This window comes from Aromatoleum evansii (assembly GCF_012910805.1).
Taxonomy (GTDB): domain Bacteria; phylum Pseudomonadota; class Gammaproteobacteria; order Burkholderiales; family Rhodocyclaceae; genus Aromatoleum; species Aromatoleum evansii.
This window is the reverse complement of the sequence record NZ_WTVK01000018.1, coordinates 56,988-102,433: the sequence shown is the minus strand read 5'-3', so window position 1 is coordinate 102,433 and position 45,446 is coordinate 56,988. Positions and strand designations below refer to the sequence as shown.

The following is a 45,446-nucleotide window of genomic DNA, read 5'->3' as shown; positions in this document are numbered from 1 at the left end:
GGGGATGGGTTAAGCAGACGTCGCCGAAACCCATCCCCCTCCTAACCGGTAGTCTCGGCTGCGCCTCGCCGCTCCGCAGGCAGCGAGCGATGCTCGCCGAAACCCCTGCTTCGCCCCCCTTGAAGGGGGAGGGACTAGGTGCTGTCTTCAGGTCCGCGCGCCGCTCTGGCGATAGCGGTCCAGCGCCACGGCGCCGATGATCACGAGGCCCTTGATGATGTATTGCCAGATGTCCGACACGCCCAGCAGCACGAGGCCGTTCGACAGCACCGCGATGATCAGCGCCCCGATCAGCGTGCCGACGATGGAGCCGACGCCGCCGACGAAGCTCGTGCCACCGAGGATCACCGCGGCGATCGCGTCGAGCTCGTAGGACTGGCCGAGCTGCAGTCCGTTGGCGGCGAGCAGGCGCGCCGAGGTCATCACCGCGCCGAGGCCGGCCAGGAGGCCCGACATCGCATACACGAAGAGCAGCACCTTCCATACCTTGATGCCCGACAGGCGCGCCGCTTCCGGGTTGCTGCCGACCGAGTAGATGTGCAGGCCCAGCACCGTGCGGCGCAGGATGAACCACGAGCCGGCGATCACCGCGAGGGCGATCCACACGAGCCAGGGCACGCCCAGCAGGTTGTCGTTGCCGATGAAGGCGAAGGGCAGGTCGGGGTTGAATACGGTCTGGTCGGCGCCGAGCAGGCGCGCGACGCCTCGCACCGCGGTGAGCGCGCCCAGCGTCACGATGAAGGGAGGCAGCTTCGCGAAGGCGACGAGGCTGCCATTCACGAGGCCGAAGGCGAGGCCCACGGCGAGGCCTGCGGCGATGCCGAGGAAGCCGCCGCCCGGCAGTGCAGAGGCCATCACCGACACGACCGCCGCCGCGGCGAGGATGGCGCCCACCGACAGGTCGATGCCGGCGGTCAGGATCACGAAGGTCATGCCGGCCGCCAGCACGATATTGATCGACGCCTGCTGCGCGACGATCGACAGGTTCTGCGCGGTGAGGAAGCCCTCCGCGAGGATGCCGAAGCCCGCGGCCAGCAGGATCAGCACCGGCAGCATGCCGACGGCGCGCATCACGGCCTGGAAGCGCTCGCGCGGGGTCGCCTGCACAGGGGCGCGCGGCGAACCGGCGAGGGTGGTGGGATTCGTGGCGGGGGCGTTGCTCATTGTCTTCTCCATGGTGTGTCTCTCCTGCTCTTGTGCTGGGACCGCTCAGGCGGCCTGCGGCAGGGTCTGCGGGGTGGCGCCGGTGGCCAGTTCGATGATTGCTTCCTGCGTGATCGGCGCGCCGGAGTAGCCCCCGAGTTCGCCGACCAGCTCGCCTTCGCGCATCACCAGCACGCGGTCGGCGGTGCCGACGACCTCGGGCAGCTCGCTCGAGATCACGATCACGCCGACGCCGCGGTTCGCGAGGTCGTTGATGATCCGGTAGATCTCCGACTTAGCCCCGATGTCGACGCCGCGCGTCGGCTCGTCGAGGATCAGCACGCGCGGCTTGATCTCCAGCAGGCGCGACAGCAGCACCTTCTGCTGGTTGCCGCCGGAAAGCGCGCCGACATTCACGCGCGAGTTCGGCACGCGGATCGCCAGATCGCGGATCGCCGCCGTCGCCCGCTCGCGCGCCTTCGCGAGGTTCAGCACGCCGCCGGTACGGGCGTCGTCGGAGCATGCGCACACGTTGATGTTGTCGCGCACGCTCATGTCCAGGAACAGGCCGCGGCCCTTGCGATCCTCGGTCAGGTACACGACGCCCGCGCGGATCGCGTCGAGCGGCGTCTTCAGCCGCACCGGCACGCCATCGACGACCAGCTCGCCGCTCGTGCGCTCGTCGGCGCCGAAGATCAGCCGCGCCAGCTCCGTGCGCCCCGCGCCGACCAGGCCGGCGATGCCCAGCACCTCGCCCGCGTGCAGGTCGAAGCTGCAGCCGCGCACCCGCTTGCCGTCGCGCATGTCGCGCACCGCCATCACCACCGCGCCCGGCTCGTAGGGCTTGTGGTCCTTCTTGTAGAAGCCGGACAGGTCGCGGCCCACCATCATCTGCACCAACGCCTCGGCCGAGAGCGCGTCGCGCTCCAGCGTGCCGACGTAGCTGCCGTCGCGCAGTACCGACACGCGGTCGGAGAGCTCGTAGATCTCGGCCATGCGATGGCTGACATAGACGATCGCTAAGCCGTCCGCGCGCAGCTGGCGGATCAGCTCGAACAGGCGGTCCGTCTCACGCGAGGACAGCGGCGTCGTCGGCTCGTCCATCACCAGGATGCGCGCATCGGCGTGGATCGCGCGGGCGATCTCGACCAACTGGCGCTCGGCGATCGACAGGTCGCTCACCAGCGTGCGCGGCCCGAAGGAGGCGCCGAGCCGTTCGAGGATGCCGGCGCAACCCGCTTCCATCGCGTGGCGGTCGATGCGCCCGGCGCGGCGCAGTTCGCGCCCGAGGTAGATGTTCTCGGCCACCGTCAGGCTCGCGCACAGCGTGAGCTCCTGGTAGATCACCGCGACGCCCAGCGCCTTGGCCGACAGCGGCCCGTCGATGACCACGGGCTGGCCGTCGATGCGGATCTCGCCGCCCTCGTCGGCGCTGTAGGCGCCCGAGAGGATCTTCATCAGCGTCGACTTGCCGGCGCCGTTCTCGCCCATCAGCGAATGCACCTCGCCGGGGTAGAGCGTCAGGGACACGTCGCGCAGCGCGCGCACACCGGGGAAGGTCTTGGAGATGCCGCGCATCTCGAGCACGGGGCGAGGGGTGATATCAGTCGGCATCGCGCATATCCTCGATCGAACGCGTCACGCTGCCGAGGATCTCGGCGCGCGGGGAGAAGCTGAAGAACATCGGCAGGCTCGCAGCGCCCACCGCACCGGCATCGGAGCCGAAGGTGCCGCGCACCAGTTCCGGCGCCTCGCGCGCCTCGGGCGCGTTGTCGGCCAGTGCCTTGGCGAGGCGGCGCTGCAGGAGGTCGATCAGGCCGCCATCGACGTCCGCATCGAACACCACGACCGGCACGTCCAGCATGCACAGCGCGGCACGCACGGCCGGGGCGAGCGCGTCGATGCAGTCCTCGACCCATTCCTCCACGGCGGGGTGATGGGCGCGGATGTGGCGCTCCAGGTCGGCGTGGCTCGTGACGTCGGCACCCATGTGGCGCAGGTGGCGGCCCAGCGCGTTGAGCGAGGCGCGCGACAGCAGCATGTCCCACTTGTGCGCGGGCGCCTGCGCCGAGGCGAGGCGGCTCGGCGGCACCGGCATCACCGCGATGTCGCCGGCGTTGCCGGTCACGCCGCGCAGGCAGTCGCCGTTGAGCGCGACGCCGCAGCCGATCACCGGCCCCATGAAGAGATACAGGAAGTCGTCGAACTCGCGTCCGCAGCCGTAGAACAGCTCCGCGATCGCCGCCGCATTGCCGTCGTTCTCGCTGAACACCGGCAGGCCGGTCGCCTCGCCCAGCTCGAAGGCGAAATCGACCTCGTCCCACGCGCGGAAATCTTCGTTCGGCAGGTTCAGCTCGCGCAGCCAGGCGCCGAGGTTGAAGGGCTGGGCGACGCCGATCCCGGTCAGGCGCTCGCGCTCCTCCAGGGTGATCGCCTTCAGCACTTCCTCGATGTCGGCCTGCACGAGCTTCAGCGTCTCGTCGGGGGAGGGCAGGATGCGGTCATGCACGCGGCGGGCGAGGATCTGGCCGCCGAAGTCGAGCAGCGCGGTCTCGATCGTGTCGCGGTCGAGGCGCACGCCGATGCCGAAGGCCCCCTTCGGGTTCAGGTCGATCAGCGTCGCCGGCTGGCCGCGCTGGCCTTCGGTGCGGCGACCCGTATACACGATCAGCTCGCTCGCCTCGAGCGACTGGATGATGCTGCCGATGGCCGTGCTGGTCAGGTGGGTGCGGCGCGCAAGGTCGGCCTTCGAGGCCTCCCCGGAACGGCGCAACACCTGCAGCAGCAGGCGTTCGTTGTAGCGCCGCAGCCGCACGGAGTTGCGGCCGCGCCCGATCTGGGCTGTTGCCATGCTCGTCTCCTTCGACCCCGCTCTTTGGCGGTGTTTGTTTATTAATAAATCAAGTTGGTTTATTAAATGCCGTGGAAGGCCGGTTGTCAAGGAGAACTTCTTACCCGGGCGGAGGGCGCGACCGGCGGCGCACGCGTCTCGGCGAACTCCGGCCGCGGTCAGCCACGAACGAAGCGAATTTCTGTGCTATGCCAAATCAACGGCGGGTCCGGCGGCGCGCAGGCCACCGCCCGTCCGAAGGAGAGCTCTCATGTCGCATCCGTTCGACCCAGGCTATGTCGCCGAGCCTTTCGTGACGCTCTGTTCCGAATACCCGGGGGCGGATGTCTACCCGCCCGGGCAGTTCCGCACCGAATGGGGGCCGATCTTCCATCGCGGGCGGCTCGACGGCTCGGCCCGCGTGCTGGTCATCGGACAGGACCCCGCGCAGCACGAGAGCGTCATCCGGCGCATCATGGTCGGCGAGGCCGGACGACGCGTGCAGGGGCTGCTGCGCAAGCTCGGCGTGACGCGCAGCTACGTGTTCATCAACACCTACCTCTACAGCGTCTACGGCAGCGTCAAGGCGCACACGCGCAAGGATGCGCGGCTGGTCGATTACCGCAACCGCTGGCTGCACGCCCTGCTGACCGGCAGCCGCATCGAGGTCGTGCTGGCATTCGGCCGGGTGGCCGACGAGGCGTGGCGTTTCTGGAGGGAGACCCCGGCGGGCGGGGCCATCGACCTCGCCTATGCCGCGCTGACTCATCCCACCCAGCCGGAAAGCGCCTCGAATGGCAACAAGGCGAAGCTCGCGGATGCGACCACGGCGTTGCTGCGCAACTGGAACAAGGCCCTGCAGGCCGTCGCGCTGCGCGTGCAGCATCCGGACGCGCCGACTCCCCTTGTCTTGTACGGCGATACCTGGACGGACGAGGACCGCATCGGCATCCCCGAATTCGATTTTCCCGCCGGATTGCCGGCGTGGATGCGCGAGCAGGACGGCTGGGCGCGGCGCGCCGGCCCCGACGATCTGGCCAAGCGGCGCAATATCACGATCAGGATTCCCAAGGGAGTCGTCGCATGACCGGCATTCCGCGTTGCTGGTATCCGCTTGCCGGAGCCGAGTCGCCGCCCGCCCGGCGCGCCCCCGTGGCGGTCGCCAGGGGAGCAGAGCCGATCGACCTCCCGACCGGCCCGAAGGCCGCGCTCGCCGGTCGCGTCGTGACGATGGACGACGCATTTACGGTCAGGACGGACGCTGTCGTCTACATCGACCGCGGCGCCATCGTCGCCGTGCAGGACCGCGCCCGGCCGGCGCCGCCCGGTTTCGAAGGCATCGCGCCCGTCGCCACGCGCGGCACGCTCTACCCGGGTCTGATCGAGCTGCACAATCACCTCGCCTACAACGCGCTGCCGCTTTGGGCGCCGGTGCCCCGACGCTTCCAGCATCGCGGCCAGTGGCCCGATCATCCCGACTACCGTCGGCTGATCAGCGGCCCGATGACCGTCGTCGGCACCTACCGCGACGCCGAAGGCAAGGCCGCGCTGCTCGCACCGCTCGTCCGCTACGTCGAATGCAAATGCCTGCTCGGCGGCGTCACGACGAGCCAGGGGATCATGCTCAACAGCAACGCCGGCATACGACGCTACTACCGCGGCCTGCTGCGCAATGTCGAACAGACCGACGACCCCGAACTGCCCGAAGCGCAGGCGCGCATCCCCGACATCGATGCTCGCGATGCCGCCTGGTTCCTGGAGCGGCTCGAGAAGGAGGGCAGCTGCTTCCTCCTTCATCTCAGCGAAGGCGTGACGCCACCGGACGCACCGGATTCGATCGCGCGCCGCCATTTCCTCGCGCTACAGGTTGCGCCCGACCGGTGGGCCCTCAATGACCGTCTCGCCGGCATCCATGCCGCGGGCCTGTTGCCGGAAGACTTCGCCGTGCTGGGGCGGCACCAGGGCGCGATGGTGTGGTCCCCCTTCAGCAACCTCCTGCTTTATGGCGCGACTGCCGACGTGAAAGCCGCCTGCCGCGCAAACGTGCGCATCGGTCTCGGCAGCGACTGGTCCCCCTCGGGGAGCAAGAACCTGCTCGGCGAACTGAAGGTCGCGTGGCTCTATTCGCAGCACATGCTCGACGGCTTCTTCGGCGCGCGCGACCTCGTCGCGATGGCGACGCGCGAAGCCGCCGCGATCCTCAAGTGGGACAAGGCGCTTGGCACGCTGCAGCCCGGCAGGCGCGCCGACCTCCTCGTCATCGACGGCACGGCCGGCGACCCCTACGAAGCGCTCGTCAAGGCGAAGGAGACATCGATCCGGCTCGTCATGATCAACGGCCTCGCGCGCTACGGCACGCCCGGGATGATGAGCGCGCTGGGCGCCGCAGGCGAAACGCTGCGTGTCGGCGGCAGGCTGCGCTGCCTGAACCTCATGCAGCCAACGGCCGATCCCGATGTCGCCGCCGTGTCGCTGAAACAGGCCTGCCGCACCCTGCGGGCCGCCTTCCGCAATCTTCCCGCCCTCGCGCGCGAAATCGAAACACCGCGGCCGAGGAATGCCCTGCGGAGCACGCCCGAATCCATCGTCTGGTCGCTCGCCCTCGACGAGATCGAGGACACGGACATCGACCTGCGCCCGCGCCTGCCTTTCGGCGGCCCCGACGACTTCACCGGCCCCGAGCGCATCTCTCCGCGCGCCGCCGCGGCCCCGCTCTCGACCATCCTCCGGTCCATCGCCCTCGATCGCCTCACCGTGGCAGACGATCCGGACTTCCTGTCGGAGATCGCGAATCAACCGAACGTGCCGGAAGCCATCCGTACGCGACTGGCGGAGCTCTACTGATGGTGGAAGCGGGTGCCCGGCCCGCGGCACTCGCCGCAAGCAGGGCTTCCAGCGCTGGGATTAGCGTGCCAGCGACGCTGCCGCCCGATCGAGCGCGCGCGCCGCGCCGACCAGGCCGGGGTAGGGCGCATGGATGACCCAGGTCGGGATCTGTGCGAGGTACTCCCTGAAGCGCCCCTTGTCCTCGAAACGTTCGCGGAAGGGCGAGCGGGCGAAGAAATCGGCGAGCTTCGGCACGATGCCGCCGCCGATGTAGACGCCGCCGCGCGCGCCGAGGATCAGGGCGAGGTCCGCTGCGACGGTGCCCAGGAAGGCACAGAACGTGTTCAGCGTTTCGACGCAGAGCGAAGACGTTCCCGCAAGGCCGTGGCTGCTGATCTCGGCAGCGCTCAGGACATCGGCGGGTACACCGGCAACCGCGGCGTGCGCGTCGTACAGCGCGACGAGCCCGGGTCCGGACAGGACTCGCTCGGCCGAGACGTGAGGGTAGCGGGTCGCGAGCCAGGCGATCAGTTCGGCCTCGTGCGCGTTGCTTGCTGCGAGCGTGACGTGGCCGCCTTCGCCTTCGAGCGGCACGTAGTCGTCACCACTGGGCACGAGGCCCGAAATTCCAAGCCCGGTGCCTGCCCCGAGCAGGCCGATCGCGCGCCGCGCAACCGACGTACCACCTCCGACCTGCGCAAGATCGGCGGGTGTCAGTGCCGGCAGCGCCATCGCAAGCGCGGTGAAGTCGTTGAGCACCTGCAGGTGATCCAGCCCCAACTGGTCGCGCAGGGCCGCGATCGAGAACGCCCAGCTGTGATTGGTCATCCGGACGAAGTCGCCATCGACCGGGTTGGCGATGCCGAAGGCGCACCAGCGCGGCCGTGGCAGATCGCCGTCGGCGAGGTAGCGTTCGATCGCCTCGGCCGGGCCGGGGAAGTCCGCGCAGGGCAGGGTCCGCATCGCGACGAGGTCTTGCCCCGGGCCGGCGATCATCGCGAAGCGCGCATTGGTGCCGCCGATGTCGCCGACCAGGCGGGGAAAGGTGTCAGGGGAACCGGAAAACATCGATAAGTCCTCGAGTGCCGTCAGTGGTGACGTCATTGCAGCGGGTGGATGCGGCGTTGTTCAGATTTCCTCGTGCCACGACAGGCCGTCGCGCGACAGCAGCGCGCTCGACGCGGCAGGGCCCCAGGTGCCGGCGGTGTAGGGCTTGGGTCGTTCCCCCGAGGCGTCCCAGCCGGCGAGGATGGGCTCGACCCAGCGCCACGCGGCTTCCTGCTCGTCGCGCCGCACGAACAGCGTCAGATTGCCGCGCATCACGTCCATGAGCAATCGTTCGTACGCTTCCAGGCGGCGGCTGCGGAAGGCTTCGGCGAAGTCCAGGTTCAGGCGCACCGGCTGCAGGTGCATGACGTCGCCCGGCTGTTTCGCGAGGAGATGCAGGTCCACCGTCTCCTCGGGCTGCATGCGGATCACCATGCGGTTGGCGTGAAACGGCGAGGCCGGCACGCCGAAGATCGAATGCGGCACGGAGCGGAAGTTGATCACGATCTCGGCGACCTTTTCCTGCATGCGCTTGCCGGTGCGCAGGAAGAAGGGCACGCCGGCCCAGCGCCAGGTGTTGATCTCGGCCTTCAGCGCGACGAAGGTCTCGGTGCGGCTGTCCGCCGCAATGCCAGGCTCTTCCAGATAGCCCGGCACCGGTTTCCCGCCGCTCGCCCCGGCGCGGTACTGGCCACGCACCGAGCGCGTGGCAACGTCGCCGGCGCCGAAGGGGCGCAGCGCCCGCAGGATCTTGAGCTTTTCGTCGCGCACCGCGTCCGGGTTGATCGACGCCGGGGGCTCCATCGCGACGATGCACAGCAGTTGCAGCAGGTGGTTCTGCACCATGTCGCGCATCGCGCCGACGCGATCGTAGAAGTCGCCGCGGGTCTCGACACCGACCTGTTCGGCAACCGTGATCTGCACGTCGCGTACCCATTCGCGCCGCCACAGCGGCTCGAACAGCGCGTTGCCGAAGCGCAGCGCGAGCAGGTTCTGCACCGGTTCCTTACCGAGGTAGTGGTCGATGCGGTAGATCTGGTCCTCGCCGAAATGGCGCCCCACCTCGTCGTTGATCTGGCGCGATGACGCGAGGTCGTGCCCGAGCGGCTTCTCCAGCACGACCCTGCTGTCGCCGTGGAGCAATCCCGCCGCATCGAGGTGGCGGCTGATGGCTGCAAAGAGGCTGGGGGCGGTCGACAGGTAGAAGACGCGCTGACCATCCGGGCGCGCCGCCAGTCGGTCGGCGAGCGTCGCAAAACTGTCGCCCTGCATCGCATCGACCTGCGCGTAGGCGAGACGGGCGGCAAACGTCTGCCAGTCGTCGCTCCTGAAGTCGCGGCCGAGGAAGCGTTCCGCCTGTTGGCCGGCAAAACGCCGGTAGCCGTCGTCGTCGAGTCCGTCGCGCGCAACGCCGACGATCCGCGCCTCGGGCGGCAGCAGGGCGTCGCAGTGCAGGTGGTAGAGCGCCGGCAGCAGCTTGCGCATGGCGAGGTCGCCGGTGCCGCCGAAAACGACCAGATCGAGGGAACGGGTGCTTGCCATGGATGACCTCATGTACCGATTGTTAGCCAAAGCGCTTTGAGTTCATAGTCTGGAACAAACTTACACATAAATCAACGGCTCACAGCATAAAGCCACACGACGGAGCGAGTGTTCTGGTCAAGTGCGGGTGAATGAAAAATGTCAGAAATAACAATAGAACCAGCTACAAAACAACACGATATATGGAAGAAAAATGTCAATGGCAGGCAAAATGAGGACCTTTCATGTTTAAAAATTACAAAAAAGTTTGCCTTTGTTTCGTAGCATTACTACACTTTGCAGAAAATCGGCGTGGCCATCCTTGAAAGCGCTTCGGATGTTGGAACGAGCAGCATCCGGGGGGACAAGGGAGCTGCCTGCAGTGGTTTTTTTGCTCGTCGCGAACGCCCGCAGAGGCGCCGCGACCGGCGACGGTGTTGCAACCATTGATCAATGAGGAGACAGACAAAAATGACCATCAGGAAAACCGCCATCGCTGTCGGCATCGCGCTGGCTTTCTGCGGGACCGCGGGGGCCGCCGACAAGGCGAAGCCGACGCGCGTCGAGGAGCTGGAAGCGCGCATCGCCAAGCTGGAGGAGATGTTGCGGCAGGTGACCACGGCGGCGCAGCAGGCGACCAGCGCAGCCCAGCAGGCCAGCACGGCCGCACAGCAGGCCAGCAGCAGTGCCCAGCAGGCGAACGAGGTCGCGCGCAAGGCCGACACCGCCGCGTCTGCGGCCAAGGCCGCCAGCGATGCGCAGGCGCCGCTGACCAAGGCCGCGGCCGAAACCGCGTCGTCCTTCGAGTTCCACGGCTATGCCCGCTCGGGCACCGTCTCGAACAGCGACATGTTCACGGTCAAGGGGGTGGGGCCCTACATCACGCCGGCGGGCAACCTCGGCGGCGCGGTTGGCCGCCTGGGGCTGGAGACCGATACCTACGCCGAGGCGAAACTGCTGAAGAACTTTCGCTCGGACGACGGCAGCTGGGCGACCTTCGGCTTCATGCTCGCGGACGGCGTGAATAGCAACAACGACTGGACCGGTGGCGAGAACGGCATCAACGTTCGCTGGGCCTATGCCGAGATGGGCAACCTTCCGACCTTCAAGGGCACAGCGCTGGAGAACGCCACGATCTGGGCGGGCAAGCGCTTCGACAAGAAGAATTTCGACATCCACTTCTTCGACAGCGATTTCGTCTTCCTTTCCGGCACCGGTGCGGGCGTGTACGACGCCCAGGTGACGCCGGACTGGAAGACCAACGTCTCGGTGTATGGTCGCGACTTCCTCAACGAGGACGACGAAGGCATCAAGAGCTACGTCTTCACGATGAACAACTACGTCGGCAACTGGCAGTTCATGCTGAACGGCATGCACGCGAAGAACAACGACGTGAACGGCAGCGACCGCGCGACCAGCGGCTATCACGGCCTGGTCGCCTACCATGCACCGAGCTTCTACGGCTTGGGCGACGGCTTCTCCAAGACTGGCATACTGGCGGGTCGCGGGCTGGGAGCCGAGGTCAAGCGGCTCGGCGCGGTCGGCAACCTGCTCGAAGACGCTCAGGCGTTTCGCGTGATGAGCTTCGGTGTCACCGATCTCGCACCGAAGTGGAAGGTCTCGCCGGCGCTGATGGCCGAAGTCAGCAAGGATCGCTTCAACAAGGGCGACGAGTACAAGTGGGCCTCCGCCAACCTGCGCTTCACCAACGCGATCAACAAGAACTTCGCGATGCAGTACGAGGGCAGCTTCCAGTACATGGACCTGGACAGCACCTTCGCGCAGGCGAAGGGCAACTTCTACAAGCTGACCGTCTCACCGACCTTCAAGCTCGACACCGGCGCCGGCTTCTTCGCGCGGCCGGAGCTGCGTCTTTTCGCCACGTGGATGGGCTGGGACAAGGATTTGAACGGCTTCACCTACGACGGCAGCGCGAACGAGGGTTTCGGCAGCACGAAATTCACCGGCGACAGCAAGTGGCTGGTGGGGGCGCAGATGGAAGTGTGGTTCTGAGCCACGCCCGGGCGATGCGGACATGGACGCCGTGGGCCGAGCGCATCCGTCCGGCAGCGCCTTTCCCGGCGCCGCCGGCGATGGCCTAGCCGGCCTTCGCGGCCTGCCGCCGGCGCGTCGCCGCGGGCGGCGGGCCGTCGGTGTCGCCCACGCTGAGGCAGGGAGCGCCGAGGGAATGCAGCGCCTCCAGCGGCTTGCCGGCGAGCACGTCGACGACGAGGTCCGCGAGCGCATGGCCCGCCGAGGTTCCGGTCGGCTGGATCACGCCGGTGACCTTGCAGGTCAGGGGGATCTCGCTGGGGATGCCGTCATACACGATCAGCGACATGCCCTTGCCCGGCTTCCATCCCGAATCGCCGAGCGCGCGCAGCGCGCCGACGCCCGCGACGTTGTTGTCGACCAGCACCGCCGTCGGCGGCTCGTCGAGCGCCAGCAGCCGGCCGACCGCCTGGTAGCCGCCGATGCGGTCGAGCGATGCCTCGATGATGAGTTCGGGGTGCGGCTCGATGCCGGCGGCGCGCAAGCCCGTCACGAAGCCGCGATGCCTCTGCATCGCGAAGTTCAGTTCCAGCGGGGCGTGCACCAGCGCGATGCGGCGGTGCCCCAGTGCCACCAGGCGCTCCACGGCCAGCCTGCCGCCGGCCTCGTTGTCGAAGTCGAACCACGCGTAGGGGATCCTGCTGCGGGTGCGGCCGTAGGCGACGAAGGGGAAATTGTGCTCCTGCAGGAAGCGGATGCGCGGGTCGTCGACGCGGGTGCGCGCGACGATCATCGCGTCGACGCGGCGGCCTTCGATCAGGCGCCGGTAGGTGTCGAGCTCGACGTCCGGGCGCGACGAGTGGATCAGCAGGTCGAGCTTGTGTTCGGCGAGGCGTTCGGTGATGCCGGAGACGACCTCGCCGAAGCGGATGTCGCCGATGTCGCTCGCGCCGAAGGGATACACGATGCCGATCGCGTCGGCCCGCCCGGTGGCGAGCTGGCGGGCCTGCGGGTTGGGTTGGTAGCCGAGCTGCGCCGCGGCCTCGACGACGCGCTTGCGCGTCGCCTCGCTGACGTCGGAGTAGCCGTTGAGCGCGCGGCTCACCGTGGTTTGCGACAGTCCGAGCGTCTCGGACAGCATCTTCAAATTGACCTTCATCTGCCTTCCTTCGGCCCGCATTGGGCGTCGATGGGCCGTCTCGGGACGGCCCGCGTCATGACCGCAGTCTAACGACTTCAGGGAGTCGCATCGTGAGCATAAAAAGCAGTTTACATCCAAAGCGCTTCGGATTACGATCCAAACCGCTTTGGACGATTTTATAAGTTCATCAAAGTTATTCATCGCGTACCCGTTTTCGATCAGTTCCGCGAGTGGAACGCCGCGACGGCGGCCTGACGAGAGAGAAATCCCCCATGAGTGAACAGCACAACAAGGTCGTGAAGACGCAGTGGTGGAAGGAGGCGGTCGCCTACCAGATCTACCCGCGCAGCTTCATGGACACCAACGGCGACGGCATCGGCGACCTGAACGGCATCACCGCGCGCATCGACTATCTGAAGGCGCTCGGGATCGACGTGATCTGGATCTGCCCGATGTACAAGTCGCCCAACGACGACAACGGCTACGACATCGCCGACTACCACGCGATCATGGACGAGTTCGGCACGATGGCCGACTTCGACCGCCTGCTGGCGGAAGTGCACGCACGCGGCATGCGGCTGATCCTCGATCTGGTGGTGAATCACACCAGCGACGAGCATGCGTGGTTCGTCGAATCGCGCTCGTCGAAGGACAACCCCAAGCGCGACTGGTACGTGTGGCGCGACGGCAAGGGCGGCGAAACTGGCAAAAGCGGCGGCACGTCGGGTGACGAGCCGAACAACTGGGAGAGCATCTTCCGCGGCTCGGCGTGGAAGTTCGACGAGACCACCGGCCAGTACTTCCTGCACCTCTTCTCGACGAAGCAGCCCGACCTCAACTGGGAAAACCCGGAGGTGCGCACCGCGGTGAACGACATGGTGCGCTGGTGGCTCGACAAGGGCATCGACGGCTTCCGCCTCGACGCCGTGAGCCACATGAAGAAGGTCGCCGGCCTGCCCGACATGCCCAACCCGGAAGGGCTGGACCACGTCTCCTGCCTGCCGATGCACATGAACGTCGATGGCGTGCTGGATTACATGGACGACCTGTGCCAGAACAGCTTTGCGGGCTACGACATCATGACCGTCGGCGAGGCCAACGGCGTGTCGGCCGAACAGGCCGTCGATTGGGTCGGCGCGGACCGCGATCGCCTGAACATGATCTTCCAGTTCGAACACCTGCACCTGTGGGCGCAGGACCCGAAGGCCGCGCTGGACGTCGTCGGCCTGAAGAAGATCTTCTCGCGCTGGCAAGGCACGCTGCACGGGGTGGGCTGGAACGCGCTGTTCCTGGAAAACCACGACATCCCGCGCATCGTGTCGAAGTGGGGCGACGTCGGACAGTACTGGCGTGAGAGCGCGACCGCGCTCGCGACGATGTACTTCCTGATGGAGGGCACGCCCTTCATCTACCAGGGCCAGGAGATCGGGATGACCAACACCCGCTTCGCCGCCATCGAGGACTTCAACGACGTCTTCGCGAAGAACGAATACGCGCTGCAACGCGCGCAGGGCGTGCCGGCGAGCGACATCATCGCCTCGCTCGCGGTGAGCTCGCGCGACAACTCGCGCACGCCGATGCAGTGGGACGCGTCGGCCAACGCCGGCTTCACGAACGGCACGCCGTGGCTGAAGGTGAACCCGAACTTCCCGCAGATCAACGTCGCGCAGCAGGAAGCCGACCCCGACTCGATCCTGAACTTCTACCGCCGCCTGAGCGCGCTGCGCAAGGCCGAGCCGGTGCTGGTGCATGGTCGCTACGCGCTGCTGATGGAGAGCGACCCGCAGGTCTATGCCTACACCCGCACGCTGGGCGGCGAGCAGATCGTCGTGATCGCGAACCTCACCGGCCGCGAGGCGCGCGTCGAGCACGACGGCTTCGCATTGCGCCGCGCGGACCTGCTGCTGGCGAACCACGATGTCGCACCGCATGAGGAGACGCGCCGGCTGACGCTGCGTCCCTTCGAGGCGCGCGTCTATCGCGTGGGCTGAGCCGCAACCGCCAATGGATTAACCCGGAAGCCCTGACACCGCCCTTCGACAGGCTCAGAGCGAACGGGCCGCCGGGAAATCAACTAACTCGAAACAACGGAGGAGACACCCCATGAAAAAACTGCTTCCCACCACCCTGACCGTGCTGCTGTTCGGCGCCATCCCCGCCGCCCACGCAGCCACGCTGAAGATGGCGTGCAACGTATCCGGCGCGATGAAGCCCTTCTGCGAGCACGTCAAGCAGCGCTTCGAAGCCGAGACGACGCACAAGCTCGAGTTCGTCGAGATGCCCGCCGCCACCGACGAGAAGCTCGCGCTGTACCAGCAGATCTTCGCCGCGAAGGACGGCGACGCGGTCGACGTGCTGTCGATCGACGTGATCTGGACCGGTCTGCTCGACAAGCATCTCCTCGACATCACCGACAAGGTCAAGGACCTGGAGCCGGCCTTCTTCCCGAACAACTGGAAGAACAACATCGTCAATGGCCGCATCAAGGCCGTGCCGGGCCAGGTCGATGCCGGCATGATGTACTACCGCAAGGACCTGCTGGCCAAGCACAAGGAGCAGCCGCCCAAGACCTGGGAAGACCTGACCCGCATCGCGACCAAGATCCAGAAGGCAGAGCGCGATGCCGGGCAGAAGAACTTCTGGGGCTTCGTGTTCCAGGGCAAGGCCTACGAGGGCCTGTCGTGCGACGTGCTGGAGTGGGTCGCCTCCTACAACGGCGGCACCTTCGTCGATGCCGCGGGCAACGTCACGATCAACAACCCGAAGGCCGCCAAGGCGCTCAATGCCGCGGCAAGCTGGGTCGGCTCGATCGCGCCGAAGGGCGTGATGGGCTACCAGGAAGAGGAATCGCGCGCGGTGTTCCAGAATGGCGACGCGCTCTTCATGCGCAACTGGCCCTACGCCTACCTGCTGACGCAGGCGGACAACAGCCCGGTGAAGGGCAAGGTCGGCGTCATCCCGATCCCCAAGGGCGGCGACGACGGTCTGCACGCGGCGACGCTGGGCGGCTGGCAGTGGGGCGTGAGCGCGTACTCGAAGACCCCCGACGCGGCGGTGAAGCTCGTGCGCATCCTGTCGGAAGCCGACACGCAAAAGCGCGCCTTCATGCTGCTGGGCATCCCGCCGGCGCGCATCGACACCTACCAGGACGCCGAAGTGCAGGCCAAGGCGCCGTACCTCACGGAGTTCAAGGACGTGTTCGCGAACGCCGTGCCGCGCCCCTCGACCCCGACGCGCGCGCAGTTCCCGAAGGTCTCGAAGGCGATGTTCAACGCCGGCTACGACGTCCTGAGCGGTCGGGCAACGGGCGAGCAGGCGGTGGCGGACCTCGAGGACAAGCTGAAGCGCATCAAGGGCCGCGAGTGGAAGTAAGCGGGATATCGGCCTGACACCGCCGCGCGGCAGTTCAGGGTACGCGACGGAACGTCTGTAGGGCGGGAGGAGCCGAAGGCGTATCCCGCCAAATCGGCGTGTGGCGACACGCGACGTCCGTTCGGCGGGATGCGCTTCGCTCCTCCCGCCCTACGGATCCGACCCGGCCCGCGCGGCAGTTTGCCGAACCTCAGGAGGAAACAACGATGAGTCACAATTCCCAGACCCTGCCGCCTTCGGCCGCGGTCGCGCCGGCCCCGGCGGCGCGTGCGCCGGGCAGGAAGCGCAGCCTGCAGCAGCGGCGTGCCCGCGCCGCCTGGCTGCTGGTCGCGCCGGCGCTGATCCTGCTGTTTGCGGTGGCCGGCTGGCCGCTGTTGCGCACGCTGTTCTACAGCTTCACCGACGCCGCCATGGACACCCCGGAGGAGTACAACTTCGTCGGGCTTGCGAACTACCTCGACTTCGCCGAGGGCGACAGCTTCGGCGTGCTCGCCGACCCGCTGTGGTGGCAGGCGGTCGGCAACACGCTGTGGTTCACGGCGTGCTCCGTGTCGCTGGAGCTCTTCTTCGGCATGCTGCTCGCGCTGCTGATGAACGAGAAGTTCCGCGGCCAGGGCGTCGTGCGCGCTGCGATCCTCGTGCCCTGGGCGATCCCGACCATCGTCACGGCCAAGATGTGGGGCTGGATGTTCCACGACCAGTACGGCGTGGTGAACGACCTCTTGCTGCGCTTCGGGTTGATCGAGACGCCGCTCGCGTGGATCGCCGAGCCGACGCTGTCGATGTGGGCGGTGGTGATCGCCGACGTCTGGAAGACGGTGCCCTTCATGGCGCTGATGCTGCTCGCCGCGCTGCAGATGATCCCGTCCGACCTCTACGAGGCGGCGCGCGTCGACGGCGCCAACGCCTGGCAGCGTTTCCGCCGCATCACGCTGCCGCTGATCATGCCGGCGATGATCGTCGCGCTGATCTTCCGCGTGATGGACGCGCTGCGCGTGTTCGACCTGATCTACGTGCTGACCTCCAACAGCGAGGCGACGATCTCGATCTCCGGCTACGCCCGCGAGCAGATGATCTCCTTCCAGGAAATGGGCGTCGGTTCGGCCGCTTCGGTGCTGGTGTTCATGATGGTCGCGGGCATCGCCGCGTGCTTCCTGTGGATCAACCGCTTCAGCCACGAAGGCAAGGAGGCGAAGGAATGAAACTCACTCGACAACAAAGGGAGTTGGGGAAGAAGTTCTGGATCTACCTGGCGGCGCTCGTCGTCGGCGTGATCTGCGTGTTCCCCTTCTACAACGCGATCCTGACCTCGCTGCGCACCGGCCAGGAGCTGTTCCTGACGAACTACCTGCCGACCACCTTCCACTGGGAGAACTACGTCAATGCGCTCGGCGAGAACGGAGTCGGCCGCAGCCTGCTCAACTCCGCGCTCGTCGCCACGGTGACGGTCGGCATCTGCCTGCTGGTGTCGATCACGGCCGCCTTCGCGCTGGCGCGGGTACGCTTCCGCGGGCGCAAGTACATCCTCTTCACGATCCTGTGCGTGTCGATGTTCCCGCAGGTCGCGGTGCTGTCGGGGATGTTCGAGCTGGTGCGCTTCATGGGCCTGTACGACTCGATCGGCTCGCTGATCCTGTCCTACACGACCTTCTCGCTGCCCTTCACGGTGTGGGTGCTGACGACCTTCATGCGCTCGCTGCCGGTGGAACTGGAAGAAGCCGCGATCGTGGATGGGGCGAGCCTGTGGGTGATCATCACCAAGGTCTTCGCGCCCATCATGGGGCCGTCGCTCGTGACCACGGGGCTGCTCGCCTTCATCGGCGCGTGGAACGAGTTCATGTTCGCGCTGACCTTCATCATCTCCAACGAGAACCGTACCGTGCCGGTCGCCATCGGCATGCTGCAGGGCGCCTCACAATACGAACTGCCGTGGGGACACATCATGGCCGCGTCGGTAGTCGTGACGATCCCGATCATCGCGCTGGTGCTGATCTTCCAGAAACGCATCGTCAGCGGACTGACCGCCGGCGCAGTGAAGGGGTGAGCCATGACGTGTCAATCGGAGCACCCCGTAGGGCGGGAGGAGCGCAGCGCATCCCGCCACTCGGCGGTTGATTGGCGGGATACGCCTCCGGCTCCTCCCGCCCTACGAAAACCAGCGTGCCCGCCGTGGACCGCCTCGCTCATCAAGGATCAAAGATCATGGCACAACTGACTCTCGACAAACTCAACAAGCGCTACGGCGAGGCCGCCCAGGTCATCAAGGGCATCGACCTGCAGGTGAATAGCGGCGAATTCGTCGTCATCGTCGGCCCCTCCGGCTGCGGCAAATCCACGCTGTTGCGCATGATCGCCGGCCTGGAGGACATCTCCGGCGGCGACATGTACATCGACGGCGTGCGCGTGAATGACGACACGCCCTCCGAGCGCGGCATCGGCATGGTGTTCCAGTCCTACGCGCTGTACCCGCACATGAACGTATACGAAAACATGGCCTTCAGCCTGCAGCTCGCGAAGCTGCCGAAGGACGAGATCGCCCGCCGCGTGGAGGAAGCGGCGCGCATCCTGCAACTGGAACCGCTACTGCAGCGCCGGCCCAAGGATCTCTCCGGCGGCCAGCGCCAGCGTGTCGCGATCGGCCGCGCGATCGCCCGCGAACCCAAGCTCTTCCTCTTCGACGAGCCGCTGTCCAACCTCGACGCCGCGCTGCGCGTGCAGATGCGCATGGAGATCGCCGCGCTGCACCGCCGGCTGAAGTCCACGATCATCTACGTCACCCACGACCAGGTCGAGGCGATGACGCTCGCGCAGCGCATCGTCGTGCTCAACCGCGGCAACGTCGAGCAGGTCGGCACGCCGCTGGAGCTCTACGATCATCCCGCCAACGAGTTCGTCGCGCAGTTCATCGGCTCGCCGAAGATGAACCTGATGCCCGCAACGCTCGTGCGCGCAGGCGAGGCCGATAGCGTCGTGCGCCTGTGGAGCGGCAAGGACCTCGTCGTGCCGATCGCGACCCCCGCGAGCGCCGAAGGGACCAAGGTCAAGCTGGGCATCCGCCCCGAGCACATCGAATGGGGCAGCGTCGCCCAGGCGCCGAATCTCGCCGATGTCCTCTTCGTCGAGCACATGGGCAACGAGACCTACCACTACCTCGACAGCGGCAAGCTCGGCGAACCGTGGGTCGTGCGCGACTCGCGCCGTTCCGACATCGCTGCGGGCGAGACAGTCGGCTACCGCCTGCCGCCGGAGCATTGCCACCTGTTCGACGAATCGGGCAAGGCGTTCGCGCGCCGCGCCGCGGGCAACGGTGCAAGCCGCATCCCCGGCGTCGACGCGCCGCCGATCACCTTCGCCGAGCCGGCGCGTACCAACGCGCTGCATTGATAACAGTTCGCAGGGCGGGAAGGCGAAGCGCATCCCGCCGTATGTCGTTGTTCAAGGCAGATGCGGCGGATAACGCCTTCGGCTCATCCGCCCTACGAACATCCTTTTGGGCGTCTTAGGCCAATCCCGGACGGTCGTCGTCCGCTCGATAGGATTTGAAGTGACCGACCACCTCCTGCAAACCTCCGGCGCGCTGTTCGAGGCGGTGCAGCGCGCACGCCTTTTCGACGACTCCAAGACCTTTCCCGACAGCGTGCCGCTGGCTGATCCGGGAACGATCGAGTCCGAGTTCCGCCGCGTCCTCGATGACTTCGTGCGCACCCATTTCGCGCCGCCCGCCCAGGCCGCAGGCAATGCGACCGACGGCGGCACGGACCCGGCCGCCGGGCTCGCCGCCCACATCGACCGCCTCTGGCCCACGCTCACGCGCGACGCCGACCGCGCCGACGCGCCGCACGGCTCGCTGATCCCGCTGCCGTACCCCTACGTCGTGCCCGGCGGGCGCTTCCGCGAGATCTACTACTGGGACAGCTACTTTACGATGCTGGGCCTGGTCGCGTCCCGACGCTTCGAGCTCCTCGACAGCATGATCCGCAACTTCGCCTGGCTCATCGACACGCACGGCCACATCCCCAACGGCAACCGCAGCTATTTCCTCAGCCGCTCGCAGCCGCCGATGTTCAGCTTCATGCTGCGCCTGCTCGAGCGCGAACGGGGTTTCGACGCGATCCGGCCGTACCTGCCGCAACTCGAGCGCGAATACGCCTGGTGGATGGCGCACGCGCGGACACCTCATCGCGGTGCCGCGATGCCCGATCGCCATGTCGTGCGCCTGTGCGACGGGTCGGTGCTGAACCGCTACTGGGACGACCGCAACACGCCGCGCGAGGAGTCGTACGCCGAAGACGTCGAACTGTACGCCCGCGCCGCGCCCGCACGCCGCGACGAGCTGTACCGCAACCTGCGCGCGGGTGCCGAGTCCGGCTGGGACTTCAGCAGCCGCTGGTGCGGCGAGGAGGGCGGGCTCGAGGACATTCGCACGACCGAACTGATCCCGGTCGACCTCAACTGCCTGCTGTTCCGCATCGAACGCATGCTCGGCGACTGGCTCGCCCGGCTCGACGAACCCCGCGCCGTCGACTACCGCCTCGCCGCCGAGCGACGGCGCGTGGCCGCCGTGAAGCACTGCTGGAACGAGGAACACGGCTGGTTCTTCGACTGGTCGTGGCGCGAGGAAGGCCAGAGCGGGTACTGGTCGCTGGCCGGCGTGTTTCCCCTGTACTGTGGCGTCGCGGATGAGGCGCAAGCCGGACGCGTCGCCCGCAATATCGCGGAATGTTTCCTGCGCCCCGGCGGAGTCGTCACGACACTGGCCGACTCGCACGAACAATGGGATTCGCCCAACGGCTGGGCGCCGCTGCAGTGGGTGACGGTGCAGGGGCTGCTCGACTACGGTCACGACGAACTCGCGCGCGAGATCGCGACGCGCTTCGTGGATCTCGCCGACCGCGTATGGCGCCGCACCGGCAAGCTGATGGAAAAGTACGACGTATGCGACATGTCGCTCGACGCCGGTGGTGGCGAGTATCCGGTGCAGGACGGCTTCGGCTGGACCAACGGCGTCGTGCGCGCCTTCATCGAGCGTTTCGGCCTCGACGCGTATCCGGCCGACTGAACCATCCAACCTCCGTTTGCGCCGTCTCCCCGTTACGAGGACATCATGCTGAAGTTCCCCGCCGGCCCCCTGTGGGCGCTGGTGACCGGTTTTGCCGTGCTGGGCGGTGTCGGCAGCGTCCTGATGACGCGCCAGCCGGAGTTCTATCATCGCTGGAACCTGGACAACGCCGAGTGGGGCTGGGCGCTGTTCGCCACCGGCCTCGGCGGCGTGCTGGCCTATCCGCTCAACCGCTGGCTGCTTGCGCGCTGGGGCAGCCGCGGGATGCTGCTCCGCTTCGGCACGGCCGGCGGCGTCGTGCTGGCGGCCATCCCCTGGCTACCCGGCGTGCCCGGGCTGCTCGCCGGTCTCTTCGCCCAGGGCGTGATCTACAACGGCGTCAGCGTCGCCATCAACCAGCAGGCGTCCGACTGGGAACTGCGGCGCGGCACACGGATGATGGGCCGCCTGCACGCGACCTTCTTCATCGGCAGCGTGCTGTCGGCCTTCCTCAGCAGCCTGCTCGCGGCGCTTTCCGTCAGCCTGCCGCTGCACATGGCCGCGGTCGGCCTCGCCTCCGCGCTCATCCACCGCGCCGCGGCGGCCACGCTGGAGGCCGCGGCGGCCCGATCGGCCGCGCCCGTCGCCGTGCATCACGCCCCCGAGTCCTGGCTCGGGCTGGGCATGCTGTTTTGCTGGTGCACGGTGCTCGAAAGCGGCGTCATGGGCTGGGCGTCGGTGTATCTCAACCAGAGCCTGAAGGCGAACGAAAGCCTGTCCGGCATCGGCCTCGCGCTCTTCTCCGGGGCGATGGCGGTGGGGCGGCTCTTCTCGGACGCGCTCGTCACGCGTCATGGCGCGCTGCGCATCGTCCGCACGGGCGCGATCGCATGTGCGCTCTCCCTCGCGCTGGCGGCCTGGCTGCACGAGCTGCCCGTCACCTTGCTCGCCTTCGCCGTCACCGGCCTGGGGCTCGCCGCCGCCGCGCCGGTGATCTTCTCGGTCGCGGGCCGCATGGGCGGCGAGGCGCTTGCCCTGATCGCCGGACTCGGCGCGCTCGGAGGACTGCTCGGCCCGGTGATCCTCGGCCGCATCGCCAGCCACGTGTCGCTGGACTGGGTGCTCGCGACGCTCGCCGCAGTCGCCGTCGTGATCGTGAGGCAGGCGACCGCCCTGGCGGCGAGCACGCAGGGCAAGAGGCACTGAAACGCCGGTTTCCCATGCGCCGCCCGGAGCAGGGGGCGAACGCACCCTCGGCGAGTCGGTCGTCTCGACGGGTTCAGGGCAATGGTGGTCGTTCCTGCACGGACAGTTCGGCAGTCAACGGCGACATGGCCCCGTCAAACGCCATCCCGTACTGCTGGCAGTGCCGCGTCGAATTGAGCAGAATTGGCGCCTGGCGCAGGCATCCTTGCTCCGTCCGTATCGGGCCATCGCAGCTTCCGGCAGAGGTGTCGCGGGCGGGTAACGCGGGATACTGCCTTCGCGTACGGGCAAGGGAGCGGAAACAGCTCCGGTCGAACAAAGCGGGGACAGGGAAGGGGACAAGATTGCACCGGCAACTGAGCGGCACATTGAATTTTCGCAGCCTGGCAGGCCTGCCGACGAAGGACGGACGCCGCATCGCGGGACATGTGGTGCTGCGCTCGGACCAGCTCGATCGCCTGCAACCGACGGACTGGGATCTGCTCGCCTCGTTCGGCGTGAAGACGGTGTGCGACCTGCGCACGGCCTCGGAGCGCAACCGGTTCCCCAACAGCCTGCCGGAGCAGGGGATGAGGCAGATCCCCATCGAGCTCGTCGGCGATGTGCGATCCAACCCCGAACTGGTCGAGCCGCTGCGCACGCGCCACGGTGCCGAGGGCGCGGTGGAAATGATGCGGCAGATGTACCGCCAGTTTCCCGAGGCGCTCGCTCCGCACCTGTCGACGCTGTTCCGGCTCTTTCGCGAGGACGAAGTGCCGGTGCTCGTGCATTGCGTCGTCGGCAAGGACCGCACCGGCTTCACCGTCGCGGTGATCCTGCATGCGCTCGGCGTCGCGGATGAGGCCGTGATGGCGGATTACCTGCTTTCGACGCGCGTTCGTGAATTGGCGGATGGAGAACGCCGCGCAGCGACGGCACGGATCATCCGCCGCATTACCGATCGGGATCCGACCGAGGAAATGATCGACGCGATACTCGACGCCCGCCCCGAGTATCTGCGTGCGGCCCTGGATACCGTGAATGAACGCTACGGATCGATGCAGGGCTACCTGAGGGCCCGGGCCGGCCTGGACGAGGAGGCGCTCGCCGAACTGCGCGAGCGCTGGCTGGAGTCACGATAGGGCGGCCCACGCCGCCGGCATCGCGGTGCCGGAGCCCCTGTGGCTGTGCCGCGACGCGAAGTTCGGCGGCCGGGGATGGGGGTGTCGACGTGCGGCACGAATGGTGCGCAGACGCGTATCGGGGCGTTTCGATCCCGGCGGCGAAGACTGTTGACCGATGCCGCCCGAATAGGCAAAAATTCCGGTTCCTTTCGGTTCGACGAAACGGAACACGGTGAGAATCCGTGGCGGGCCCGCCGCTGTATCCGGGGACGGCCGCTGCCAGGTTGAAGAGACCAGCCACTGACGGGGACAACCCCGGCGGGAAGGCGCAGCGATCCGGCTGATCCGGTAGCCAGAAGACGTGTCGAACCGATCTGGAGCCAAGGCAAGGGCTCCGGCTGACTGCATGCTCAAAGCGTGCCGTCAGCCGGAGCCCTTTTTGTTTTTCTATCTCGAGGAATGGATCATGACCCACACTGTTCAAACCCAAGCCCAGACCCAGAACGCAGCCCCCGCGCAGAAGGCCGCTCCGACCATCGCCATCCGCAAGAGCTGCAACCCGGACGGCATCGGTCTGTCGCACTATGTGCTGATGGATAGGAAGGCCGCCAAGTGACGGCCGCCCTCCCGAGCCGGGCCCTGGCGGGCCCGGCCTTGATCCCCGTGGACATCGGCCACGACGTCTATGCGGCGGTCACCGACCCCAGGACCGCCTTCTGGGCGCTGGTGGACAAGAGCCGCCTGGCCGAGTCCCTGTCCGACGGTCCGCTGCTGGAGGCCTATCGTGGGCAGGCGGAAGCCTTCGGGCGCGAACTGCATGCCTTGCGCTTCGAGTTGAAGCCTTCCGGCGTCTATCTCAATCCGACCGAGCGCTGCAATCTCGATTGCACCTACTGCTATCTCCCGGGCAGCCAGCGCAAGACCGGGCAGCACATGCCGGTCGAGACCCTGGTCGCATCCCTGGGGCGGCTGCGTGATTATTTCCGCTCGGTCATGCCCGAGGGCAGGAAGCCGCGCGCGATCTTCCACGGCGCGGAACCGCTGATGAACCAGGCCGCCGTGTTCGCTGCCATCAGCGAGTTCGCCGACGATTTCGCCTTCGGGGTGCAGACCAACGGCACCCTGCTCGACGATGCCGCGGTCGAATTCCTGACCAGCCGCAATGTGAGCATCGGCCTTTCCCTGGACGGCCCGGTGGCGGGCATTACCGATGCCACCCGCCGCACCTGGGGCGGCAAGAGCGTGCATGAGAAGGTGCTCGCCGCGATGGCGAAGCTGAAGGGCTATGGCTCGTGGAGCGTCATCACCACCTGCACCACCGAGAACCTGCCTTACCTCACTTCCATGGTCGAGCTGTTCCATGCGAACGAGGTGCCGACCTGCATGCTCAACACCTTGCGCTGTACCTTGCCCGGGGCGCGGGGAGTGAAGCCGGCGGACGGCGAGATGGCCAAGGCCTTCTTTGCCGCGCTCGACCGCAGTCATGAGTTGTATCGGGAGACGGGGCGCAAGCTCGTGGTGGCCAACTTCGCCAATATCCTGATCGGCATCCTGGCGCCGACCGCGCGACGGCTGATGTGCGACATTTCGCCCTGCGGCGGCGGTCGCGCATTCTTCGCGCTGGCGGCCGACGGCAGCCTCTACCCCTGCAGCGAGTTCATCGGCCTGCCGCGCTTCAACGGCGGTTCATTGCTGGTCGATGGCGGTGTCGAGGCGGCGCTGGAGTCCGAAGCCTTCAAGACGGTGACGGGGCGTGACGTGGACAAGTTCAGCCCCTGTGGCGACTGTGCGATCCGCCATTTCTGCGGCTCGCCGTGCCCCGCGGAGGCCCACGAAATGAACGGCGGGATGGACAAGATCGGCGCCTTCTGCGACTTCTACAAGGAGCAGGTCAATTATTCCCTGCGCCTGATCGCCGACGGCAAGGCCGACGACTATCTGTGGGACGGCTGGGACGAGGGGACCGAGACGGTGTTCAATCTCGCCCTTTGAGCTTCACAGGATCGCGCAGATGCAAAAAAGGCCGGGTCAAACCGGCCTTTTTCATGGGTGCCCGAATGTCGTTCAGGTGTTCGAGTCCGGGAAGGACTCCTTGCGTCGGCGCATGTAGGCCTGCAGTTCCTCGTCGACGGCGGGATCCAGTTCGGGCGCCTCGTACTCGGCGAGCATTTTCTTCCAGCGTGCGTTGGCGCGCTGTGCCATGTCGAGGCGGCCCTCGGCGTCCCATTGCTCGAAGCTGTTGTTGTCGGCAATGGGCGAGCGGTAGAAGGCATTCTCGAAGTTCGCCTGGGTATGGGCGCAGCCGAGGAAGTGCTTGCCCGGACCGACTTCGCGGATCGCATCCATCGCCTGGCCGTTTTCCGAGAGATCGACGCCACCCATCAGGGTCTGCATCATGCCGGCCTGGTCGGCGTCCATGATGAACTTCTCGTAGCCCATCGCGAGGCCGCCTTCAAGCCAGCCCGCGGTGTGCAGCGCGAAGTTCACCCCGGCCAGCGCGGTCGGCAGCAGCGTGTTGGCGCTCTCGGATGCCGCCTGCGCGTCGGGGATCTTCGAGGCGGTCAGCGAGCCTCCGGAACGGAAGGGCACACCGAGGCGGCGCGCGAGGTTCGCCATCACGTACAGCACCAGGGCGGGTTCGGGCGTGCCGAAGGTCGGTGCGCCCGATTGCATCGACATCGAACTTGCGAAGCTGCCGAACACCACCGGCGCGCCCGGATTGACGAGCTGGACGAAGGCCATGCCGGCCATCGCTTCGGCCAGCGTCTGCGCGGCAGTGCCGGCGACCGTCACCGGCGACATCGCGCCGGCGAGGATGAAGGGTGTGACCACGCAGGCCTGGTTGTTCCGTGCATAGACCTTGGCCGCGCCCAGCATCGTATCGTCGAAGGTCATCGGCGAATTGGCGTTGATCAGGTTGATCACGGCGGTGCGCGGCTTGCCTGTCTCCGGGTCGATCCACTGGTCGCCGAACAGGATCCTGGCCATCTCGACCGTGTCCTGCGCGCGCTCGGGGTGGGTGACGGAGCCCATGAAGCACTTGTCCGAGTACTTCATGTGGCTGTAGACCATGTCGAAATGCCGCTTGTTGACCGGCAGGTCGACCGGCTCGCAGATCGTGCCCCCGGAGTGATGGAGGCTGGGCGACAGGTAGGCGAGCTTGACGAAGTTGCGGAAGTCCTCGATGGTGCCGTAGCGACGCCCGTCGTCGAGGTTGTGGATGAAGGGGCAGCCATAGGCGGGCACGAAGACCGTGTTGGGGCCGCCGATGCGTACGCTGCGTTCGGGGTTGCGGGCGATCTGAGTGAATTCGCGCGGTGCGTTCTCCTGGATCAGCTTGCGGCACATGCCGCGCGGCATGCGCACCCGCTCGCCCTGCACGTCGGCCCCCGCGTCGCGCCAGATCTGCAGTGCCTCCGCGTCGTCGCGGAAGTCGATGCCGATCTCCTCCAGGATGGTGTCGGCGTTGTGCTCGATGATCGCGAGCCCTTCCTCGTTGAGCACTTCATAGAAGGGAACCTTGCGGGTGACGTACGGGACGCTCATCCCTTGCCCGCGTGACCGGGCCGCCCGGCGCGCCTCGCTTCCGCTGCGACCGCCGCGCCGGCGGGTTTCGGTGGTACTCATTGTCTCGCTCTCCATCATGTTGTTCGGAACACATCACGCTGCCAGTATGCGGAGGGACAGGGTGTGCTGACATGGCACGAAGCGACCCGCGATTAGCGATTTGCGCCAGACGGGGCCGGCAGTTCGGGAGATGGCGGCTCAGGGGATAGCGGCGCGCGCCTGCCGCGATAGCCTGATTCGTGACGGCCGCGGCTGCCTGCCGCACCCGTCACGAAGAACAGCCGTCGGTTGGACGGCCGTTTGCACTCAGGCGTAGTGGCACTCGTGCAGTGCCTTGTAAAGGCCGATCAGCATCACTAGCAACACGACGGTGAAGGGCAGGCCGGCGGTGACGGCTCCGGCTTGCAAGGCGTTGAGCGCATCGGTGCCGCCCGCCGACAGCAGGATCGCAGCGATCACGCCGACGAGGCAGGCCCAAAGCACCTTCTGCCGGCGCGGAGCATCGACCTTTCCGCCGGCCGTGATGCAGTCGATCACCAGTGCCCCGGAATCCGCAGAGGTCACGAAGAACACCAGAACGAGCATCACCGCAAGCAGGGAGGTGACCGAGCTCAGGGGCATGTTCGCGAGCATCTGGAAAAGGGGCAGTGACACATCGCTGATCCCCTTGGCCAGTTCGCCGATTCCCCCGGTCGTCTGCGCCAGCGCGTTACCGCCGAAGGCGGTCATCCAGAGCAAGGTGACCAGGGTCGGGACGATCAGGACCGCGGTCACCATCGCACGGACCGTGCGGCCCTTGGAGATGCGCGCAATGAAGATCCCCACGAAGGGCGACCAGGAGATCCACCAGGCCCAGTAGAAGACCGTCCATCCGTGGAGCCACTTGTCGTCCTCACGACCGATCCAGTTCGATAGCTGGAACAGATGTGAGGCGTAGTCGGAGGCCGTGGTGCCGAGCCAGCCGAAATACGCGACGATGCCGCCCGCGAAGGCGACGAACACCATCAGGGTGGTCGCCAGGACCATGTTGATATTGCTGAGGAGCTTCACGCCTCCGTCGATCCCGCGCCACACGGACAGCACGGTGATGCAGCTCACGACGACGATGATCCAGATCTGCAGGTCGATCGAATTTTCGGCTCCGGTCAGGAAATTAAGACCGCTGGCTGCCTGAGTCGCACCGAGTCCGAGCGAGGTGGCGAGTCCGAATATGGTCGCCAGCACTGCGAGAATGTCGATGAGGTGGCCGGGCCAGCCGCGCACCTTGTTGCCGAGCAGCGGGAAGAACGCGGCCCGCAGCGACAGCGGCAATCCCATGTTGAACGTGAAGAAGCCGATCGCGACCGCCACGACGGCATAAATCGCCCACGGGTGCAGGCCCCAGTGGAACATGGTGGCGCCCATCGCTGCGCTTGCGCCTTCCGGCGTTCTCGCCGGCGCGTTGAGGGGGGTGCCGTACCAGTCCGTGTAATAGGCAACGGGTTCGGCGACGCTCCAGAACATCAGTCCGATCCCCATGCCCGCGGCGAACAGCATCGCGAACCACGACATGGTCGAGTACTCGGGCCGTGCCGTGGCCCCCCCGAGCCTGACCTTGCCGACCGGCAGCAGGATCAGCGCGAAGCAGAACAGCACGAACGCGTTGCCGGCAAACATGAACAGCCAGTCGAAATGTTCGATCGCCCACGTCCGTGCGGCGACCATCTGGGCGCTCGCCGTCGCCGGATCGAACAGTGCGTAAAGGATGAAGAGCAGGGTAAAACCGGCGGAAATCGGGAACACGGGATTATGAAAATCCATGCCCCATAACTGCTTGTTGTCGATGCCTGGCTCCAGGGCCAGGCTATGACTGACGCTCATGTAGTTATCTCCTCAGATCTCGGTAGTTGCGGTTCGCCGGTTAATATTTGTTTCCCGGAGAAATACGTACTCCCCCAAATGCAGGCATATTGTTGGTGCTGGGATTCGCCGGCACTTGTCAGTCCACGACCGGATGCAGTCAAAAATGGTCATTGTGGGCGCAGTGAAAAAAGCGCGACAAGATGGGGCGAATACGCACCAATTTGGGGTGCCGAGAAATAGCCGCTGCAATTCACGCGGCAGTCGTTTCAATTCTAGCGGGGAGACGCACGTGGCACCGTTCGGCCGCGGATGGAGCGATCGCCGATTTGGGCCATCGCGTTCCGGGGGCGAACGAACATGCGGAAACGGACGTGAGCCCGTTTCCGCACTGCCGGCCCGTTCTCCGGCCGCTCGGGCGTGATCAGAAGTAGTAGCCGATACTGGCGTTGAAACGCCTTCCGGAGGTGTTGGAGCTTCCGCCGGCCGCCAGGGCATCGCCGAACACCGGCGAGAGGTAGGGCTGATTCTTGCCGTAGGCGTAGTCGAGCATGATCCACCAGCCACCGCTGCCGAATTCCACGCCGGTCACGTTCTGCACGCTGCGCGAATAGCCCGAGGCGGATTTGCGCAGTTGGCTCCAGTCGTTATAGACGCGGAAATTGCTGAAAGGCCCGATGGAACCGGGAATCTTGTAGCTCAGGCTCACGACGTCGATATTGCCTTTCGCCGCCATGCGGTTGGTGAAGCCGTAGGAGCCGATGATCACGCAGTCGTTGTCGCACGCGGACCACCAGTTGCCGTCGACCGAACCATTGCCGGAGAAGCTGTTGCGATAGCGGATGGTCTGGAGCTTGACGCCGAAATTGCCGAATTCGCCCGAGTAATGGATCGCCTGCGCATTGCGCCGGCCGCTGGACAATTCGGACGCTGTTGCCGCGAGCTGGCCCGTCATCGCGGAAACGCCGAATTCCGATTTGCCGCCGCCGAATTCGAAGTCGTAGGCGAGACGGCCGACGAAGGTATTGCGCTCTTCCCGCCCGTAGGTCTTCATCAGGTGGTTGCTGAAGCGCAGCGAATCATAGCCGTCGAGCACCGACATGTTGTCGGCCGCGCCCAGCATGTGGCCCCCGTCGGACGGGAAGAAGCCCAGCATCGTGCTCAAGCCGCCGTCCTTGCGCAGGTACTTCACGCCGAGCGCGAAGGTGTCCTCGAAGCCGGCGTAGTACGCCATGGATTCGAAGAAGTTGTGCGACGCGTAGCGCACCAGGCCGAAGGGCACGAGATCCTGGCCGACGCGGATTTCGCTCTTGTCCTGGAAGCGCATGCCCGCCCACAGGTATTCGTTCATCAGGATGCTGGCGCCTTCGTCGGCGCCCGTCTGACGGGTCGAGTAATGGTAATAACGCTGGCGGCCCGACGAAATGAAGCGGCCGTCGTCGTAGGTGTAGCCGAGACGGATCGTGTCGAATTCGAGCGTCCCTTTTCGATCCGGATTCCAGTCCAGGTGCTCGGCCCTGATCCGCACGGCACCGTCGAATTTCAGCGGGGATTCGGCAACCTGGGCAACCGCCGCCGATGCCGACATGAACAGGCAGGCGCCCGCCACTGCAAGGGGCGCTGACCTCGCACGCTTGAGAAACTTCATTGACCTATCTCCTTCCTTGATGGTGATTTTTTTATGTATTTTTCAAATGATCTCGAGCAAGCACGCGAGGGAATAGCTCCCGGTATTTATCGGCGTCTTTTCCCGGTTACGCCGATGGCGGGCTCGATCGAATTTCCGTGTCGAATCAGTGCACGCAACCCGGGCGAATCGGGACGCGACAAGACGGGGTGAATTGAATTGCCCGATTGCGTCCGGGTGCGGTCAGATGAAACAGCAGTGCCGGATCGGCTTCAATAGATGCGGCGCAGGAAGAATCGCGAAGGTCGCAAAGGGAACATTGCTGCGCCGCGGTGGAATTCCGGGCAGCGCGCTCAGGTTTCCCCGGGGCGAGGAGTGGGCGCGGCAGAGTCCTGCGTGCCGGGCTTCGCAGGGTGTTCGGGCGTGGGCATGATCTCGAGCACGGTGGCCGAGGTCCGCATCATCGGCACGAAGTGGGCATGTTCGAGGATCTCGTCCGGTTGCCGACGGGCCGCCGTCCAGGCGACGAGCGCGAGCAGCGCGTGCACGACGATCAAGTACAGCGGTAGCGCCGACGAGCCGATCCAGCCCATTGCCAGGCCGACGGCCATCGGCCCGATGGCCGCGCCGATACCGTGCAGCAGGAGCACGGCGCTCGATCCGGCGACGATGTTGTCTGCGGGGAGGTGGTCGACCAGGTGGGCCACGGCCATCGGGTAGATCGCGAAGCCGAAGCCGCCGAAGAGCGCGATGGCCGCGACCGCAACGCCCTGGCCGAGACCGGGCACGAGCAGGGGCAGGGCGGAGACGGTGGCGAGTGCGGCGGCGATCGCCAGGGCCTTGCGGCGGTCGATGCGGTCGGAGAGCACGCCGAGCGGCCATTGCAGCAGCGCGCCACCCAGGATGCCTGCGCTCATGAACAGGGGAACCCATTGTTCGCCGGCACCCGCGCGCGCGGCGTAGACCGGGCCCATGCTCCAGAACGCCCCGAGCGCGGTGCCCGTGAAGAAGGCGCCCGCCGCTGCGACGGGGATCTCGCGGACGATGCGCAGCAAGGGATACGAGGCCGCGCGATGCGGGGTCGGCTGCGTCAGCCGGGTCGAGGTGACCGGCATCACCGCGAGGCACACGAACAGCGCCGAGGCCATGAACAGGGCCAGTCCGTCGGCGGAATCGAAGCGCAGGAGTTGCTGCGCGGCGGCGAGCGAGAGCTGGTTCACGACCATGTAGATCGCGAAGATGCGCCCGCGCAGTGCCTGGGGTGTCTGGTCGTTGAGCCAGCTCTCGATCAGCATGTACAGCGCGACGATGGCCGCGCCTGCGAGCACCCGCAGCGCGACCCACACGATGGGCGATACGAACAGGCCGTGCAGCAGCGCGACGCCCGCGATGCCCACCGCGAAGAAGGCGAACGCGCGGATGTGGCCGACGCGCTGGATGAAGGGACGCGCGAGGAGGCTGCCGACGAGGTAGCCGGCGAAGTAGCCCGAGCCGAGAAGGCCGAGGAAGGCATCCGTGAATCCGGCGTCGTTGCCGCGGACGGCCACGAGGGTGCCGAGCAGGCCGTTGCCGATCAGCAGCAGGGCTACGCCGCTCATCAGTGTGGCGATCGGAAGGGTGTGTGCAAGCATTTTCTTGGCGCGGCGCCGCGGACGATATGCCGGGGGCGGAGGCTGGAGGGCGGACCGATCCGGCGGGCCGAGAGGTTCTTCGGATGTGAAAGGTGCCATGCGAAGGGAGCGAGGGCAAGGTGAAACGACCCCATCGCGCACGATTCCGGTGCGCGCGCTCCGTCGGGGTGCGCCTGCCGGTCCTGCATGTCGCACAGGAACAAGCCGGCGACCACTTGTGTTCCCGAAGCGACCTCCGTCGGTACTGTTTGCGATCGACGTATTGCGCCGGCCGCGCGCTGTGCTGTTTTATGACCTCGGGGCATGACCCTGCTGCCCGGAAGGTTGCTCGCGGATGCGGGCAGGGTAGCGGAGATGCCTGCGCACCGAAAAACCGAGGAGACCAAGGAAATGACGATGAGATTCAAGCTGCGGAGCCTGCTGCTCGCTGTGGCGGCAACGACGTGTCTGTTCACCCCGCTCGCGCACGCGGCGACGACGCTGAAGATGGCCACCGATTCGGGCGCCAAGGGCTCTCCCGCCGGCAACGCGCTGAAGAAATGGGCCGACCTGATCGAGCAGAAGTCGAAGGGGGACATCAAGGTGAAGGTGTTCTACCAGAACGAGCTCGGGGGGCAGCAGGAGGTGTTCGACCTGCACGTCGCGGGCGACGTGCAGCTGATGCTCAACTGGCCGATGACGTCCTACGACAAGCGCATCGGCGTGATCTACACGCCCTACATGACCACTTCGTGGGACGACGCGCTGAAGGCCTACAGCCCGGGCGGCTGGGTGAACAACCTGCTCGGCGGCATCTACAAGGACATCGGCCTGAAGTTCTTCGGCCCCTGGCCGGAAGGCTTCAACGGCGTCGCCACGCGCGGCAGCCACGCGCTGACGATCGGCGACGCCAAGAACATCAAGGTGCGCACGATGACGGTGTTCCCGGCGCCGCAGACGATGCAGGCGCTCGGCTACCAGACCGCCGCGATCGATTGGGGCGAGGTCTATACGGCGATGCAGACCGGGGTCGTCGATGGCGAGGCCGGCAACGTGATCTTCTGGGATTACGAGTACTTCCGCGACATCGTCAAGACCTACGTCCGCACCAAGCACTTCTTCATGACGGGCGTGCTGAGCATGAACCACAAGGCCTGGGACAAGCTTTCGGCCGAGCAGCAGAAGGTGGTCAGCGAGGCCTCGCTGGAGATCATGAACGACCAGTTCAAGGCCGCGAAGGCACAGGACGAGTTCTACGTGAAGAAGGCCGTCGAGGCTGGGATCAAGTACATCGAGCCGTCGCCTGCCGAACTGGCCGTGCTGGGGAAGGCGGCGCGCGAGAAGGTGTGGCCGCTGATGGAGAAGGAAATCGGGGCGGAGATCGTCAAGACGATCCGCAGCAACGCCTCGCCACTCTGATACGTGCCTGCTTGAAACCCGACCAGCCCGCTGATCCGGGCTGGTTTCCGTTGGACGGGATGAAAAAATGACAATGAGAGTGATTGCCGCGCTCGGAAAGAGCGCGGCCTGGTTGCTCGATGCCGCGGCGTTCGTCGCCAGCGTGCTGGTGGTCGGACTGATGCTGCTGCTCGTCGCGGGGCGCTATCTCTTCGGCTGGTCCATCGTCGGTCTGCTCGAAGTGATCATGATGTGCGGCATGTGGCTGTACATGCTGGGCGCGCTGATCGCCAGTCGGCGCAAGGAGCACCTGGTCGTCGACTTCTTCGCGCAGAAGTTCGGCGACGGGTGGGCGCGCGAGGCGCACAGGATCCTGGTCGGCGTGATCACCTTCGCGGCCACCGCGTTCTTCACGCTGCTCGCATGGCGCATGCTGCAATGGAGCTTCGATCATCCGCAGACGACGCCGGGCATGGGTATTCCGCTATGGATCCCGCAGTCGGCGATCCTGGTCGCTGCAGTCGGCAGTGGTCTTTATGCGCTGCGCGACATCGTACTGGCGGGCTTGGCCCTCTCGTCCGCACGCGCACGTACCGCAATCCGCTCCGAGGAGGCGCTGTCATGGAAGGCTTGATCGCAATCGGGCTGCTGCTCGTGATGATGGTCCTCGGCGTGCCGGTCGCATGGTCGTTCGCCGGCGTGCTGGCGTATCTCGTGTCCGCCTACGACGTCAATATCGACACGATCATGATGCAGGGCTACCGCTCGCTCGATTCGGTGATCCTGATCGCGCTGCCCCTGTTCGTGCTCACCGGCTACCTGATGCAGGGCGGGGGTATAGCGAGGCGGCTCGTCGAGTTCATCGAAGTGATGGTCGGGAAGCGGCGCGGCGGCATGGGAGCCTCGATGGTGCTGGCCTCCGGCATCTTCGGCGCGATCGCCGGCACCGCGACCGCCGCGGTGGCGTCGATCGGCACGATCATGATCGGTCCGCTCGAGCAACGCGGCTATCCGCGCCACTATTCGTCGGCGCTGCTGGGCATCTCGTCCTTGCTCGGCATCCTGATCCCGCCGTCGATCACGATGATCCTGTTCGCGGTCGTCACCCGCCAGTCGGTGGCGGCCTGTTTCGCGGCGTCCATCGGGCCGGCGATCCTGCTGATCATCGGCCTGATCGTCGCCAACCGCTTCAGCGTCGGGCGGCTGTTCCACGAGAGCTTCGCGGCTGCCGCGGACGGGCAGGAGCGGGTGTCGAAGGGCCGCGCGACGCTGAGCGCGCTGCCGGCCCTGTCGCTGCCGCTGATCATCCTCGGCGGGATCTACGGCGGGATCTTCACGCCGACCGAGGCAGCGGCGGTCGCGGCCTTCTGCGCGATGATCGTGGGTTTCTTCTTCTACCGCGACCTGACGGCGAAGGGCTTCGCGCACAACCTGGTCGCGGCCGCCGAGACGACCGGCACCGTGATCCTGATCCTGCTCTTCAGCTTCATGATCGGGCGAATCCTTGCGTCCGAAGGAATCCCGCAGGACCTCACGGAATGGGTGACCTCGCTGGTGAGCAATCCGCTGCTGATCCTCGTGACCGTCAACCTCGTGCTGATCCTCGCCGGCATGATCATCGACGATGTGTCCGTGACCGTCGTCATCGCGCCGCTGTTCCTGCCGCTGATGATGGAAACCGGCATGCATCCGGTGCATTTCGCGTCCATCGTCGCGTGCTCGGTGGTGATCGGGGCGAATAGCCCGCCGGTGGCGCCCATCCTCTACATGGCGTGCCGTATCGGGAAGGCGGAAATCCATCGCACGATCGCGCCCGCAATCGCGCTGATGCTGTTCGTGGCCTTGCCGGTGATGGTCGTTACGACCTTTGTGCCGGAGCTGTCGCTCGCGTTGCCGAGGCTGCTCGGCTTCCTGTGAGTCGCGAAGTGCGGTGCAGCAATGGTGCGATGTCGCGTTTGGGAAAACGCCCGTCGTAAGGAGACAAGACGAGAGCCCCGCCGCTGTTGATTAGCCCTGCTGGGAGTGTCACTATTTGTTCGTCGGAAACGACGCGGCAAACGGTGCGGCGCGCCCTCCGGAACAGTTTCTTCCTAAGACTTTGGGAATAGCGTTCAGGGGCCCCGCAGCACCGCGTGGTGCACGAGGACTATTCAAACGACAAGGCCGGCAGAAAGACCGGCCTGCGTGGCACCCAGGGGTGCCTGTGGAGGAGGGGTAATGATGTACGAACGCAATCGCGCCGCGGCCGGGAGGCCGACGGAGCCGGGTGTCGTCGCCAGGCCGACCCGTATCGGTTTCCTGCTGCTCGACAATTTCACGCTCATTGCGCATTCGTCGGCCATCGAGCCATTGCGCATGGCCAATCACCTGAGCGGGGAAGAGCATTACCAGTGGTTCACGCTCAGCGAGAACGGTGACTCGGTGCGCGCCAGCGACGGCCAGCGCATTCTCCCTGATGCACCGATGGACGATGCGCACGATCTGGACATCGTGATCGTGTGCGGCGGAGTCGCCCAGCAGCAGGCGATCCGCAAATCGCACCTGAGCTTCCTGCAGGCCCAGGCGCGCCGCGGCGCACTGATCGGCGGCGTATGCACGGGAACCTGGGCGCTGGCGCAGGCCGGGCTGCTTGACGGCTACCGCGCAAGCATTCACTGGGAATGCATTTCCGGATTGCAGGAAGCTTTCCCGAAAGTGCTGGTGACGAATCGCCTCTTCACCATCGAGGCGAACCGCCTGACCGCATCGGGCGGTACCGCGCCACTCGACATGATGCTGAACCTGATCGGCAAGCAGCACGGGCGCGAACTGATGGGGGCCATCTCCGAGATGTTCATGTGCGAGCGCATCCGCAACGATCAGGAGCAGCAGCGCATTCCCCTGCGCCACGTGCTGGGGACCTCGCAGCCGAAACTGCTCGAGATCGTCGCCTTGATGGAAGCCAACATCGAGGAACCGCTCGAGCTGGAGGATCTCGCGGCCATCGCGGGCATCTCGCGGCGGCAGCTGGAGCGCCTCTTCCTCAGGCACCTGAATTGTTCACCGTCCCGTTATTACCTGACGATCCGGATCAACCGCGCCCGCCAGCTGCTGCGGCAGACCTCGATGATGATCATCGAGGTCGCCACGGCCTGCGGATTCGTCTCGACGCCACATTTCTCGAAGTGCTACCGCGGGTTTTTCGGTGTTCCGCCGAGCAGCGAGCGGACCATCGAGCCCGTGCCGCGCGGCGCGCGCGGGCGGCGCGAGATCTTTATCGCCGACGAGAGCGCCGACCTGCCGGACGTCGTCCTGCCCGCGTCGACCGCCGAACTGGCGCTGATGGCTGCCCGCGGCGAGGCGACCTACGGAAGCCTCACGCGCGCGCCGCGTCGCGCCGTGTGCTGACAGGACGACGCCTCCGCGCCGGCGTCTGAAGCTTCACGTGTCCAATCCGCCCGGAACCTTTCTGGTTCCGGGCGGATTCTTTTTTGGGCATCTCGAAGCCGGTTTCATTGCGTGATCGAACCGCTATACACGTGCAGCGCGCAGGGCTTGTCGCGGTTCGCACCAAAATGACGCATTTTGACTCGTGCCCGTCGCTTCCCGTGCGATAGGTCTCCCGGCGAGAACGCTATTCTCATCCCCACGAATAGCGCTTGCCGAGGAGCTGCGAATGAATGCGAAGGAAGTTCACGACAGTGCCGTTGTCATCGACGGGCTGATCATTGCGAAGTGGAACAGGCATCTGTTCGAGGACATGCGCCGGGGCGGCCTGACCGCGGCGAATTGCACCGTGTCGGTGTGGGAAGGCTTCCAGGCGACCGTCGACAACATCGTCATGGTCAATCGCCTGATGGCGGAGAGCGCCGATCTCGTTATGCCGGTGCGCACCACCGCCGACATCGCCGCGGCGAAGGAAGCCAACAAGACCGGCATCATCCTCGGCTTCCAGAACGCGCATGCGTTCGAGGACAAGCTGGGCTACGTCGAGATCTTCAAGAAGCTCGGCGTGGGCATCGTGCAGATGTGCTACAACACGCAGAACCTCGTCGGCACCGGCTGCTACGAGCGCGACGGCGGGCTGTCGGGCTTCGGCCGCGAGGTCGTCGCCGAGATGAACCGCGTGGGCATCATGTGCGACCTCTCGCACGTCGGCGCGAAGACCTCCGAGGAGGTGATCCTCGAGTCGAAGAAGCCGGTCTGCTATTCCCACTGCCTGCCGTCCGGCCTCAAGGAACATCCGCGCAACAAGTCCGACGCCGAACTGAAGTTCATCGCCGATCACGGCGGCTTCGTCGGCGTGACGATGTTCGCGCCCTTCCTCAAGAAGGGCATCGACTCGACGATCGACGACTACGCCGAAGCCATCGAGTACGTGATGGACATCGTCGGCGAGGATGCGATCGGCATCGGCACCGATTTCACGCAGGGCCACGACAAGGACTTCTTCGAGTGGCTCACGCACGACAAGGGCTACGCCCGCCGCCTCACCAACTTCGGAAAGATCGTCAATCCGCTCGGCATCCGGACCGTTGGTGAATTCCCCAATCTGACCGAAACGCTGCTCAAGCGCGGCATGCCCGAGCGTGTCGTGCGCAAGGTGATGGGCGAGAACTGGGTGCGCGTGCTGCGCGACGTCTGGGGCGCTTGATGTTTTCCGGGGCATAGCCCCGCACGACGTTCCCTTCCCTTTAAAGGGGAAGGGCTAGGGATGGGGATGGGTTTCCGGCGTGATCCGAAGAAGGCCCGTCCCGCCCTGACAAAATACTGGAGACAAACCGAACATGAAGACCGCACCGCAACTGCCGATCGAAGTCGATTCCGAAACCGGCGTCTGGACCACCGACGCGCTGCCGATGCTGTACGTGCCGCGCCACTTCTTCATCAACAACCACAAGGGCATCGAGGAAGAGATCGGCGCCGAGCGCTACGCGCAGATCCTCTACAAGGCGGGCTACAAGTCGGCCTGGCACTGGTGCGAGAAGGAAGCCGCGCTGCACGGACTGTCCGGTGTCGCGGTGTTCGAGCACTACATGAAGCGCCTGTCGCAGCGCGGCTGGGGGCTGTTCTCCATCGAGGCCATCGATCTTGAAGCCGGCACCTGCCGCGTGCGCCTCGACCACTCGGCCTTCGTCTATGAGTACGGCAAGGTCGGCCGCAAGATCGAATACATGTTCACGGGCTGGTTTGCCGGCGCAATGGACCAGATCCTGGCCGCCGCCGGCAGCCCGCTGCGCACGCTCGCCGAGCAGACCCAGAGCGGCGCCGAGGAAGGCTGCGACTACGGCGTGTTCATCACCCGCCCGCGCTGATAGGAGTAAATGGCCATGGCCCAGTTCGACGCCCTGTTCCAGCCGATCCAGATCGGCAAGCTGACCATCCGCAACCGCATCGTCAGCACCGCGCACGCCGAGGTCTATGCGACCGACGGCGGCATGACCACCGAGCGCTACGTCAAGTACTACGAGGAGAAGGCCAAGGGCGGCATCGGCCTGTGCATCTGCGGCGGCTCCTCGGTTGTCGCGATCGACAGTCCGCAGGGCTGGTGGAAATCGGTGAATCTGTCGACCGACAAGATCATCCCGCACTTCCAGAACCTCGCCGACGCGATGCACAAGCATGGCGCGAAGATCATGATCCAGATCACGCACATGGGCCGGCGCTCGCGCTGGGACGGCGAGAACTGGCCGCATCTGGTGTCGCCGTCGGGCATCCGCGAGCCGGTGCACCGCGCGACCTGCAAGACGATCGAGCCCGAGGAGATCGAGCGCATCATCGGCAACTACGCGCAGGCGGCGCGCCGGGCGAAGGAGGGCGGGCTGGATGGGGTGGAGCTGTCGGCGGTGCATCAGCACCTGATCGACCAGTTCTGGAGCCCGCGCGTGAACCAGCGCAACGACGAGTGGGGCGGCTCCTTCGAGAACCGCATGCGCTTCGGCATGGAGGTGCTGAAGGCGGTGCGGGCCGAGGTCGGGCGCGACTTCGTGGTTGGCATGCGCATCTGCGGCGACGAGTTCCACCCGGACGGTCTCACGCACGAGGACATGAAGCAGATCGCCAAGTACTACAGCGACACGGGTCTGCTCGACTTCATCGGCGTCGTCGGTTCGGGCTGTGACACGCATAACACGCTGGCGAACGTGATCCCGAACATGAGCTATCCGCCGGAGCCCTTCCTGCATCTGGCGGCCGGGATCAAGGAAGTGGTGTCGGTGCCGGTGATCCACGCGCAGAACATCAAGGACCCGAATCAGGCGCAGCGCATCCTCGAAGGCGGCTACGTCGACCTCGTCGGCATGACGCGCGCGCACATCGCCGATCCGCACTTCGTGAACAAGATCAAGATGGGCCAGGTCGACCAGATCCGCCAGTGCGTCGGCGCGAACTACTGCATCGACCGCCAGTACCAGGGCCTGGACGTGCTGTGCATCCAGAACGCCGCGACTTCGCGCGAGCATCAGGGGCTGCCGCACATCATCGAGAAATCGACGGGGCCGAAGCGCAAGGTAGTCGTCGTCGGTGGCGGGCCGGCCGGCATGGAAGCGGCGCGCGTCGCGGCCGAGCGCGGCCATGACGTGACGCTGTTCGAGAAGAAGGACGCGCTGGGCGGCCAGATCTCGATTGCCGCCCGGGCGCCGCAGCGCGACCAGATGGCGGGCATCACGCGCTGGTACCAGCTCGAGCTCGCACGCCTGAAGATCGACCTGCGCCTGGGCGTTGGGGCGGATGCGGCGACGATCATGGACCTGAGGCCCGACGTCGTCGTGCTGGCGGTGGGGGCCCATCCCTTCCTCGAGCAGAACCCGCACTGGGGCGCCGCCGAAGGGCTGGTCGTGAGCAGCTGGGATGTCCTCGAAGGCCGGGTCGCGCCGGGCAAGAACGTGCTGGTGTACGACACGATCTGCGAGTTCTCCGGCATGTCGGTCGCGGACTACCTCGCCGACAAGGGCGCCAAGGTCGAGATCGTCACCGACGACATCAAGCCGGGTGTGGCGATCGGCGGCACGACCTTCCCGACCTACTACCGCAGCCTGTACCCCAAGGAAGTGATCATGACCGGGGACCTGATGCTGGAGAAGGTGTATCGGGAAGGCGACAAGCTGGTCGCGGTGCTGGAGAACGAATACACCGGTGCAAAGGAAGAGCGGGTCGTCGACCAGATCGTGGTCGAAAACGGCGTGCGGCCGGACGAGAAGCTGTACTACGAGCTGAAGCCGGGTTCGCGCAACAAGGGCCAGGTGAACATCGAGGAGCTCTTCGCGATCCAGCCGCAGTCCTGCCTTGCGGAGAAGGGTGATGGCTACCTGCTGTTCCGCATCGGCGACTGCGTGTCGCAGCGGAATACGCATGCGGCCATCCTGGATGCGTTGCGGCTGTGCAAGGACTTCTGAGTACGCGGAGGTCTTGGTCGAAGCTGACGTAATTGCGCACGGTCCGGCGCGGTCTTGTGGAGTTCGCACGGTGCGATTAGCAGGTTCCTTCCCCTTCAAGGGGGCGAGGACGGGGTTTCGCGAAGCATCGCTTCGCGCCGTCCGAGCGGGCCGGCTGTGCAAAGCCGGCCTTGGAATGGACAGGATGGGGATGGGTTTCTTACTGGCGCTGCGGAGTCCACCCATCCCCACCCCAACCCAGGAGTCTCCGCTTCGCTCCGCCGCTCCGGCGGCGGGGAGCAGGGCTCCCCGAAACCCCGCTTCCGCCCCCTTGAAGGGGAGGGAGTCGTCCGCGGCTCGCGGCATCTGTTCCGTTTCATCAAGAGAGCAACGTCCTACTAGGAGAGACGAATGCTTGACGTAGTACTCCCCATACTTATCTTCGCCTCGCTGGCGCTGGCCCTGCTGGGCGCCATCCGGCGGATCCGACTGTGGCGCCAGGGACGCCCCTCGCCAGTCTCCGTGCTCGGCGGCCTGGCCGCGATGCCGCGCCGCTACCTGGTGGACCTCCACGACGTCGTCGCGCGCGACAAGGTGTTCGCCAACACCCACGTCGCGACGGGTGGCGGTTTCGTCGCCGCCGCCGTGCTGCTGATCCTGGTGCACGGCTTCCAGTTTGAGAGCCGGCTGCTCAGCTGGGCGCTGCTCGCGGCCACCGCGGTGATGTTCGCGGGCGCGCTGCGTGTCGCCGCGCGGCGGAAGAACCCGCCCGCACGGCTCTCGCGCGGCCCGTGGATGCGCCTGCCGAAGAGCCTCTTCGCGTTCGCGAGCGGCGTGTTCCTGGTCACGCTGCCGACGGCCGGTGTACTTCCGGCCTCGTTCGGCGGCTGGGCGCTCGCCGCGGTGCTGACGCTCATCGTCGCGTGGGGCATCAGCGAGATGTTCCTCGGCATGACGTGGGGCGGACCGATGAAGCATGCCTTCGCCGGCGCGCTGCATCTGGCGTTCCACCGCCGGCCCGAACGCTTCGGCGGCGGGCGCTCGACCGGTCTCAAGCCGATCGACCTGAAGGACGCCACCGCGCCGCTGGGCGTCGGCAAGCCCGCGGACTTCACGTGGAACCAGCTCCTCGGCTTCGATGCCTGCGTGCAGTGCGGCCGCTGCGAGGCGATGTGCCCGGCCTTCGCCGCCGGCCAGCCGCTGAACCCGAAGAAACTGATCCAGGACATGGTCGTCGGTCTGGCCGGCGGCACCGACGCCGCCTATGCGGGCTCACCTTACCCTGGCAAGCCGATCGGCGAGCACGGAGGCGACGCGCACAGCCCGATCGTCCTGCGAGAGGGCCGCGCGCTCGTCGATGCGGACACCCTGTGGTCCTGCACGACCTGCCGCGCCTGTGTCGAGGAGTGCCCGATGATGATCGAGCACGTCGATGCGATCGTCGACATGCGCCGCTTCCTGACGATGGAGCACGGCAACACGCCGAACAAGGGTCGGGAGGTGCTGGAGAACCTCGCGACCACCGACAACCCCGGCGGCTTCGATCCTGCATCGCGCATGAACTGGGCGGCCGACCTGGACCTGCCGCTGATGGCGAAGCGCGGCACCGCCGACGTGCTGCTGTGGATGGGCGACGGCGCCTTCGACATGCGCAACCAGCGCACGCTGCGGGCCCTCGTGAAGGTGCTGCGCGCGGCGCAGGTGGATTTCGCGGTGCTCGGCAACGAGGAACTCGACAGCGGCGACGTCGCACGTCGGTTGGGCGACGAGGCCACCTTCCAGACGCTCGCCGTGCGTAACGCGGCGACGCTCGCGAAGTACCGCTTCCGCGAGATCGTGACTTGCGACCCGCATAGCTTCCATGTGCTGAAGAACGAGTACCCGGCCTTTGGCGCGAGCTACGCGGTGACGCATCACAGCACCTTCATCTCCAAGCTTATGGAGAAGGGGCGGCTCGCGCTGGGTGAATGGACCGGTGGCCGCGTGACCTACCACGACCCGTGCTACCTCGGCCGCTACAACGGCGAGTATGAAGCGCCGCGCAATGCCCTCAAGGGCATCGGCATCAAGGTCGTCGAGATGGAACGCTCCGGCTTCCGTTCGCGCTGCTGCGGTGGTGGCGGCGGGGCGCCGATCACCGACATTCCCGGCAAGCGCCGCATCCCCGACATGCGCATGGAAGAGATCAATTCGACGAAGGCCGACATCGTGGCCGTCGGATGCCCGCAATGCACGGCGATGCTCGAAGGCGTCGTCGGGCCGCGCCCGGAAGTGCTCGACATTGCCGAGCTCGTCGCGGCGCAGCTGGTGGCGGCACCGGCGCCGGCGCGGGGCGCGGACAAGCGTGTTCAGGTGGAACGCGCAGTGGAGGTGGTGGCATGAGTGAAATCGTCAGACGCGATCCGCGCACCGAGTGGATCGCCCGCAATCGCCTGCATCCCGAGCACGAGGCCGTGCTGGCGCAGCTGAACGGGGGCGCGGCGGTGGCGCAGTGGATGGGGCCGAACGGCATCATCCGGCGCAATCCGCACGCGGTCGGCTTCATCGGCCCGAACGGCATCCGCCGCATCGACCGCAGCGGCGCGCAGACGGCCCATGCGTCGGGCTCCGCGCGGCGGGAAGCCGCCGCAGTGCCGTCGCGCCGGCCGGTGCGCATCGACACGCCCGCGTTCATCGTCGCGGTGATGGCCGACATGCCCGGCGGCCGCCTGTCGGCCCACGACCGCGACGTGCTGGGCCTCGCGCGGCAACTCGCCGACGAAGGGGGGCAGGGCGCGGTGCTGCTGGTGAGTTTCTGCGAGTCGCGCGAGGACGCGCTCGGCGAAGCCGGTGTCGATCGCGTGGTGAACTTCGCCGGCGAGTCCTTCGAAGGCTACGCGCCGGAACAGCGTCTCACGGCCCTGGGCGGCATCGAGCGCCAGCACGAGCCACGGTACTGGCTGTTCCCGGACTCGCCGCTGGGCGGGGCGGAGCTGGGCCGGCGTCTCGCGGCCCGTCTCGGCGAGCGGCCGGCGACCCAGGTGTGGCAGATCGCCGACGGACAATGCACCGGCCGTGGTGCTGCGGGCACGACCGACGTCACGCGCAAGCTGCCGCGCATCGTGCTTGCGCTGCCCGAATGTGCCGAACCGGTGAGCGAGACCGTGCACGCCGCGGCGCCGATCGACCCGCCCGCAGCCCTGCCGCAGCCGCTGCGGCGCGTCGAGGATCTCGGCGCGGTCGCGGTCGATCCGGCCGGCGTGGCGCTCGCGGAAGCGGAATTCATCCTGTCGGCCGGCAACGGCATCCGCGACTGGGACGGCTTCCACCAGGCGGCGCGCGTGCTCGGCGCGACGGAAGGCGCCTCCCGCGTCGCGGTGGACAACGGTTTCATGCCGCGACACCGCCAGGTCGGTGCGACCGGCACCTGGGTCACGGCGCGGGTGTATCTGGCCGTCGGCATCTCGGGCGCGATCCAGCACCTGCAGGGCATCCAGCAGTGCGACAAGGTCATCGCGATCAACACCGATCCCGGTTGCGACATGGTGAAGCGGGCGGATCTCTCGGTGATCGCGGATTCGAGCGAGGTGCTCGCCGCGCTGGTGGAGATGGTCGAAGGCGTTCGCAAGGAGCAACGCAATGCAGCGTGATGGCAATGGAAATGCGGCGACGGAGCCGTCGCTGAAAGTCGCCGCCCTGGTCTCGGTCGGCCGCCACCCGGTGACCGGCCGGGCGCGGCGCGCGGAGTACGACGCGCGCGCGGTCGAGATCGGCCTGTCGCTGGCGAAAGGCGGGGATCTGTCGCTCGTGCATGCGGGCGCCTCGTCGCCCGAGACGGAGGCGGCGCTGCGCGGCTACCTGGGCATGGGCCCTGGCGCCGTAGACGTTCTGCAGCAACCGGAGGGGTCCGACGTCGTGCCGGCGCTGGAAAGCTGGCTGCGCGCCGCCGGCCCGCGCGTCGTGTTGTGCGGGGCGCGCGGTGAAACCGGGGAAGGGTCTGGTCTCGTGCCTTTCATCCTCGCCGAACGCCTCGGCTGGTCGCTGGTATCCGGGCTCGCCGAGATCGAGTCGGTGGACCGCGACACGATGACGGTGCTGCAGGCCCTGCCGCGCGGGCAGCGGCGACGCCTGAAGGTGCGCCTGCCCGCCGTCGTGACGGTCGATGCGGCGGCGCAGCCTGCACGGCAAAGCGCCTTCGGGCCCGCGCAACGCGGCGAGTTGCATCGCGTCGCGTCCGAGGTGGTGCCCGATGCTGCTGCGCGCGAGTGGACGGTGGCGCCAGCGCGCAAGCGCCCGAAGCGCCTCAAGATCGTGAAGGCGGCGTCCGCCCGCGACCGCTTCAAGGCCGCTGCGGCGAAGGCCGAAGGCAGCGGCGGGCAGGTGCTCACAGGCGTTTCCGCGCAACAGGGCGCCGAGGCCATCCTCAAGCTGCTGCGCGAGGAAGGGGTGCTGCGGTGAGCGCGGGAGACCGCGACTATCGCGGACCGTCGAAAGGCGTAAAGTATTCCTCGTCCTTCAGGAGGGCCACATCATGATGTTTGCCGACCTCGTCGATATCGACGACTTTCGCGAGCGGCTCGGCGCATTGGGGGTTGCGCTGCCGCAGGGCGAAACGCCCGACGACTGGGCGCGGCGTGTGCGCGCCGCCCAGCCCGTCGACGGCCTCCCCGAACTGATCGCCGCCCTGTGCGCCGAGGGCACGACGCTGCAGCCCGAGGTGCGCAGGGCCATCGATCTGATCCTGGTGCCGTGAGTCCGTCAGTCACCTCTGACGATGGAGGAGACGGCCGCACCCCGAACGACCGCACGAACCCGTAGGTCGGGAGGAGCGTAACGCCTCCCGCCCTACGAAACC

At 66.5% G+C, this 45,446-nt stretch carries 34 protein-coding genes and 1 riboswitch; of the genes, 24 read left to right on the top strand and 10 right to left on the bottom strand.

The window, feature by feature from the left end; genetic code table 11:
* Positions 1-147: 147 nt before the first annotated feature.
* The 3 genes from GO615_RS11380 to GO615_RS11370 are packed head-to-tail and all read right to left on the bottom strand — an operon-like array spanning position 148 to position 3,994.
* On the bottom strand, positions 148-1,164 hold the full coding sequence (locus GO615_RS11380) for an ABC transporter permease subunit (protein ID WP_246262239.1): 1,017 nt from the start codon (positions 1,162-1,164) through the stop codon (positions 148-150).
* A gap of 45 nt (positions 1,165-1,209) precedes the next feature.
* On the bottom strand, positions 1,210-2,757 hold the full coding sequence (locus tag GO615_RS11375; protein ID WP_169128035.1) for a sugar ABC transporter ATP-binding protein: 1,548 nt from the start codon (positions 2,755-2,757) through the stop codon (positions 1,210-1,212).
* A complete protein-coding gene (locus GO615_RS11370) occupies positions 2,747-3,994 on the bottom strand; it encodes an ROK family transcriptional regulator (RefSeq protein ID WP_169128033.1) in 1,248 nt (415 codons plus the stop codon). The genes GO615_RS11375 and GO615_RS11370 overlap by 11 nt, the downstream gene beginning before the upstream one ends.
* 250 nt (positions 3,995-4,244) lie before the next feature.
* On the opposite strand from GO615_RS11370, the gene GO615_RS11365 reads away from it, so the two are divergent.
* Positions 4,245-5,060, top strand: coding sequence for a uracil-DNA glycosylase family protein (locus GO615_RS11365; RefSeq protein ID WP_169128031.1), 816 nt, complete (start codon positions 4,245-4,247; stop codon positions 5,058-5,060).
* A complete protein-coding gene (locus tag GO615_RS11360) occupies positions 5,057-6,817 on the top strand; it encodes an amidohydrolase family protein (RefSeq protein WP_169128029.1) in 1,761 nt (586 codons plus the stop codon). Before GO615_RS11365 ends, GO615_RS11360 begins: the two co-directional genes overlap by 4 nt.
* Before the next feature lie 60 nt (positions 6,818-6,877).
* On the opposite strand, the gene GO615_RS11355 is transcribed toward GO615_RS11360, so the two are convergent.
* Both GO615_RS11355 and zwf read right to left on the bottom strand, forming a co-directional pair.
* Positions 6,878-7,867, bottom strand: coding sequence for a glucokinase (locus GO615_RS11355; RefSeq protein WP_169128020.1), 990 nt, complete (start codon positions 7,865-7,867; stop codon positions 6,878-6,880).
* A gap of 60 nt (positions 7,868-7,927) precedes the next feature.
* Positions 7,928-9,388, bottom strand: coding sequence for a glucose-6-phosphate dehydrogenase (gene zwf, locus GO615_RS11350; RefSeq protein WP_211167055.1), 1,461 nt, complete (start codon positions 9,386-9,388; stop codon positions 7,928-7,930).
* Positions 9,389-9,838: 450 nt separating this feature from the next.
* On the opposite strand from zwf, the gene GO615_RS11345 reads away from it, so the two are divergent.
* A complete protein-coding gene (locus tag GO615_RS11345) occupies positions 9,839-11,380 on the top strand; it encodes a carbohydrate porin (RefSeq protein WP_169128016.1) in 1,542 nt (513 codons plus the stop codon).
* A gap of 85 nt (positions 11,381-11,465) precedes the next feature.
* Here GO615_RS11345 and GO615_RS11340 read toward each other — a convergent pair whose 3' ends face one another.
* Complete coding sequence (locus GO615_RS11340) at positions 11,466-12,518, bottom strand: substrate-binding domain-containing protein (RefSeq protein WP_169128014.1); 1,053 nt, start codon at positions 12,516-12,518, stop codon at positions 11,466-11,468.
* A gap of 254 nt (positions 12,519-12,772) precedes the next feature.
* Between GO615_RS11340 and GO615_RS11335 the strand changes: the two genes are divergently transcribed.
* From GO615_RS11335 to cbpB, 10 genes are all read left to right on the top strand, one after another.
* Positions 12,773-14,491: a glycoside hydrolase family 13 protein gene (locus GO615_RS11335; RefSeq protein WP_169128012.1), complete on the top strand. Its 1,719-nt coding sequence runs from the start codon at positions 12,773-12,775 to the stop codon at positions 14,489-14,491.
* Positions 14,492-14,603: 112 nt separating this feature from the next.
* A complete protein-coding gene (locus GO615_RS11330; protein ID WP_169128010.1) occupies positions 14,604-15,872 on the top strand; it encodes an ABC transporter substrate-binding protein in 1,269 nt (422 codons plus the stop codon).
* 206 nt (positions 15,873-16,078) lie between these two features.
* A complete protein-coding gene (locus GO615_RS11325) occupies positions 16,079-17,074 on the top strand; it encodes a carbohydrate ABC transporter permease (protein WP_169128009.1) in 996 nt (331 codons plus the stop codon).
* Positions 17,071-17,916, top strand: a complete 846-nt coding sequence (locus GO615_RS11320; protein WP_169128008.1) for a carbohydrate ABC transporter permease — start codon at positions 17,071-17,073, stop codon at positions 17,914-17,916. Before GO615_RS11325 ends, GO615_RS11320 begins: the two co-directional genes overlap by 4 nt.
* A 158-nt stretch (positions 17,917-18,074) precedes the next feature.
* Positions 18,075-19,256, top strand: coding sequence for an ABC transporter ATP-binding protein (locus GO615_RS11315; protein ID WP_169128007.1), 1,182 nt, complete (start codon positions 18,075-18,077; stop codon positions 19,254-19,256).
* A 160-nt stretch (positions 19,257-19,416) separates the two neighbouring features.
* The gene (gene treF, locus GO615_RS11310; protein ID WP_169128005.1) at positions 19,417-20,931 is read left to right on the top strand and encodes an alpha,alpha-trehalase TreF; all 1,515 of its coding nucleotides are present in this window, start codon (positions 19,417-19,419) and stop codon (positions 20,929-20,931) included.
* A gap of 45 nt (positions 20,932-20,976) precedes the next feature.
* Entirely contained in the window at positions 20,977-22,116 is a 1,140-nt protein-coding gene (locus GO615_RS11305) for an MFS transporter (RefSeq protein ID WP_169128003.1), read from the top strand.
* A 14-nt stretch (positions 22,117-22,130) separates the two neighbouring features.
* Positions 22,131-23,237, top strand: a complete 1,107-nt coding sequence (locus tag GO615_RS11300) for a tyrosine-protein phosphatase (RefSeq protein WP_339380006.1) — start codon at positions 22,131-22,133, stop codon at positions 23,235-23,237.
* A 175-nt stretch (positions 23,238-23,412) separates the two neighbouring features.
* Positions 23,413-23,602: riboswitch (cobalamin riboswitch) on the top strand.
* An 83-nt stretch (positions 23,603-23,685) separates the two neighbouring features.
* Entirely contained in the window at positions 23,686-23,835 is a 150-nt protein-coding gene (gene cbpA, locus GO615_RS11295; RefSeq protein WP_169127999.1) for a modified peptide precursor CbpA, read from the top strand.
* Positions 23,832-25,211, top strand: a complete 1,380-nt coding sequence (gene cbpB / locus GO615_RS11290) for a peptide-modifying radical SAM enzyme CbpB (RefSeq protein WP_169127997.1) — start codon at positions 23,832-23,834, stop codon at positions 25,209-25,211. The genes cbpA and cbpB overlap by 4 nt, the downstream gene beginning before the upstream one ends.
* Positions 25,212-25,283: 72 nt before the next feature.
* On the opposite strand, the gene GO615_RS11285 is transcribed toward cbpB, so the two are convergent.
* From GO615_RS11285 to GO615_RS11270, 4 genes are all read right to left on the bottom strand, one after another.
* Entirely contained in the window at positions 25,284-26,846 is a 1,563-nt protein-coding gene (locus GO615_RS11285; protein WP_169127995.1) for a trimethylamine methyltransferase family protein, read from the bottom strand.
* A 246-nt stretch (positions 26,847-27,092) separates the two neighbouring features.
* The gene (locus GO615_RS11280) at positions 27,093-28,646 is read right to left on the bottom strand and encodes a BCCT family transporter (protein ID WP_169127993.1); all 1,554 of its coding nucleotides are present in this window, start codon (positions 28,644-28,646) and stop codon (positions 27,093-27,095) included.
* A gap of 403 nt (positions 28,647-29,049) precedes the next feature.
* Complete coding sequence (locus GO615_RS11275) at positions 29,050-30,273, bottom strand: hypothetical protein (RefSeq protein ID WP_169127991.1); 1,224 nt, start codon at positions 30,271-30,273, stop codon at positions 29,050-29,052.
* 332 nt (positions 30,274-30,605) lie between these two features.
* The gene (locus tag GO615_RS11270) at positions 30,606-31,883 is read right to left on the bottom strand and encodes an MFS transporter (protein WP_169127990.1); all 1,278 of its coding nucleotides are present in this window, start codon (positions 31,881-31,883) and stop codon (positions 30,606-30,608) included.
* A 390-nt stretch (positions 31,884-32,273) separates the two neighbouring features.
* On the opposite strand from GO615_RS11270, the gene dctP reads away from it, so the two are divergent.
* From dctP to GO615_RS11215, 11 genes are all read left to right on the top strand, one after another.
* Positions 32,274-33,281 (top strand): TRAP transporter substrate-binding protein DctP, encoded by a 1,008-nt coding sequence (dctP, locus tag GO615_RS11265; protein WP_211167053.1) that lies wholly within the window; start codon positions 32,274-32,276, stop codon positions 33,279-33,281.
* Between the two features lie 67 nt (positions 33,282-33,348).
* A complete protein-coding gene (locus GO615_RS11260; protein WP_246262238.1) occupies positions 33,349-33,894 on the top strand; it encodes a TRAP transporter small permease in 546 nt (181 codons plus the stop codon).
* On the top strand, positions 33,882-35,177 hold the full coding sequence (locus GO615_RS11255) for a TRAP transporter large permease (protein WP_169127989.1): 1,296 nt from the start codon (positions 33,882-33,884) through the stop codon (positions 35,175-35,177). Before GO615_RS11260 ends, GO615_RS11255 begins: the two co-directional genes overlap by 13 nt.
* Before the next feature lie 300 nt (positions 35,178-35,477).
* Positions 35,478-36,647: a choline metabolism transcriptional regulator GbdR gene (gbdR, locus tag GO615_RS11250; RefSeq protein WP_211167052.1), complete on the top strand. Its 1,170-nt coding sequence runs from the start codon at positions 35,478-35,480 to the stop codon at positions 36,645-36,647.
* A gap of 268 nt (positions 36,648-36,915) precedes the next feature.
* A complete protein-coding gene (locus tag GO615_RS11245) occupies positions 36,916-37,893 on the top strand; it encodes a dipeptidase (RefSeq protein WP_169127988.1) in 978 nt (325 codons plus the stop codon).
* A 133-nt stretch (positions 37,894-38,026) separates the two neighbouring features.
* Positions 38,027-38,554 (top strand): DUF5943 domain-containing protein, encoded by a 528-nt coding sequence (locus GO615_RS11240; RefSeq protein ID WP_169127987.1) that lies wholly within the window; start codon positions 38,027-38,029, stop codon positions 38,552-38,554.
* A gap of 15 nt (positions 38,555-38,569) precedes the next feature.
* Positions 38,570-40,633 carry a dimethylglycine demethylation protein DgcA gene (gene dgcA, locus GO615_RS11235; protein ID WP_169127986.1) on the top strand — a complete coding sequence of 688 codons (2,064 nt, stop codon included), beginning with the start codon at positions 38,570-38,572 and terminating at the stop codon, positions 40,631-40,633.
* Positions 40,634-41,023: 390 nt separating this feature from the next.
* Positions 41,024-42,994 carry a (Fe-S)-binding protein gene (locus tag GO615_RS11230; protein ID WP_169127985.1) on the top strand — a complete coding sequence of 657 codons (1,971 nt, stop codon included), beginning with the start codon at positions 41,024-41,026 and terminating at the stop codon, positions 42,992-42,994.
* Entirely contained in the window at positions 42,991-44,241 is a 1,251-nt protein-coding gene (etfA, locus tag GO615_RS11225; RefSeq protein WP_169127984.1) for an electron transfer flavoprotein subunit alpha, read from the top strand. Before GO615_RS11230 ends, etfA begins: the two co-directional genes overlap by 4 nt.
* Positions 44,231-45,049: an electron transfer flavoprotein subunit beta gene (gene etfB / locus GO615_RS11220; protein ID WP_169127983.1), complete on the top strand. Its 819-nt coding sequence runs from the start codon at positions 44,231-44,233 to the stop codon at positions 45,047-45,049. The genes etfA and etfB overlap by 11 nt, the downstream gene beginning before the upstream one ends.
* 73 nt (positions 45,050-45,122) lie before the next feature.
* Complete coding sequence (locus tag GO615_RS11215) at positions 45,123-45,344, top strand: hypothetical protein (RefSeq protein ID WP_169127981.1); 222 nt, start codon at positions 45,123-45,125, stop codon at positions 45,342-45,344.
* Positions 45,345-45,446 lie beyond the last annotated feature (102 nt).

Excerpts from the sequence above, each read along its gene's own strand:
- dctP (WP_211167053.1), top strand. The coding sequence starts at position 32,274 with ATGACGATGAGATTCAAGCTGCGGAGCCTGCTGCTCGCTGTGGCGGCA.
- zwf (WP_211167055.1), bottom strand. The coding sequence starts at position 9,388 with ATGGCAAGCACCCGTTCCCTCGATCTGGTCGTTTTCGGCGGCACCGGC.
- GO615_RS11315 (WP_169128007.1), top strand. The coding sequence starts at position 18,075 with ATGGCACAACTGACTCTCGACAAACTCAACAAGCGCTACGGCGAGGCC.
- dgcA (WP_169127986.1), top strand. The coding sequence starts at position 38,570 with ATGGCCCAGTTCGACGCCCTGTTCCAGCCGATCCAGATCGGCAAGCTG.
- GO615_RS11360 (WP_169128029.1), top strand. The coding sequence starts at position 5,057 with ATGACCGGCATTCCGCGTTGCTGGTATCCGCTTGCCGGAGCCGAGTCG.
- GO615_RS11355 (WP_169128020.1), bottom strand. The coding sequence starts at position 7,867 with ATGTTTTCCGGTTCCCCTGACACCTTTCCCCGCCTGGTCGGCGACATC.
- GO615_RS11270 (WP_169127990.1), bottom strand. The coding sequence starts at position 31,883 with ATGCTTGCACACACCCTTCCGATCGCCACACTGATGAGCGGCGTAGCC.
- GO615_RS11215 (WP_169127981.1), top strand. The coding sequence starts at position 45,123 with ATGATGTTTGCCGACCTCGTCGATATCGACGACTTTCGCGAGCGGCTC.
- GO615_RS11340 (WP_169128014.1), bottom strand. The coding sequence starts at position 12,518 with ATGAAGGTCAATTTGAAGATGCTGTCCGAGACGCTCGGACTGTCGCAA.
- GO615_RS11275 (WP_169127991.1), bottom strand. The coding sequence starts at position 30,273 with ATGAAGTTTCTCAAGCGTGCGAGGTCAGCGCCCCTTGCAGTGGCGGGC.
- GO615_RS11380 (WP_246262239.1), bottom strand. The coding sequence starts at position 1,164 with ATGAGCAACGCCCCCGCCACGAATCCCACCACCCTCGCCGGTTCGCCG.
- GO615_RS11280 (WP_169127993.1), bottom strand. The coding sequence starts at position 28,646 with ATGAGCGTCAGTCATAGCCTGGCCCTGGAGCCAGGCATCGACAACAAG.
- GO615_RS11325 (WP_169128009.1), top strand. The coding sequence starts at position 16,079 with ATGAGTCACAATTCCCAGACCCTGCCGCCTTCGGCCGCGGTCGCGCCG.
- GO615_RS11285 (WP_169127995.1), bottom strand. The coding sequence starts at position 26,846 with ATGAGTACCACCGAAACCCGCCGGCGCGGCGGTCGCAGCGGAAGCGAG.
- GO615_RS11300 (WP_339380006.1), top strand. The coding sequence starts at position 22,131 with ATGCGCCGCCCGGAGCAGGGGGCGAACGCACCCTCGGCGAGTCGGTCG.
- GO615_RS11375 (WP_169128035.1), bottom strand. The coding sequence starts at position 2,757 with ATGCCGACTGATATCACCCCTCGCCCCGTGCTCGAGATGCGCGGCATC.
- GO615_RS11320 (WP_169128008.1), top strand. The coding sequence starts at position 17,071 with ATGAAACTCACTCGACAACAAAGGGAGTTGGGGAAGAAGTTCTGGATC.
- GO615_RS11305 (WP_169128003.1), top strand. The coding sequence starts at position 20,977 with ATGCTGAAGTTCCCCGCCGGCCCCCTGTGGGCGCTGGTGACCGGTTTT.
- gbdR (WP_211167052.1), top strand. The coding sequence starts at position 35,478 with ATGATGTACGAACGCAATCGCGCCGCGGCCGGGAGGCCGACGGAGCCG.
- etfA (WP_169127984.1), top strand. The coding sequence starts at position 42,991 with ATGAGTGAAATCGTCAGACGCGATCCGCGCACCGAGTGGATCGCCCGC.
- GO615_RS11330 (WP_169128010.1), top strand. The coding sequence starts at position 14,604 with ATGAAAAAACTGCTTCCCACCACCCTGACCGTGCTGCTGTTCGGCGCC.
- GO615_RS11230 (WP_169127985.1), top strand. The coding sequence starts at position 41,024 with ATGCTTGACGTAGTACTCCCCATACTTATCTTCGCCTCGCTGGCGCTG.
- GO615_RS11335 (WP_169128012.1), top strand. The coding sequence starts at position 12,773 with ATGAGTGAACAGCACAACAAGGTCGTGAAGACGCAGTGGTGGAAGGAG.
- cbpA (WP_169127999.1), top strand. The coding sequence starts at position 23,686 with ATGACCCACACTGTTCAAACCCAAGCCCAGACCCAGAACGCAGCCCCC.
- GO615_RS11345 (WP_169128016.1), top strand. The coding sequence starts at position 9,839 with ATGACCATCAGGAAAACCGCCATCGCTGTCGGCATCGCGCTGGCTTTC.
- etfB (WP_169127983.1), top strand. The coding sequence starts at position 44,231 with ATGCAGCGTGATGGCAATGGAAATGCGGCGACGGAGCCGTCGCTGAAA.
- GO615_RS11260 (WP_246262238.1), top strand. The coding sequence starts at position 33,349 with ATGACAATGAGAGTGATTGCCGCGCTCGGAAAGAGCGCGGCCTGGTTG.
- GO615_RS11370 (WP_169128033.1), bottom strand. The coding sequence starts at position 3,994 with ATGGCAACAGCCCAGATCGGGCGCGGCCGCAACTCCGTGCGGCTGCGG.
- GO615_RS11245 (WP_169127988.1), top strand. The coding sequence starts at position 36,916 with ATGAATGCGAAGGAAGTTCACGACAGTGCCGTTGTCATCGACGGGCTG.
- GO615_RS11365 (WP_169128031.1), top strand. The coding sequence starts at position 4,245 with ATGTCGCATCCGTTCGACCCAGGCTATGTCGCCGAGCCTTTCGTGACG.
- GO615_RS11255 (WP_169127989.1), top strand. The coding sequence starts at position 33,882 with ATGGAAGGCTTGATCGCAATCGGGCTGCTGCTCGTGATGATGGTCCTC.
- GO615_RS11240 (WP_169127987.1), top strand. The coding sequence starts at position 38,027 with ATGAAGACCGCACCGCAACTGCCGATCGAAGTCGATTCCGAAACCGGC.